Annotated in this window: 51 protein-coding genes, 1 other RNA gene, 4 pseudogenes and 1 riboswitch (1 of these 57 running past the window's edge); of the genes and pseudogenes, 24 read left to right on the top strand and 32 right to left on the bottom strand. The window is 62.0% G+C overall.

Translation table 11 applies throughout. The features are described from left to right. A protein-coding gene (locus RAZWK3B_RS19340; protein ID WP_007818194.1) for an ABC transporter substrate-binding protein crosses the window boundary here: on the top strand, positions 1 to 418 show its 3' portion. 575 nt of this gene lie to the left of the window's left edge; 418 of the gene's 993 nt are visible here — the last part of the coding sequence; its start codon lies off the left edge, out of view; the stop codon is at positions 416 to 418. A 284-nt stretch (positions 419 to 702) separates the two neighbouring features. After that, on the top strand, positions 703 to 2,151 hold the full coding sequence (locus RAZWK3B_RS19335) for a D-alanyl-D-alanine carboxypeptidase family protein (RefSeq protein ID WP_007818193.1): 1,449 nt from the start codon (positions 703 to 705) through the stop codon (positions 2,149 to 2,151). Positions 2,152 to 2,434: 283 nt separating this feature from the next. Here RAZWK3B_RS19335 and ccoS read toward each other — a convergent pair whose 3' ends face one another. The 5 genes from ccoS to RAZWK3B_RS19310 form a co-directional block, all read right to left on the bottom strand. Beyond that, positions 2,435 to 2,593, bottom strand: a complete 159-nt coding sequence (gene ccoS / locus RAZWK3B_RS19330) for a cbb3-type cytochrome oxidase assembly protein CcoS (protein ID WP_007818190.1) — start codon at positions 2,591 to 2,593, stop codon at positions 2,435 to 2,437. Positions 2,594 to 2,597: 4 nt separating this feature from the next. Next, positions 2,598 to 4,793 (bottom strand): heavy metal translocating P-type ATPase, encoded by a 2,196-nt coding sequence (locus RAZWK3B_RS19325; protein ID WP_007818188.1) that lies wholly within the window; start codon positions 4,791 to 4,793, stop codon positions 2,598 to 2,600. A 5-nt stretch (positions 4,794 to 4,798) separates the two neighbouring features. Beyond that, positions 4,799 to 5,254, bottom strand: a complete 456-nt coding sequence (locus tag RAZWK3B_RS19320; RefSeq protein ID WP_007818187.1) for a FixH family protein — start codon at positions 5,252 to 5,254, stop codon at positions 4,799 to 4,801. Then, positions 5,254 to 6,690 carry a cytochrome c oxidase accessory protein CcoG gene (gene ccoG, locus RAZWK3B_RS19315; protein WP_007818185.1) on the bottom strand — a complete coding sequence of 479 codons (1,437 nt, stop codon included), beginning with the start codon at positions 6,688 to 6,690 and terminating at the stop codon, positions 5,254 to 5,256. The genes RAZWK3B_RS19320 and ccoG overlap by 1 nt, the downstream gene beginning before the upstream one ends. 97 nt (positions 6,691 to 6,787) lie before the next feature. Beyond that, positions 6,788 to 7,669, bottom strand: coding sequence for a LysR family transcriptional regulator (locus RAZWK3B_RS19310; protein WP_007818183.1), 882 nt, complete (start codon positions 7,667 to 7,669; stop codon positions 6,788 to 6,790). Between the two features lie 127 nt (positions 7,670 to 7,796). Between RAZWK3B_RS19310 and RAZWK3B_RS21895 the strand changes: the two genes are divergently transcribed. Further along, positions 7,797 to 7,925 carry a hypothetical protein gene (locus RAZWK3B_RS21895; protein ID WP_286131820.1) on the top strand — a complete coding sequence of 43 codons (129 nt, stop codon included), beginning with the start codon at positions 7,797 to 7,799 and terminating at the stop codon, positions 7,923 to 7,925. 220 nt (positions 7,926 to 8,145) lie between these two features. Here the strand turns inward: RAZWK3B_RS21895 and ccoP are convergent, their stop codons facing one another. The 4 genes from ccoP to ccoN are packed head-to-tail and all read right to left on the bottom strand — an operon-like array spanning position 8,146 to position 11,576. Next, entirely contained in the window at positions 8,146 to 9,015 is an 870-nt protein-coding gene (gene ccoP, locus RAZWK3B_RS19305) for a cytochrome-c oxidase, cbb3-type subunit III (protein ID WP_007818181.1), read from the bottom strand. Positions 9,016 to 9,020: 5 nt separating this feature from the next. Beyond that, on the bottom strand, positions 9,021 to 9,215 hold the full coding sequence (locus tag RAZWK3B_RS19300; RefSeq protein WP_007818179.1) for a CcoQ/FixQ family Cbb3-type cytochrome c oxidase assembly chaperone: 195 nt from the start codon (positions 9,213 to 9,215) through the stop codon (positions 9,021 to 9,023). A gap of 12 nt (positions 9,216 to 9,227) precedes the next feature. Next, the gene (ccoO, locus tag RAZWK3B_RS19295; protein WP_007818177.1) at positions 9,228 to 9,956 is read right to left on the bottom strand and encodes a cytochrome-c oxidase, cbb3-type subunit II; all 729 of its coding nucleotides are present in this window, start codon (positions 9,954 to 9,956) and stop codon (positions 9,228 to 9,230) included. Between the two features lie 15 nt (positions 9,957 to 9,971). After that, positions 9,972 to 11,576, bottom strand: coding sequence for a cytochrome-c oxidase, cbb3-type subunit I (gene ccoN, locus RAZWK3B_RS19290; RefSeq protein ID WP_007818175.1), 1,605 nt, complete (start codon positions 11,574 to 11,576; stop codon positions 9,972 to 9,974). 200 nt (positions 11,577 to 11,776) lie between these two features. Here ccoN and RAZWK3B_RS19285 point away from each other — a divergent pair, with 200 nt between their 5' ends. Then, positions 11,777 to 12,616: a universal stress protein gene (locus tag RAZWK3B_RS19285; RefSeq protein WP_007818173.1), complete on the top strand. Its 840-nt coding sequence runs from the start codon at positions 11,777 to 11,779 to the stop codon at positions 12,614 to 12,616. A 94-nt stretch (positions 12,617 to 12,710) separates the two neighbouring features. Here the strand turns inward: RAZWK3B_RS19285 and fnrL are convergent, their stop codons facing one another. Continuing rightward, the gene (gene fnrL / locus RAZWK3B_RS19280) at positions 12,711 to 13,457 is read right to left on the bottom strand and encodes a transcriptional regulator FnrL (RefSeq protein WP_007818170.1); all 747 of its coding nucleotides are present in this window, start codon (positions 13,455 to 13,457) and stop codon (positions 12,711 to 12,713) included. Positions 13,458 to 13,525: 68 nt separating this feature from the next. Between fnrL and hemN the strand changes: the two genes are divergently transcribed. Further along, complete coding sequence (gene hemN, locus RAZWK3B_RS19275) at positions 13,526 to 14,881, top strand: oxygen-independent coproporphyrinogen III oxidase (protein ID WP_037296291.1); 1,356 nt, start codon at positions 13,526 to 13,528, stop codon at positions 14,879 to 14,881. A gap of 5 nt (positions 14,882 to 14,886) precedes the next feature. Further along, positions 14,887 to 15,804, top strand: coding sequence for an endonuclease/exonuclease/phosphatase family protein (locus tag RAZWK3B_RS19270; RefSeq protein ID WP_007818166.1), 918 nt, complete (start codon positions 14,887 to 14,889; stop codon positions 15,802 to 15,804). Between the two features lie 70 nt (positions 15,805 to 15,874). Here the strand turns inward: RAZWK3B_RS19270 and RAZWK3B_RS19265 are convergent, their stop codons facing one another. From RAZWK3B_RS19265 to RAZWK3B_RS19245, 5 genes are all read right to left on the bottom strand, one after another. Further along, positions 15,875 to 17,464, bottom strand: coding sequence for an ABC transporter ATP-binding protein (locus tag RAZWK3B_RS19265; protein WP_007818164.1), 1,590 nt, complete (start codon positions 17,462 to 17,464; stop codon positions 15,875 to 15,877). After that, the gene (locus RAZWK3B_RS19260) at positions 17,461 to 18,567 is read right to left on the bottom strand and encodes an ABC transporter permease (RefSeq protein WP_037296296.1); all 1,107 of its coding nucleotides are present in this window, start codon (positions 18,565 to 18,567) and stop codon (positions 17,461 to 17,463) included. The genes RAZWK3B_RS19265 and RAZWK3B_RS19260 overlap by 4 nt, the downstream gene beginning before the upstream one ends. A 129-nt stretch (positions 18,568 to 18,696) precedes the next feature. Then, a complete protein-coding gene (locus RAZWK3B_RS19255; protein ID WP_007818160.1) occupies positions 18,697 to 19,791 on the bottom strand; it encodes a microcin C ABC transporter permease YejB in 1,095 nt (364 codons plus the stop codon). Positions 19,792 to 19,900: 109 nt separating this feature from the next. Continuing rightward, a complete protein-coding gene (locus RAZWK3B_RS19250; RefSeq protein ID WP_007818158.1) occupies positions 19,901 to 21,844 on the bottom strand; it encodes an extracellular solute-binding protein in 1,944 nt (647 codons plus the stop codon). A 202-nt stretch (positions 21,845 to 22,046) separates the two neighbouring features. Continuing rightward, entirely contained in the window at positions 22,047 to 23,102 is a 1,056-nt protein-coding gene (locus tag RAZWK3B_RS19245) for a c-type cytochrome (RefSeq protein ID WP_007818156.1), read from the bottom strand. Positions 23,103 to 23,223: 121 nt separating this feature from the next. Here RAZWK3B_RS19245 and RAZWK3B_RS19240 point away from each other — a divergent pair, with 121 nt between their 5' ends. Beyond that, entirely contained in the window at positions 23,224 to 24,057 is an 834-nt protein-coding gene (locus RAZWK3B_RS19240; RefSeq protein WP_007818155.1) for a prephenate dehydratase, read from the top strand. 30 nt (positions 24,058 to 24,087) lie between these two features. Here RAZWK3B_RS19240 and RAZWK3B_RS19235 read toward each other — a convergent pair whose 3' ends face one another. Together RAZWK3B_RS19235 and nudC are read right to left on the bottom strand one after the other, a co-directional pair. Further along, positions 24,088 to 24,555: an SRPBCC family protein gene (locus tag RAZWK3B_RS19235; protein WP_007818153.1), complete on the bottom strand. Its 468-nt coding sequence runs from the start codon at positions 24,553 to 24,555 to the stop codon at positions 24,088 to 24,090. 54 nt (positions 24,556 to 24,609) lie between these two features. Next, positions 24,610 to 25,578 (bottom strand): NAD(+) diphosphatase, encoded by a 969-nt coding sequence (gene nudC / locus RAZWK3B_RS19230; protein WP_007818151.1) that lies wholly within the window; start codon positions 25,576 to 25,578, stop codon positions 24,610 to 24,612. A 230-nt stretch (positions 25,579 to 25,808) separates the two neighbouring features. Between nudC and RAZWK3B_RS19225 the strand changes: the two genes are divergently transcribed. The 4 genes from RAZWK3B_RS19225 to RAZWK3B_RS19215 all read left to right on the top strand — a co-directional run bounded on the left by RAZWK3B_RS19225 (position 25,809) and on the right by RAZWK3B_RS19215 (position 29,090). Continuing rightward, the gene (locus RAZWK3B_RS19225; protein ID WP_007818149.1) at positions 25,809 to 27,734 is read left to right on the top strand and encodes a bifunctional 2',3'-cyclic-nucleotide 2'-phosphodiesterase/3'-nucleotidase; all 1,926 of its coding nucleotides are present in this window, start codon (positions 25,809 to 25,811) and stop codon (positions 27,732 to 27,734) included. A 9-nt stretch (positions 27,735 to 27,743) separates the two neighbouring features. Further along, an RNA gene (ffs, locus tag RAZWK3B_RS20805) (signal recognition particle sRNA small type) lies at positions 27,744 to 27,842 on the top strand. 154 nt (positions 27,843 to 27,996) lie between these two features. Beyond that, positions 27,997 to 28,263 (top strand): hypothetical protein, encoded by a 267-nt coding sequence (locus RAZWK3B_RS19220; RefSeq protein ID WP_007818147.1) that lies wholly within the window; start codon positions 27,997 to 27,999, stop codon positions 28,261 to 28,263. Between the two features lie 53 nt (positions 28,264 to 28,316). After that, positions 28,317 to 29,090 (top strand): methyltransferase family protein, encoded by a 774-nt coding sequence (locus RAZWK3B_RS19215; RefSeq protein WP_007818145.1) that lies wholly within the window; start codon positions 28,317 to 28,319, stop codon positions 29,088 to 29,090. A 25-nt stretch (positions 29,091 to 29,115) separates the two neighbouring features. Here RAZWK3B_RS19215 and RAZWK3B_RS19210 read toward each other — a convergent pair whose 3' ends face one another. Together RAZWK3B_RS19210 and RAZWK3B_RS19205 are read right to left on the bottom strand one after the other, a co-directional pair. After that, complete coding sequence (locus RAZWK3B_RS19210; protein WP_007818144.1) at positions 29,116 to 30,477, bottom strand: SNIPE associated domain-containing protein; 1,362 nt, start codon at positions 30,475 to 30,477, stop codon at positions 29,116 to 29,118. A gap of 264 nt (positions 30,478 to 30,741) precedes the next feature. Then, positions 30,742 to 31,224: a protein-tyrosine phosphatase family protein gene (locus RAZWK3B_RS19205; protein ID WP_007818142.1), complete on the bottom strand. Its 483-nt coding sequence runs from the start codon at positions 31,222 to 31,224 to the stop codon at positions 30,742 to 30,744. A 197-nt stretch (positions 31,225 to 31,421) separates the two neighbouring features. Between RAZWK3B_RS19205 and RAZWK3B_RS19200 the strand changes: the two genes are divergently transcribed. The 3 genes from RAZWK3B_RS19200 (at position 31,422) to recR (ending at position 34,432) form a co-directional block, all read left to right on the top strand. Beyond that, positions 31,422 to 33,212 (top strand): DNA polymerase III subunit gamma/tau, encoded by a 1,791-nt coding sequence (locus RAZWK3B_RS19200; RefSeq protein ID WP_007818140.1) that lies wholly within the window; start codon positions 31,422 to 31,424, stop codon positions 33,210 to 33,212. A 108-nt stretch (positions 33,213 to 33,320) separates the two neighbouring features. Further along, positions 33,321 to 33,665, top strand: a complete 345-nt coding sequence (locus RAZWK3B_RS19195; protein WP_007818138.1) for a YbaB/EbfC family nucleoid-associated protein — start codon at positions 33,321 to 33,323, stop codon at positions 33,663 to 33,665. A gap of 173 nt (positions 33,666 to 33,838) precedes the next feature. Further along, positions 33,839 to 34,432 carry a recombination mediator RecR gene (gene recR, locus RAZWK3B_RS19190; RefSeq protein WP_007818136.1) on the top strand — a complete coding sequence of 198 codons (594 nt, stop codon included), beginning with the start codon at positions 33,839 to 33,841 and terminating at the stop codon, positions 34,430 to 34,432. An 81-nt stretch (positions 34,433 to 34,513) separates the two neighbouring features. On the opposite strand, the gene RAZWK3B_RS19185 is transcribed toward recR, so the two are convergent. After that, entirely contained in the window at positions 34,514 to 35,275 is a 762-nt protein-coding gene (locus tag RAZWK3B_RS19185; protein ID WP_007818134.1) for a DUF1013 domain-containing protein, read from the bottom strand. 132 nt (positions 35,276 to 35,407) lie between these two features. Between RAZWK3B_RS19185 and RAZWK3B_RS19180 the strand changes: the two genes are divergently transcribed. Next, on the top strand, positions 35,408 to 36,040 hold the full coding sequence (locus tag RAZWK3B_RS19180) for a ribonuclease T2 family protein (protein ID WP_007818132.1): 633 nt from the start codon (positions 35,408 to 35,410) through the stop codon (positions 36,038 to 36,040). 22 nt (positions 36,041 to 36,062) lie between these two features. Here the strand turns inward: RAZWK3B_RS19180 and RAZWK3B_RS19175 are convergent, their stop codons facing one another. Genes RAZWK3B_RS19175 through RAZWK3B_RS19160 form a run of 4 tightly spaced genes read right to left on the bottom strand, consistent with a single transcriptional unit; the run spans position 36,063 to position 39,446 of the window. Beyond that, positions 36,063 to 36,614 carry a hypothetical protein gene (locus tag RAZWK3B_RS19175; RefSeq protein ID WP_007818129.1) on the bottom strand — a complete coding sequence of 184 codons (552 nt, stop codon included), beginning with the start codon at positions 36,612 to 36,614 and terminating at the stop codon, positions 36,063 to 36,065. Beyond that, on the bottom strand, positions 36,611 to 37,723 hold the full coding sequence (locus RAZWK3B_RS19170; protein WP_157132337.1) for an exo-alpha-sialidase: 1,113 nt from the start codon (positions 37,721 to 37,723) through the stop codon (positions 36,611 to 36,613). The genes RAZWK3B_RS19175 and RAZWK3B_RS19170 overlap by 4 nt, the downstream gene beginning before the upstream one ends. Positions 37,724 to 37,736: 13 nt before the next feature. Further along, the gene (locus RAZWK3B_RS19165; protein ID WP_007818126.1) at positions 37,737 to 38,720 is read right to left on the bottom strand and encodes an NAD(P)H-quinone oxidoreductase; all 984 of its coding nucleotides are present in this window, start codon (positions 38,718 to 38,720) and stop codon (positions 37,737 to 37,739) included. A 30-nt stretch (positions 38,721 to 38,750) separates the two neighbouring features. Beyond that, positions 38,751 to 39,446, bottom strand: a complete 696-nt coding sequence (locus RAZWK3B_RS19160) for a COQ9 family protein (RefSeq protein WP_007818124.1) — start codon at positions 39,444 to 39,446, stop codon at positions 38,751 to 38,753. Between the two features lie 110 nt (positions 39,447 to 39,556). Between RAZWK3B_RS19160 and rpsU the strand changes: the two genes are divergently transcribed. Both rpsU and RAZWK3B_RS19150 read left to right on the top strand, forming a co-directional pair. Next, positions 39,557 to 39,763 (top strand): 30S ribosomal protein S21, encoded by a 207-nt coding sequence (rpsU, locus tag RAZWK3B_RS20800; RefSeq protein ID WP_007818122.1) that lies wholly within the window; start codon positions 39,557 to 39,559, stop codon positions 39,761 to 39,763. A 378-nt stretch (positions 39,764 to 40,141) separates the two neighbouring features. Further along, positions 40,142 to 40,744, top strand: a complete 603-nt coding sequence (locus tag RAZWK3B_RS19150) for a hypothetical protein (RefSeq protein ID WP_198133311.1) — start codon at positions 40,142 to 40,144, stop codon at positions 40,742 to 40,744. Positions 40,745 to 40,746: 2 nt separating this feature from the next. Here RAZWK3B_RS19150 and RAZWK3B_RS19145 read toward each other — a convergent pair whose 3' ends face one another. Then, positions 40,747 to 41,781: a succinylglutamate desuccinylase/aspartoacylase family protein gene (locus RAZWK3B_RS19145; protein ID WP_007818116.1), complete on the bottom strand. Its 1,035-nt coding sequence runs from the start codon at positions 41,779 to 41,781 to the stop codon at positions 40,747 to 40,749. Between the two features lie 109 nt (positions 41,782 to 41,890). Between RAZWK3B_RS19145 and RAZWK3B_RS19140 the strand changes: the two genes are divergently transcribed. Then, positions 41,891 to 42,751: a glycosyltransferase family 2 protein gene (locus RAZWK3B_RS19140; RefSeq protein WP_037296289.1), complete on the top strand. Its 861-nt coding sequence runs from the start codon at positions 41,891 to 41,893 to the stop codon at positions 42,749 to 42,751. Between the two features lie 252 nt (positions 42,752 to 43,003). Here the strand turns inward: RAZWK3B_RS19140 and RAZWK3B_RS19135 are convergent, their stop codons facing one another. From RAZWK3B_RS19135 to RAZWK3B_RS19125, 3 genes are all read right to left on the bottom strand, one after another. Then, the gene (locus RAZWK3B_RS19135; protein WP_007818112.1) at positions 43,004 to 43,540 is read right to left on the bottom strand and encodes a hypothetical protein; all 537 of its coding nucleotides are present in this window, start codon (positions 43,538 to 43,540) and stop codon (positions 43,004 to 43,006) included. Then, positions 43,537 to 44,217, bottom strand: coding sequence for a hypothetical protein (locus tag RAZWK3B_RS19130; RefSeq protein ID WP_007818110.1), 681 nt, complete (start codon positions 44,215 to 44,217; stop codon positions 43,537 to 43,539). The genes RAZWK3B_RS19135 and RAZWK3B_RS19130 overlap by 4 nt, the downstream gene beginning before the upstream one ends. A 116-nt stretch (positions 44,218 to 44,333) precedes the next feature. After that, on the bottom strand, positions 44,334 to 44,930 hold the full coding sequence (locus tag RAZWK3B_RS19125; RefSeq protein ID WP_157132335.1) for a hypothetical protein: 597 nt from the start codon (positions 44,928 to 44,930) through the stop codon (positions 44,334 to 44,336). A gap of 46 nt (positions 44,931 to 44,976) precedes the next feature. Beyond that, a riboswitch (SAM-I-IV-variant riboswitch) is annotated at positions 44,977 to 45,081 on the bottom strand. A 376-nt stretch (positions 45,082 to 45,457) separates the two neighbouring features. Between RAZWK3B_RS19125 and RAZWK3B_RS19120 the strand changes: the two genes are divergently transcribed. The 3 genes from RAZWK3B_RS19120 (at position 45,458) to RAZWK3B_RS19110 (ending at position 49,488) form a co-directional block, all read left to right on the top strand. Next, entirely contained in the window at positions 45,458 to 46,075 is a 618-nt protein-coding gene (locus RAZWK3B_RS19120) for an HAD family hydrolase (RefSeq protein ID WP_007818107.1), read from the top strand. Between the two features lie 156 nt (positions 46,076 to 46,231). Next, a complete protein-coding gene (locus tag RAZWK3B_RS19115) occupies positions 46,232 to 48,007 on the top strand; it encodes an ABC transporter ATP-binding protein (RefSeq protein ID WP_037296288.1) in 1,776 nt (591 codons plus the stop codon). 326 nt (positions 48,008 to 48,333) lie between these two features. Further along, positions 48,334 to 49,488: a rhamnan synthesis F family protein gene (locus tag RAZWK3B_RS19110; RefSeq protein ID WP_007818105.1), complete on the top strand. Its 1,155-nt coding sequence runs from the start codon at positions 48,334 to 48,336 to the stop codon at positions 49,486 to 49,488. A gap of 14 nt (positions 49,489 to 49,502) precedes the next feature. Here RAZWK3B_RS19110 and RAZWK3B_RS19105 read toward each other — a convergent pair whose 3' ends face one another. After that, positions 49,503 to 50,600: a DegT/DnrJ/EryC1/StrS family aminotransferase gene (locus tag RAZWK3B_RS19105; RefSeq protein WP_007818104.1), complete on the bottom strand. Its 1,098-nt coding sequence runs from the start codon at positions 50,598 to 50,600 to the stop codon at positions 49,503 to 49,505. Between the two features lies 1 nt (position 50,601). Beyond that, positions 50,602 to 51,009, bottom strand: a complete 408-nt coding sequence (locus tag RAZWK3B_RS19100; protein ID WP_007818103.1) for a sugar 3,4-ketoisomerase — start codon at positions 51,007 to 51,009, stop codon at positions 50,602 to 50,604. 406 nt (positions 51,010 to 51,415) lie between these two features. Here RAZWK3B_RS19100 and RAZWK3B_RS20795 point away from each other — a divergent pair. Further along, positions 51,416 to 52,248, top strand: a pseudogene (locus RAZWK3B_RS20795) (IS3 family transposase); the annotation flags it as partial. A 236-nt stretch (positions 52,249 to 52,484) separates the two neighbouring features. Here the strand turns inward: RAZWK3B_RS20795 and RAZWK3B_RS19085 are convergent. Then, positions 52,485 to 53,739, bottom strand: a pseudogene (locus RAZWK3B_RS19085) (IS110 family RNA-guided transposase). A 135-nt stretch (positions 53,740 to 53,874) separates the two neighbouring features. Here RAZWK3B_RS19085 and RAZWK3B_RS19080 point away from each other — a divergent pair. Next, a pseudogene (locus tag RAZWK3B_RS19080) lies at positions 53,875 to 54,168 on the top strand (integrase core domain-containing protein); the annotation flags it as partial. A gap of 31 nt (positions 54,169 to 54,199) precedes the next feature. Here the strand turns inward: RAZWK3B_RS19080 and tnpA are convergent. Continuing rightward, the gene (tnpA, locus tag RAZWK3B_RS21890) at positions 54,200 to 54,610 is read right to left on the bottom strand and encodes an IS66-like element accessory protein TnpA (RefSeq protein ID WP_007818098.1); all 411 of its coding nucleotides are present in this window, start codon (positions 54,608 to 54,610) and stop codon (positions 54,200 to 54,202) included. A 158-nt stretch (positions 54,611 to 54,768) separates the two neighbouring features. Between tnpA and istA the strand changes: the two are divergent. Further along, positions 54,769 to 55,550: pseudogene (istA, locus tag RAZWK3B_RS19070) on the top strand (IS21 family transposase); the annotation flags it as partial.

The raw sequence follows: 55,550 nt of genomic DNA, 5'->3' as shown, positions 1-55,550 counted from the left end.
CGCCGGCATCACACCGGAAGAACTGATCACGTTCAAATACGAGGATCAGGGCGTCGCCACCCTCGAGGACGGGCTCTATGTCATGGAAGACAAGCTGCAGGACCCTGCCGAGGTGGACAAGCTGGTGCGCTTCGTGCGCGCATCGATGAAGGGCTGGAAATGGGCCGAAGAGAACCCCGAAGAGGCCGCGATGATCGTGCTGGACAATGACGCGACCGGCGCCCAGACCGAAGAACACCAGATCCGAATGATGAAGGAAGTGGCCAATCTGACCGCCGGATCGAATGGCGCGCTTGACCCGGCGGATTTCGAACGCACGGTCCAGTCGCTGCTGTCGGGCGGATCGGCACCGGTGATCACCGAGCATCCCGGGGACGCCGCATGGACCCATTCGATCACCGACAAGGCTTTGAACTGAGACCCGCGTCTTTGAATTGCATGATCGGCCGGGGCGCAAGCGCGCCCCGGTTCAGCCTCGGGCCTCGGGCACGCTGACCGCAGAAAACCGGCCGCCACATTCTTGCCTCAATCGCCGGTCTTGCGACAAGCGGCAACGCACCCCCAAGATGTTGACGGCTTGATGCAAAAATCCCTTTGAAATAAGGACTTTTCAGGAGTCCGCGTCCATGCTACAGTTTTAGATAATATATAAAAGGCCAGTCGGATAACCGGCGGCGCGAGAGGCAGAAAAAGAGTAGTTCCATGAAACTTTGGAGCAGCCAGCGCACCCGCTGGAGTGTGATAGCATTTGCGACGATCTGGATGCTTGTGGTCGTACCCCTGAGTGCGATCGCCGCCCCCTATGCCGCGATGGTCATGGACGCGCGATCCGGCGAAGTCCTGCACGCGCACAATGCGGATACAAGGCTGCACCCCGCCTCCCTGACAAAGATGATGACGCTTTACGTTGTGTTCGAGGCCGTCGAAAACGGAGAGATCGGGCTGGATACGATGGTCACGATCTCGCAGCACGCGGCCAGCGAACCGCCGAGCAAGCTGGGGCTGCGGGCCGGCCAGAAGATCCGCCTGCGCCACCTGATCCGCGCGGCGGCGATCAAATCCGCGAATGACGCCGCCACCGCTCTTGCCGAGGCGATCGAGGGCTCTGAGGCCCGCTTCGCGCGCCGGATGAACCGCACTGCCAAGGCGATGGGGATGACCCGCACGACCTTCAAGAATGCCCATGGCCTGACGGAAAGCGGGCATCTGTCCACCGCTCGGGACATGACGATCCTCGGGCGGCACGTGTTCTACGACTATCCAGAGTATTACAACCTGTTCTCGCGGATCACTGCAGATGCAGGCGTGCGCAAGGTCTATCACACGAACAGGGCGCTGCTGAACAGCTACCGTGGTGCCGACGGCATCAAGACGGGCTATACCCGCGCGGCCGGCTTCAACCTCGTCGCAAGTGCCGAGCGCGGCGGCGAGCGCATCATCGCAACAGTGTTCGGCGGCAATTCCACCGCCTCTCGCAACGCCAAGGTCGCCGAGCTTCTGGACCTCGGCTTCCGCAAGGCGCCAAGCCGTGTGGCCCTCCACAAACCGCGCCGCCCTGCCTATGCGGGCCGGATGCAGGATAGTGCGCCAGACGGGGCCTTCGGCAAGACGGTGCGGCTGGCCACGGCCGCGGCAGTCAAGCGCAGCCTGCGCCCGCAGATGCGCCCATCGGTCGAACCGGCGCCGGTCGTCCTTGCCTCGAAGGAAGATATCGAACAGGCGATCATGGCGGCGCAAGAAACCCGCCTGCCCGTTGAAGAGCCGAAAATCGCCAAAGGATCAGCGACGCCCCCGCTCCCGAAGATCAACCCCGAGCCGCGACCCGCAGATCTGGTCCTGACCCGGACATCCGAGCCTGCCGCGGATCCCATTCAGGAGGTGGTAACCCGGGTGTCGACTTCGGGCGGGCGCAACTGGGGCATCAATATCGGGCGCTATCAAAGTCAGTATGAAGCGCAAAAGGTCCTTCTGCAGACGGCGCTCAACGAGATGAGCACGCTGGATGGCAGCCTGCGCAAAGTCGTGCGGCGCCCCACCGGATTCGACGCGAATTTCATGGGCCTCTCGCGCGAAACCGCGGATCTTGCCTGTCGCCGTCTCGCCGCAAAACAGGTCACCTGTTTCATGATCCAACCGGGCGGCGGCGCCTGAGGGCAGATGTCGCCGGGGGCTCTGCCCCCGACGTTGAAATCCTGAAGGATTTCACCGCCTCCCCCGGGATATTTCCGGCCAGAAGAAGCCGCGCCCCGCGCAGATCAAAGGGACGGATCAGGGTTTCTTCTGGCTATAAATATCCTGAAACATTCAACCTTTGACCCGAGGCATCAGCGAAGGGTGGACCGCGCGCCATGATCGGATGCCGTTCAGCTTTTCGCGAAACGCTTCAGGCCGAGGAGGCAAGGCCCCCTCACACCGCCCGACACAGCCAGCGTCATCAGGGTTTGGGATGATCGTCATATTCGTCGCTGAGGATGCGGCGCGCATCGCCTTCCGGATCGTCATACTGGTTGCTGCGCACCGTGTAGACGAAGAACACAAGTCCAAGCGCCCCCAGGAATAGCGAAATCGGAATGAGATAGGCGAGGATGGTCATAAGGTCACCTCAATCGCAGCGCGTTCAGCGACACGGTAATGGAACTCGCAGACATCGCCAAGGCCGCGATCAGCGGCGAGCAGAGCCCCGCCATGGCCAGGGGAACCGCAACGATGTTGTAGATCGTGGCGATGCGGAAGTTTTCCCTGATCCGGCGCGTAGCAGCACCGGCGGTCGCACAGGCCGAGGCGATCGGCGAAAGATCGCTCCCAAGCAGTACGATATCCGAGGCGACGCGCGCTGCATCGAGCGCGGAGGCCGGTGAGATCGAGACATGGGCGGCAGCGAGTGCCGCCGTATCATTAAGCCCGTCGCCCACCATGAGCACCTTGGCGCCGCGCGCGGACATCGCCTGAATGCGCGAGGATTTGTCAGCCGGCAAGGCCTCGGCCAGCCAATGGGTGATCCCCAGCCGCTCGGCCAGCGCCTCGACCGCCGGGGTGGTATCGCCAGACATGAGATACACGTCCTTGCCCGCATCCTTGAGAGATTGCACCGCTTCAGCCGCGCCTTCGCGCAAACGGTCTGTGAAGCTGAACGCCACCGGCGCGCCCTCGCCCCTGTCAAGGAAGGTAGCGGTTTCAGCGCGACCCTGAGCGCCGATCCAACTAGCACGGCCAAGCCGAACCTCGCGGCCCTCAAGGAGAGCGCGGGTGCCATAGCCGGGCACTTCGCTCAGGTCGCTCACCGGGGCCGGGGCGAAGCCTGCCTCGCGCGCGGCGCGCGTGATGGCTTGCGCCAGCGGGTGGGACGAGCCCTGCGCCAGCGCCAGAGCAAGCTCCGCATCGCGGCGCGGGATATCGGCGAGATTGGTCAATTCGGGCGTGCCTGCCGTCAGGGTGCCGGTCTTGTCGAACACCACGGTGTCGACCTGGGCCAGCCGCTCGAGCGCGGTCTCGTGCTTGATGAGCATCCCGCGCCGGAACAGCTTGCCCGAGGCGGCCGTGGTCACCGCCGGCACTGCAAGGCCAAGCGCGCAGGGGCAGGTGATGATCAGCACCGCCGCGGCGATATTGAGCGCCGTGCGCATGTCGAACGTGTAAAGATACCAGCCCACAAAGGCCAAGGCCGACAGGATATGCACCCCCGGCGCATAGAGTTTCGCAGCGCTGTCGGCCAGCGAGGTATAGCGCGAGCGCCCCGATTCCGCGATGGCCACCAGATCGGCCATCTGGTGCAGCGACGTGTCTTGTCCCACAGCCGAGGCGCGGATGGTCAGCGGGCCGGTCAGGTTCACCTCGCCCGCCGACACGGTCTGACCTTCGGCGGCGAAAACAGGCAGCGTCTCGCCAGTGAGCAATGAGCGGTCAAGTTCCGAGGTGCCGGAGACGATCTCGCCATCCACGGGCATCCGCCCGCCGGGACGCACAAGCAGAAGATCACCCACCGCAAGTTCGGCGACGTTCACGATCTCTTCGGTGCCGTCAGCCCGCAGGCGGGTGGCACGGGGCACTTCAAGCGCGGTCAATTCCTCGGCCGCGGAGCGGGCAATGGCACGGGTCCGGTGATCGAGATAGCGGCCCGCAAGCAGGAAGAATGTCAACGCGAGAGCCGCGTCGAAATAGGCGTGCTTGCCCGAGAGCGAGGTTTCCCAAAGCGAGGTGACCACCGCCAGCACGATCGCCAGCGTGATCGGCACATCCATATTGAGCTGCCGATTGCTGAGCGCGGCCCAGGCGTTGCGAAAGAACGGCTGGCCGGAAAAGGCGATGGTAGGCAGGGCGATAGCTGCCGAGATCCAGTGAAAGAGATCCCGGGTCGCATCTGCGGCACCGGACCAGACCGAGACCGACAGCAGCATCACGTTCATCGATGCAAAGCCCGCCATCGCCAGCCGCATCAGCAATTCGCGCCCGGCACGATCGTTCGCCGTCGCGTTGAGCGTGCCCGCATCCAGTTCATGCGCCTCGAAGCCAAGGGCCTCGACAAGGGTTTTCATCTCTTGCGCGGTCACATCGGGATCGGCCTCGATGCTGGCGCGTTTCAACGTCAGGTTCACCCGCGCCGATCTGACGCCGGGATGCGCGTTGAGCGTCTTTTCGATCTTGGTGATGCAAGCCGAGCAGTGGATCGTTGGCAGCGACAGCGCAATCTGCGCCCCGCCCTGCGCATGCGCGGCGATGGAGGCCAGCTTGTCTGCGGCAGGAGCGGCTGCACAGGCCGGGCAAGCCGAAGCGGTCGGGCGCATGGTGGCGGTCATCGTCGTCAATCCTTGATGAGTACGACCCGCTGCTGAAACTCGGTGCCGTCATCGGCCAGCGCGGTCATGCGAATGTTCCAGTTGCCATCACCAAGCGGCACCGACGCCACATAAGCCTGCCCGTCGAAGCGAAAATCGGGGGTCACATCCTCGGCCACATGCGTGGCGCGCCCAACCGTAGCGTCCAGCATCTCCGCTTCAACCGGCGTACCCGCGGCATCGGTGATCGACAGGGTCAGCGTCCCGTCCCTGTGATGCGCGCCGATGGTCCAGCCAAGCGCCTCCTGGGCGGCCTTGCGATCATCGAAGGTCTGGCTGGCGACATAGGAATTGCGCACTTCAAGACCCGGAAAGGTGTTCACTGCCGAATAGGCCAGTACCAGATTGACGCTGATGATGACGCCGAATGCGCCTCCAAAAATGGCAAACACATGCTTGCCGGTCAGTTTACGCTCCGCCATCAGTTGTCCCTTCCATTGAATACGGTGTCTTCATAGGCCCGGTCGCCTGTCGAAATATCCTCGACCCACAGGCGCACCTCGGTGCGTTCGTTTTGCGCCGGGGCCGAGCCCGGAGGCGCCACCAGATAGACCCGTTGCAGCATCGTGCTGTCGGCGGGCACCTTTACGGTGGCATAGGGCGTGCCTTCGAGCGCCAGACGGATCGCAGGATCGCCCTTGACCGACAGGTTGTAGGGGCGGTCCTCGCCGTGCCTGTTGCGCAGGCGCACCTCATAGACATTGCGGATCGAACCATCCGATAGAGTCACATAGGTCGGGTTGCGCACCGGCGCGACAGTCATGTCCACTTCTGGCCGGATGAACAGCGCAAAGACCAGCCCGACACCGACCAGTGCCCACAACACGGTATACAGGATCGTGCGAGGCCGCAGGATGTGCTTGATGATCGGCTTGGGCTTGCCCCCGGCGCGTTCGGATTGCTCGTCGGTCAGGGCCATGTAATCGATCAAACCGCGGGGCTTGCCGATCTTGGCCATGATGTCGTCGCAGGCGTCGATGCAAAGCGCGCAGGTGATGCATTCCAGCTGCTGGCCGTCGCGGATGTCGATGCCCACCGGGCAGACATTGACGCAGGCCATGCAATCAATGCAATCGCCCTGCTCTTCTCCAGCCTTCACCTCGTCAGAATTCTTGCGCGGCTCGCCCCGCCATTCGCGGTAGCCCACGGTCAGGGTGTCTTCGTCCATCATCGCGGCCTGAATACGTGGCCAGGGGCAGGCATAGATGCAGATCTGTTCGCGTGCGAACCCACCGAACACAAAGGTGGTGCCGGTCAGGATGGCGATGGTGGTATAGGCGATCGGATGCGCGTTCAGAGTGAACAGATCCACCAGCAGCGTGGGTGCATCGGTGAAATAGAACACCCAGGCGCCCCCGGTGGCCACCGCGATCAGAAGCCATGTGATCCATTTGGTCAGTCGCAGGCGGATCTTGCGAGCATCCAGCTTTTTCTGACGGTGTAGCCGCAAGCGGGCGTTGCGATCGCCCTCGATCCAGCGCTCCACAAGAATGAACAGATCGGTCCAGACGGTCTGCGGGCAGGCATAGCCGCACCACACCCGGCCAAGCGCCGAGGTGAACAGGAACAACCCCAGACCCGCCATCACCAGAAGCCCGGCGACGAAATAGAACTCATGCGGCCAAATCTCGATCCAGAAAAAGAAGAAACGCCGGTTCGCCAGATCCAGCAGAACGGCCTGATCCGGCAGGTTCGGTCCGCGATCCCAGCGAATCCAAGGCGTGACATAATAGATGCCAAGCGTGACGATCAGGATCGCCCATTTCAGGTTGCGGAACTTACCATAGACCTTCTTGGGAAAGACCGGTTCTCGTGCGGCATAAAGGCTGGGTGCGGCATCGGGTTGGGTATCGGACACGGAATCACTCCGGCATTCGTGTTCTTGTTCCCCTGTCTTGTCTCAGGTGACGGCCGCACCAGCCTTGACCTGTGTCAAATTCTGACTCTGAAAGTGATCAATTCGCCGATGCCGCAGCCTGCTTGCGCAGCCATCCGATAAAGGCCTTGGCCTTGCTGCGTGGCGCACCGGACCGCGTGACGATGTAATAAGCGGTGTCCTCGGGTTCTTCGAACAGCAATTTCAGGCGGCCCGCCGCCACGTCATCCTCGACCCATTGCCGCACGGTCAGCGAAACGCCCTGCCCCTGGCGCACCCCTTCCAGCAGCAGGTTGCCGGGCACCTGCGTCATGCCACCGATGCGGAACGAGGCAAGCCCCTTGCGACTCAGCCAATCGGTCGACTCGGACGTGCCGTATTCCTGCACCCAAGGCAGGTCGATCAGATCCTCGGGCCGCGTGATGCTGCGGCCCGCCACCAGCGACGGCGCGGCCACCACCACCAGCGGCGAGGAAAACAGCCGCTCGGCGTCGACCCCGGGCCAATGGCCCATGCCGTGCCGGATGGCGATATCGATGCCGCCGGGTTCGAGTGCGACACGTTCAGGGGTGGGATTGATCATCACATCCACGTCCGGATGCCGGTTGCGGAAATCCAGAAGCCGCGGCATCAGCCATTGCGCGGCAAAACCCGGGGTGGTCGAAATCTGCAGCGGCCGGTCGGCATCCGCGCCGGTCAGCGCCTCGACCGTGCGCGCAATGGCACCAAAGCCCGCGCGCAGCGCATCGGCCAGATCGCGCCCCGCAGGCGTCAGCGCCAAATGCCGACCGGACCGATCCACCAGCGCGACGCCCATATGCCCTTCGAGCGCCTTGACCTGCTGGCTGATCGCAGCATGGCTGACATTGATCGCAGCGCCAGCGGCACTGGCCGATCCGCTCTCGGCCAATGCGGAAAAGGCGCGCAAGGCGGTCAAAGACGGCATGGAACGCCAATCCATGATGTAACCTCAGCTTACAGGTAGCAATTTTTCCTGAGTCGCAGCGTGACAGGTTTATCCCCATATTCATAGGACAAATCACCCCAAGAAAGGGCACGCCATGCTGAACGTATTTGCAAAATCTTTCATGACAGCCACACGCAGCGTAACCACGGATCGCTGGGGGCCGCCAAGCCACTGGTCCCGCTCCGAACGCTTCGACAACCGCCGCCGCGCCGAAATCGAGGCTCATCTCGAAGCGCGCAGACGGGACTGAGCAGGTCCGGTCATGGTCTGATTGTGGGGGGGGCATCCCGAGGCTTGCCCGCGCAACGATCACGGTGACGAGCGTGACCTGATCGAGGCGAGCTTTGGCCCCTCATGGTCACGAAATTGGCACCGGCCTTCCTGGAAACGCGCGAACAGGACGGAAGGCCGGTGCCTGACCCCACGGGTGGCGAACCGCCCGCGGGTATCTCTTTGTCAGGGTCGCAGGATCATTCCCCGCCACCCAGTTGGTGGACATAAGTGGCCACGGCGCGGATCTCGGCCTCGTTCAACTCGGCGCCGCCCATCGCGGGCATGACACCGAAGCGCGAAAAGGTGACAGTATGCTGAAGGGTGTCGTAATCCCCGCCGTAAAGCCAGATCGCGTCCGACAGGTTGGGCGCGCCCTGATAGATGTCGCCCTCGCCGCCGTCACCATGACAGACCGCGCAATTGTCGAGATAGACCTGCTCTCCGGCGGCGACCATGGATGCGTCGCGCGGCTCATAGCTGGGCGACATCGACATCACGTAGTTGACCACCTGATCGATCTGCTCGGCCTCGAGGATCTCACCGAAGGCGGGCATCTGCGAATAGCGCGCGTCGGGGTCTTCCTCGTTCCGGATGCCATGCTTGATCGAATAATGGATATCCTCGATCGTGCCACCCCAAAGCCATGCGTCATCCTGCAGGTTGGGATATCCCTTGGCGCCCGCCGCGCCTGAACCGTGGCACTGGGCGCACCACGTCTTGAAGACGGACGAACCGGCCGAGCGCGCATAGGTGGCAAGCTCGGGGTCGTCGGCGATCGCGGTCAATTCCACCGACGCCAGCTGTGCGTTGATGCCGGCATTTGCGGCCTCCGCCTCGGCGATCTCCTGGGCGACATTCTCGCGCGTGGACCAGCCCATATAGCCCGAGGTCGCCCCCGAGATCATCGGCCATGCCGGATAGGCGATCGAGTACCAGATGGCCCAAACGATGGTTGCATAGAAGATCCACAGCCACCAGCGCGGCAGTGGGTTGTTGTACTCTTCGATGCCGTCCCACTCATGGCCGGTGGTTTCGACCTCGTGCTTCTTGTCGGATTTCTTAGCCATGTCTCTCACGCCTCCTTGGCGTCGGCCTCACCCTCGCGGGCGGGTTTGTCTTCGTGCCGGAAGGGGATGCCTGACGGATCTTCGTATGTTTCGGTCGCGCCAGGCCGAAAGACCCAAAGCACCACACCGATGAAGAAAACGAACAGGAACAGCAGCATCCAGCTGTCGGCGAATTCGCGGAGCAGGGAATAGGTTTCCATGATCTGTCCTCCTTATCGGCTGGCCACGGGCGTGAAGGTCGAGAAATCGACCAGCGTGCCAAGCATCTGCAGATAGGCGATCAGCGCATCCGCCTCGGAAATTCCGGCCTGACCGTCGAAATTGCGCACATTGACCTTCTCGCCATAGCGCTCGATCAGCCCGTCATAATCGCCGAACGGATCGATCTGCGCGCGGAAATCCGCAGCTGCGTTCTCGATCATCTCGTCGGTATAGGGCACACCGACAAGCGCATGGGTCTTGAGCAGGTCTGCCGTATATTCCGGCTCGATCAGGCGGTTTTCGAGGTAGCCGTATTTCGGCATGACCGATTCCGGCACCACGGATTGCGGATCGCGCAGGTGGTCCACGTGCCAGTCATCCGAGTAGCGGCCACCGACACGGGCCAGATCCGGCCCGGTCCGCTTGGACCCCCACTGGAACGGATGGTCATACTGCGACTCCGCCGCCAGGCTGTAATGGCCATAGCGTTCCACCTCGTCGCGCATGGGCCGGATCATCTGGCTGTGGCAGACATAGCAGCCTTCGCGGATATAGATATCCCGGCCTGTCAGCTCCAGCGGGGTGTAGGGGCGCATGCCCTCTACATCCTCGATGGTGTTTTCCAGCCAGAACAGCGGTGCGATCTGCACGATGCCGCCGATGGTGACCACCAGGAAGGCAAAGATCGCAAGAAGAGTGACGTTCTTCTCAAGGATCTTGTGTTTGTCGAGAATTGCCATTGGTCGGTCCCTTTCTTATTCGGCCGGGACAACGGAGTTGCGGGCGTCTACTGCCGGGCTCCGTTTGACGGTCATGAAGAGGTTGTAGCACATGATGATTGCGCCAGTGATGTAGAGCACCCCGCCCAGACCGCGCACGATATACATGGGCAGCTTGGCATCCACGGTGTCGGCGAACGAGTTCACGAGGAAACCGTTGGCATCGACTTCGCGCCACATCAGGCCCTCCATGATGCCGGTCACCCACATGGACGCCGCGTAGAGGATGATACCGATCGTGGCGAGCCAGAAGTGCCAGCTGACCATCGACAGCGAATAGAGCCGCTCGCGGTTCCACAAACGCGGCACAAGGAAGTAAAGCGCGCCGAAGGTGATCATGCCGTTCCAGCCAAGTGCGCCGGAATGCACATGCCCGATCGTCCAGTCGGTGTAATGCGACAGCGAGTTGACCGCTCGGATCGACATCATCGGGCCTTCGAAGGTCGACATGCCGTAAAAGCCGATGGAGATCACCATCATCCGGATGATCGGATCGGTGCGCAGCTTGTCCCATGCGCCCGAAAGCGTCATCAGGCCGTTGATCATCCCACCCCAGGACGGCATCCACAGAACGATCGAGAACACCATGCCAAGCGTCGACGCCCAGTCAGGCAGCGCGGTGTAGTGCAGATGGTGCGGACCAGCCCAGATATAGATGAAGATCAGCGCCCAGAAGTGGATGATCGACAGCTTGTAGCTATAGACAGGGCGCTCGGCCTGTTTCGGAACGAAATAGTACATCATCCCCAGAAAGCCCGCCGTCAGGAAGAAGCCCACGGCGTTATGGCCGTACCACCACTGGGTCATCGCATCCTGCACGCCCGAGAAGACCTGCACTGATTTCGAGCCGAACACCGAGACCGGGATCGACAGGTTGTTGACCACATGCAGCATCGCCACGGTGATGATGAAGCTCAGGTAGAACCAGTTGGCCACGTAGATATGCGGCTCCTTGCGGCGCACGATCGTGCCCAGGAACACCGCCAGATAGGCCAGCCACACGATGGTCAGCCACCAGTCCACATACCATTCAGGCTCGGCATATTCCTTGGACTGCGTGGCACCCAGAATATATCCGGTCGCCGCCAGCACGATGACCAGCTGATACCCCCAGAAGACGAACCATGCGAGGTTCCCACCCCAGAGCCGCGCCGCCGATGTCCGCTGCACCACATAGAACGAGGTGGCGATCAGGGCGTTGCCCCCGAAGGCGAAGATCACGGCGCTGGTATGCAAAGGACGCAGACGACCGAAATTCATGTAGCCCTGCGCCCATTCAAAATTCAGCTGCGGGAACGCAAGCTGGAATGCGATGAACGTGCCGGCCAGGAACCCGACGACACCCCACAGGGCGGTCGCCACCACGCCGGCGCGCACGACGCCATCCATGTATTCACCGGACAGGTCGACCTTGGTCACCGGCTCTTCCGTCTGGCGCAGCGTCCACAGGAAGAGGCCAGCAGCCACAAGCGCCACGGTCAGCGCATTGACCAGATAGGCCAGATCGCGCGCGTAATTGGCGGCGATCAGCGCAAGCAGCGTGATCACCCCCAGCACGATCAGTTTGAAATAGTTCGTCATTTTGCGTCCCTTCGTCTCTTTCCACGCGATTCGAACACATCGCGCAGGCGCGTTTAGACTGGTCCGTTAATGAAGCTCACAGCCCCGGGCCGCCTTGATCTGCATCAAAGCTAAGCAGCTGATTTGTTGACGCGTATCAAGGCAGACAGGGCCACGACGTGATTTGCGTAAAGACAGAGATTTCAAGGAAGGAACACGAGATGTCCTATAATTGCTTGTTCAGCGTAGTTACCGCCGAAGACCTGGTCGATGATGTCATGGCCCATGCCATGGCAATGGCCAGCGCCCATGACGCACATCTGGATGTGCTGTGCCTTGGCGTGGATCGCAGCCAGACCGGATATTACTATGCGGGGGCCAGCGCGGTGATCCTGCAAGAGACCATCGCCCGCGCCCATACCGAATCCGAAGCAGTCGAGAAACGCGTCATCAAGGCGCTCGACGGGTCGGGCATCCGTTGGGCGACCGAAACCGGCGTGGCGCAGCTTGCCGATCTGGGGCGGCATGTGTCGGCACGGGCGCGATTCTCGGATCTGGTGATCCTGCCCCGGCCCTATGGCGAAGGACGCGGCATCGAGCTCGAACCGGTCACCGAATCCGCACTCTTCGAGGGACACACGCCGGCGCTGATCGTGCCGCCGGGGATCGCACCGGTTCCGTCGCCCAAGCGCGTCATGATCGGCTGGAACGAAGGCGCCGAGGCGCTCAGCGCCGTGCGCGCGGCCATGCCGCTGCTGGTTCAGGCCGACACCGTGCATGTGGTGGTGATCGATCCACCCAGTCACGGGCCGAACCGCTCGGATCCGGGCGGGCTCTTGTCGCAGTATCTGGCGCGCCACGATGTGAAGGTGGAAATCGACGTGCTGACCAAAACGCTGCCCCGCATATCGGACGTGATGCTGCGCCATGCCGCCGATATCAACGCCGACATGGTGGTGATGGGCGCCTATGGCCATTCACGCTTCCGCGAAGCGGTGTTCGGCGGCGCCACACGCTACATGCTGGAACAGGCCGGAATGCCGGTCTTCATGTCGCACTGACCCATCGCACGACACCCACATCGCAAACCAATGGCGCGCCCCGATCGGGCGCGCCTTTTACTGTGACAAACTGTGCAAAAGCTGCGCTGCGGCCTCAGGCCAGCATACCGCCGTCGCTGTCGTCGCCCGCCTCGTCCAGCAGCCGGTTGAAATCCGGCACAGTCACATGGCGCTTGCCTTCCAGCACGATGACACCGTCGCGCTTAAGCGCCGAGATCTGCCGGCTCACCGTCTCCAGCGTCAGACCCAGATAATCTGCCATCGCCTCGCGGGTCAGCGGCAGATCGAACACCATCGGCCCAGTCCGGCCCACCGTGTTGAGCGCGGCATCCCGGCGCGCGATGATCGACAGCAAGCTCGCGATCTTCTCGCGCGCGGTCTTGCGCCCCAAAACAAGCATCCATTCGCGGGCGGCATCCAGCTCATCGAGCGTCATCTCCAGCAGTCGCTGCGCGATATGCGGGGTGCGGCTCAGCATATCCTCGAACGGCTGCTTGCGGAAACAGCACATCACCAGATCGGTTGTGGCCACCACGTCATACGCCGCCGTGACACGCCCCGGGCGCCCCACGAAGTCACTCGGCAGCAACAGCCCGACCATCTGGGTCCGGCCATCTTCCATCGCCTGTGTCAGCGTGGCGATACCCGACACGACCGATCCGACGAAATCCATCTTGTCCCCGGCCCAGATCACGGTCTGACCCGCCTCGAAGTTCCTGTAATATTTTATCTGATCCAGGCGCTCCAGCTCATCGGCTTCGCAGCGTGCGCAAACGGCACGATGCCGGATCGGGCAATCACCGCATTCGCGCGGCATGGCCTTTGTATCTTCGTTGAGCATGGCGGTTCTCTTAAAGGTGTTGATCTGAATCAAGGCCGGAATTGTAAACCTAATTTAACACTTCATACATGGTTACGAAAGCACAACTCGCCAATTTGGGACTGTTTGACGCGAAGGTACCGCGTTACACAAGCTATCCAACGGCACCTCATTTCGGGCGCGACATCGGCGCCGGGGATTTCATCCGCTGGATCGAGTCGATTCCGCAGGGCGCAAAGATATCGCTTTACGTGCATGTCCCGTTCTGCAGGAGGCTGTGCTGGTTCTGTGCCTGCCGCACCCAGGGCACGCAGACCGACAAGCCGGTCATCGCCTATCTCGAGACCCTGAAGGCCGAATTGCAGATGCTGGGCAAGCACCTGCCCCGTGGCGTGCAATTGTCTCGTCTGCACTGGGGCGGCGGCACGCCGACCTTGCTTCAGCCGTCGATGATGCAGGATCTGGCCGAGGCCATAAAGAAGATCGCGCCCTTCACCGACGAGACCGAATTCTCGGTCGAGATCGACCCAAACGAGATCGACGGCCCCCGCCTCGATGCCCTTGCGGCCGCCGGGATGAACCGCGCCTCGATCGGGGTGCAGGATTTCAACGATGACATCCAGCACTCGATCGGCAGGCTTCAGGGCTATGACATCACGAAATGGGCCGCCGACGAAATTCGCGCCCGTGGCGTCGCCAGCCTGAATGCCGATATCCTCTATGGCCTGCCCCATCAAAGCAAGGCCCGGATCACCGAAAGCGTGCAAAAGCTTCTGTCGCTCAATCCCGACCGCGTCGCACTTTATGGCTACGCCCATGTGCCGTGGATGGCCAAGCGCCAGCAGATGCTGCCCTCCGACGCGCTGCCCACCCCCGAGGAACGGCTCGAGCTTTACGAAACCGCGCGCCGCCTCTTCTTGTGGGACAATTACGCCGAGATCGGGATCGACCATTTCGCCACACAGGATGACGGGTTGACCATCGCGCTCAAGGCCGGACGGCTTCGGCGCAACTTTCAGGGCTATACCGACGATACCGCCGATGTGCTGATCGGTGTCGGCGCCTCCTCGATCTCGAAATTCCCGCAAGGCTTTGCCCAGAACGCTCCCGCAACGGGCGCACATACCGGCGCGATCCGCGAGGGGCAGTTTTCCACCGCTCGCGGCCATGCCTTCAGCGACGAAGATCGCCTGCGCAGCCGGATGATCGAACAGCTGATGTGCGAGTTCCGCATCGACGCCGCCGAGATGTCCGACAGCTTCGGTGTCAGCCCGCAACGCGTCCGCAAGATGCTCGAAGCAGGTGCCGCGCCGTTCAAAGGCCTCGTCAAAGTCGACGACAACGGCCTTTTTGTTCCACCCGAAGCGCGCCCCTTGACGCGGATGATCGCGCGCAGCTTCGATGCCTATGAACTCAGCAAGGCCGGCCACAGCTCGGCCATCTGAGCCGAATGCGCATCGCCACGTTCAATGTCCAGTCGCTGCGCCTGCGCGGCGACCACTTGAGCGGGGCGCATGACGACGACACGCCCGAACGCGCCGATCCCTCTCTCGATCATCGCGACCGTCTTCTGACGGCGCAGGTGATCCGCGATCTCGATGCCGATGTGCTGGCCCTGCAAGAGGTGTTCGACAGCGCGGCGCTGGATCATTTCCACGACCATTACCTGATCCCCGCCGGCATGCCTCCCTATCCGCACCGCATCTGCCTGCCCGGCAATGACGGGCGCGGTCTGGATATCGCGCTTCTGTCGCGCATGACGCCGGGCGACGTGGTCAGCCATGCCACCCTTCGCCCCGCCGATCTGGGGCTCGCCGTGCCACCGCGCCTGCGTGCCGAAACGCCGATTTTCCGGCGCGATTGCCTTCGGGTGGAATTGGCGGGGCTCACGCTTTTCCTTGTGCATTTCAAGGCGCCCACACCCGATCCCGATGCCGCGCGCCCGGTCCGTGCCCTCGAAGCCGCCGCATTGCGCGCCCTGATCGAGGCCCGGTTCGATGACCCCGCTCGCGCCATGTGGCTGATCCTCGGCGATCTCAACGATCCTTGGGACGCGAAGGATCCGCCCGCCACGGCGCCTGTCCTGCCGCCTTTCTCGGTCAATCTGATGGACCGATTGCCCGAGGATGCGCGCTGGTCCTATCATGACGCCTGGTCGGACCGATATGGCCGCCCGGATCAGATCCTCGCCAGCCCCGCACTGGCCCGCGCCTGCCCGGATGCCATGCCCGAAACCCTGCGTCATGGCATGGCTCTGGAAGCTGCGCGCAATGATGGCCCCCACCTGCCGGATGTGGGCCGGCACCGCCCCCATGCCAGCGATCACGCGGCGCTCATGATCGAGATCGCGGGTCTCTCACCCGGCTGAAGCGCGCCGCATCGCGGATTTGCCGCACCGTGGCCAAGCCCCGGCAGGCCCAGCCCCGGCAGGCACGGCCTCAGGCCGGCACGTCCAACGCGGCCTGCAGCAATGTCTTGGCATAATCGGTCTGCGGACGCTCGAACAGATCCTCAGCGGTGCCATATTCCACGATATCGCCCTGTTTCATCACCGCCACCCGATGGCTCATGGCGCGCACCACGGTAAGGTCATGGCTGATGAACAGATAGGCCAACCCGTATTTCACCTGCAGACGGCGCAGCAGATCGACGATCTGCACTTGCACCGTCATGTCGAGCGCCGATGTCGGCTCGTCCAGAACGACCATCTTTGGCCGCAGGATCATGGCGCGCGCAATGGCGATGCGCTGCCGCTGCCCCCCGGAAAATTCATGCGGATAGCGATCCATCGTGACCGGATCAAGATCCACCTCCTGCATCACCTCGGCCACCAGCTCCCGCACGGGTCGGCCATCCGGATTGCCATGCACGCCCAGACCCTCCGCGATGATCTGCTCGCAGGTCATACGCGGGCTCAGACTGCCGAAGGGATCCTGGAACACGATTTGCATGTCCCGCCGCCTGCGGCGCAGCGCCCGTGTCGACCAGCCATGCACATCCTCGCCATCGAATGTGATGCCGCCCTCGGACTGGATCAGCCGCATGATCGCCAGCGCCAGCGTCGTCTTGCCCGATCCGCTTTCACCCACGATACCAAGCGTCTCGCCGGCGCGCACATTGATCGTGGCCGCGTTGACCGCCTTCACATGGCCCACCGTGCGGCGCAAGAAACCCTGCTGGATCGGGAACCACACGCGCAACTCGTCGGTGCGCACCACCTCTCTTGCCTCCTGCGGCACCGGCTCCGGCCGTCCCGAGGGCCGCGCCGCCAGAAGCTTCTGCGTATAGGGATGCTGCGGGTTGTCGAAGATCTCGCGCACCGGCCCGCTTTCCACGATCCGCCCGTCCTTCATGACACAGACCTTGTCGGCGATCCGCGACACAACGTTGAGATCATGGGTGATGAACAACAACCCCATGCCTTCTTCGCGCTTCAGCTCGGCCAGCAGCTCGAGGATCTGCGCCTGAATGGTGACATCCAGCGCCGTGGTCGGCTCGTCCGCGATCAGGATGTCTGGCTTGTTGGCCAGCGCCATGGCGATCATCACCCTCTGGCGCTGCCCGCCGGACAATTGATGCGGATAGGCCGTCAGCCGGCTTTCCGCGTCCCGGATGCCCACCCGTTCCAGCAATTCCACGATGCGCGCGCGCGCCTCGGCCCCGGTGAGCCCCTGATGCAGTTCCAGACTTTCGGTGATCTGCTTTTCCAGCGTGTGCAGCGGGTTGAGGCTCGTCATCGGCTCCTGGAAGATGAAGCTGATGTCATTGCCCCGCACCTTGCGCAGCCGCTTGTCGGGCGCGCCGATCATCTCTTGCCCATCATAGGTGACGCTGCCTTCGACCTGCGCCGATGCGCCCAGCAGGGACACCGTGCTCAGCGCCGTGACCGACTTGCCGGAGCCCGATTCGCCCACCAGCGCCACCGTCTCGCCCCGGTCCACCGTGAACGAGACACCATGCACCGCCTGCACGATCCGCCCGTCCTGCCGAAAACCGACCTTCAGATCCGTCACCGTCAACACACTCATTCGAAGGTCTTCCTCGGATCGAACGCGTCGCGCACCCCCTCGAAGATGAAGACCAGCAGCGACAACATGATTGCAAAGGCGAAGAACGCCGTGAAGGCCAGCCACGGCGCCTGCAGGTTCTGCTTGGCCTGCAGCGTTAGCTCTCCCAGGCTGGGCGAGCTTGACGGCAGACCGAATCCCAGGAAATCCAGCCCCGCCAGAAGCGAGATCGTGCCCGTGATCACGAATGGCAACATGGTCAGCGTGGCCACCATCGCATTGGGCAGCATATGGCGGAACATGATGGTCAGGTTGCTCACGCCCAACGCCTTGGCCGCGCGCACATATTCAAGGTTGCGCGCCCTCAGGAATTCAGCCCGCACCACGCCCACCAAAGCCATCCAGCCGAACAGAACGGTGATCGCCACCAGAAGCCAGAAACTTCGCGGCAGAATGGCAAACAGGATGATGATGACATAGATCTGCGGCGTCGCCGCCCAGATCTCGATGATCCGCTGGAAAATCAGATCCAGCCGCCCGCCGAAATACCCCTGCAGCGCGCCCGCGAAAATCCCGATCACCGAACATAGCGCCGTCACGATCAGCGTGAACATCACCGACAATCGGAACCCGTAAAGCACCCGCGCCAGCACATCGCGCTTGGTGTCGTCCGTGCCCAGCCAGTTCTGCGCATTGGGCGGCAACGGAGCGGCCCCGGGCCGGTCCACCGTGGTGTCATAGCTGTAGGGAATGAGCGGCCAAACCGTCCACCCCTTCTCGATCTGCGCGCCATCCACAACACCGTCCTGCGCATCTTCCAGCACGCCCTCGGGATCGTCGAAACAGATATCCAAGCCCCCCGACACGATCAGACATTCCACCTCAGGATCGCGATAGATCGCCTCGGTCTCGAAATCGCCCCCAAAGGCGGTCTCGGGATAGAAGGTGAAGATCGGCAAATAAAGCTCGCCGCGATATTTCAGCACGATCGGCTTGTCGTTGGCCACGAACTCGGCAAAGAGCGTTACGGTAAAGATCACCCCGAAAATCAGCAGCGACCAGAACGCGCGCCTGTTGCGCTTGAAATTCCGCCAGCGCCGCTGGTTGAGCGGCGACAGGCTCAACACCCCGCCGCGGTTTCTTCTGGCCTCAAATATCCCGGGGGAGGCGTTGAAATCCCCTTGGATTTCAACGTCGGGGGCAGGGCCCCCATCCTTGCCCGCCACGGCCATCCGCTCACGGTCCGGCATCGCTCAGCCCTCCCGCTTTTCAAAATCGATCCTGGGATCGACCAGCACATACATCAGGTCGCTCAGGATATTGACCAAAAGACCAATCAGCCCGAACAGGAACAGAGTGCCGAACATCACCGGATAATCGCGCCCCACCGCCGCCTCGAAGCCAAGCCGCCCAAGCCCGTCCAGCGAGAAGATCGTCTCGATCAGCACCGAACCGCCGAAAAACACCCCGATGAACACCGCCGGAAAGCCAGCGATCACGATCAACATGGCGTTGCGGAACACATGACCGTAAAGCACCCGCCCCTCGCTCAGGCCCTTGGCCCGTGCGGTCATCACGTAATGCTTCTTGATCTCGTCAAGGAAACTGTTCTTCGTCAGCAGCGTCAGCGTCGCAAAGGCCGAAATCGTCGAGGCCAGAACAGGCAGCGCGATATGCCACAGATAATCCAGGATCTTGCCCGTCATGCTCAGCTGCTCCCAATTGTCCGAGGTCAGCCCCCTGAGCGGGAAAATCTGCCAATAGCTGCCGCCCGCAAACAGCACCAGCAGCATGATCGCGAACAGAAAGGCCGGGATCGCATAGGCCACGATAATGATCGCACTGGTCCATGTGTCAAAGCCCGACCCGTCGCGCACCGCCTTGCGGATCCCCAGCGGGATCGAGATGAGATATGCGATCACCGTCGACCACAGGCCAAGCGTGACCGACACCGGCATCTTTTCCAGCACCAGATCCGTCACCTCGATCTTTCGGAAATAGCTCTCTCCGAAGTCGAAGCGCATGTAGTTCCACATCATGTTGAGGAACCGCTCCAGCGGCGGCTTGTCCAGCCCGAATTGCCGCTCCAATTCCTCGATCAGTTCGGGCGGCAGACCGCGCGCGCCCAGATACTTGTCATCTCCGCCCCCGGCGGCGGTCATGTCCTGTCCCGCATCGCTGCCCGATCCGGAAAAGCTTTCGAAAACATCGCCCTGCCCTTGCATATTGGCGATGACCTGCTCCACCGGCCCGCCCGGCACGAACTGCACAAGCGCGAAATTGATGACCATGATCCCCAGCAAGGTGGGGATGATGAGCAAGAGCCTGCGCAGGATATACGCACCCATTCAGACGCCCCCCCCGGTCCCGGTCATGGCCGCGCAGGGCCATGCCCGCGCATCGCGCGGCACCCGTGGCGCGCGCCTGATCGCAAGATCCGTTCGCACGGCACCGCCTTCACAGCGCCCCCGCCTCTTGCAGCGCCTTGGCCTTGTCGGCGTTGTACCACCAGAAATCCAGCACACCCAGCGCATAGGGCGGCAGGGTTTCGGGATGCTCATACATGTCCCAATAGGCCACCCAGTTGCTGTCATTGTACCAAACCGGCACCATGAAGAACTCATAGCGCAGCGCCCGGTCCAACGCGGTCAGCGCCACCTGTTCCTCTTCGCGCGTCTCCGAATCAAGCGCCGCGTTGATGATCGCATCGACCATCGGACTGGCCAGACCGGCGGGATTGAACAGGCTGAACTCGGCCTCCTGACTGCCATAGCGCTGCATCAGCCCCGTGCCCGCGGCGAGGAAGGCGGAATAGCTGTCGAACACCAGATCATAATCGCGGTCGCGGTTGCGCATCGTGTATTGCGACGGATCCACATTCTCGAACTGCGCGTCGATCCCCATCAGCTGCAGATTGCTCACGAAGCTTTCCACCACCGCACCCAAGGTGGCCGACCCAGAGGACGGGATCGGAAATTCCAGCGTCAGCAACTCGCCTTGCGCATTGCGCCGCTTGCCATCCGACCCCACGGCCCAGCCCGCCTCGTCCAGCAGCGCCATCGCGCGGCGCAGGTTGCGCCGGTCGTTCAGACGCTCGCCATTCGATGTATGCGCCATCACCGCCGGTTCGCTCAGAACCGCCTCGGGGATCACGTCGCCAAGGCTCTGCAGCAACTCCAGCTCGGCGCCTTCGGGCACGCCCTCGGCCTGCAGCGGCGTGTCCTGCACAAAGGAATGGCGCTGATTGAACAGCCCGAATTGCAGCGATTGGTTGGTCCATTCGAAGTTGTAGCCCAGCGCAACCGCCTGCCGCACGCGCTTGTCCTTCAAAGGCTCGCTGGCAAGATTGAACACGATCCCGTTGGGTGTGGGCGGATTGCCATCGGGCAACTCGTCCAGCGTGACCCAGCCCTTGTCCACCGCCGGGAAATCATATCCCGTGGCCCATGTCTTGGAATTCGTCTCCGCGCGAAAGGTGTATTCCCCCGCCTTGAACGCCTCGAAGGCCGCGTTGTCATCGGCGAAATACTCGATCCTGATGCGGTCGAAATTGTGCCGTCCCCGGTTAATCGGCAAATCCTTCGCCCAATAGTCGGGGTTGCGCGCATAGACGACCCGACGATTCACGTCATAGCTTTCGACCTGATAGGGGCCGGACCCCGGCGCCGCATCCAGCCTCGGCTCATCAAGCCTTGCCTCGTTGGCTTCATACCATGCCTTCGGAAACACCGGCGTGCTGCCCACCTGATCGATCAGCGACCGGCGCGAAATACCTTCGGCAAAGGTGAACTTCACCCGGTGATCGTCCAGCGCCTCGGCACTCAAGACCCTCCGGCTCACCGCCTGCGCATAGGACGGCAGACCCTGTTCCAGAAACAGGTTATGCGAAAAGACAACGTCATGCGCCGTGACCGGCGTCCCATCGGCGAACCGCGCCTCGGGGCGCATGTTGAAAATCACCCAGGTCTTTCCCGCGTCATATTCAAGGCTTTCAGCCAGCAACCCGTACATCTCGCCATAGACATCCGCAGGGGCTGGACCCCCGCTAGCGGGCATCTCACCCAGCAGGCTTTCATAGACCATCCACGACAGCCGCGCCGCACGACCCTTGCGCGAATAGGGGTTCATCGAATCGAACGTCCCCGGCGCGTAAAGCGAGATTTCGCCCCCCTTGGGCGCCTCCGGATTGACGTAGTTGAAATGCTCGAAATCGGGCGGATAGCTCAATTCGCCGTAATAGGAATAGCCATGCGACCGGATCACCTGATCCTCGGCCATGGCCTTTTGCGCCACAAGCGCCGCGATCGTCAGACCGATCATGCCCGCCACCCCCAGCAGGCTGCGGCGCAAGTCACTCAAGGGGATCATCCGGGCTCTCGCCCGGTTGCGGTATCCGGTCATGCCGTGCTCCTTGTCAGACGCTCTCAAATGTGGCGCTGAACTCGTCATTTGCAAGCTACCGGAGGGCGCCACCCTCATACAAGCGCTGAAATTGCCGTGATCGGCCGTTTGGCCGCCACCCGCCTCCTCACCACCCCCATGCAAAAGGCCGCCGTCCCGGCTGGGTCGGCGGCCTCTCGATAGGCGTATAACGCTTTTCGCGTTACTGAGCGACGCTCTGCAGGTACGAGACCACGGCGGCGCGGTCCTCTTCCTTGCGCAGACCGGCAAAGCTCATCTTGTTGCCCGGCGCATAGTCCTTGGGGTTCTCAAGGAACGCGTTCAGCTCGTCGGCAGTCCACACACCGCCCATATCCTGCAGCACGTTGGAATACCGGAAGCCCTCGACGCTGCCGATCTCACGACCAACCACACCATAGAGATACGGGCCAACGCCGTTGGCGCCCTCTTCCAGCTTGTGGCAAGCGGCACAGCGGCGGTACAGGCTTTCTCCCTCCGACGGATCGGTTGCGGCAACCAGTTGCGCAAAGGCCGACTCGGCACCGCCGGCATCCGCTGTCGCGGTTGCTGCCTCGGCTTCGGCTGCAGGTGCAGCCTCGGCAGGGGCAGCTTCCGCCTGCGCGGTCTCGGCAGGTGCAGCTTCAGCCTGAGCAGTCTCGGTCGCCGCCGGTTCGGCAGCCGGCTCGGCGGCGGCCTCTTCCTGCGCGGCGGGGGCGGCTGCCGCCACCTCGGTCATGTCCCCGTCGGTCATGTCGAGGAACGCGATCACGTTCGCGCGATCCTCGGCCTTCGGCAAACCGGCAAAGCCCATCGTGGTGCCCGGCGCATACCCCTTGGGGTTGGCAAGGAACGCATCCAGCTCTTCGGGTGTCCACACATCGTTCACCGCGATCAGGTTGCCCGAATAGCTGAAGCCCTGCGACGCGGCCACGTCACGTCCGACCACACCATAAAGATAGGGGCCCGTGCCGTTCGCACCCTCCTCCAGCTTGTGACAGGCCGCGCATTTGTTGTAGACGCGCTCGCCCTTGCCGACATCGGCTGCGGCGTAAAGCTCGGCAAAGCTGGGGCCTTCCTCGGCCACCTCTTCGGCGCCGTCGCCCTCGCCCGTATCGATCACGTAGCCCTGCGCATGATCTTCTCCATGCTTGCCGCCCGTGTGATACAGCGATTCCGCCGCCCAACTGCCCAGAAGGAAGATCAGAAGCGCGCCGCAAAAGCTGCCAAGGACCTTCGTGAATGTCATCGTGTCGAACATGTGCCCGTTTCCCGTTAGGTATCCGTCGCGGCGTATCTATCCGCTTCCCCTCATGTGGCGCAAGGTGTAGTTTGCGCGACCAATCGACCGACCCCGGACCAATCCACAGGAACCACCCATCATGACCAAGCGCATTGCCTTCCAGGGCGAGCCAGGCGCCTATTCCCATCAGGCCTGCCGCGAAACCTATCCCGACATGGAGGCCATGCCCTGCCGCACGTTCGAAGACGCGATTCAGGCGGTGCGCAGTCACGAAGCGGACCTCGCCATGCTGCCGGTCGAGAACTCGACCTTCGGACGTGTCGCCGACATTCACCACCTGCTGCCCGAGTCAGGCCTGCACATCATCGCCGAAGCCTTCGTGCGCGTGCATATCAACCTGCTGGCCCTGCCGGGCGCATCGCTTGCCGATATCGACCGCGCCATGAGCCATACGATGCTTCTGGGCCAGTGCCGCGAATTTCTGCACGAACATGACATCCAACGTGTCACCGGCGCCGACACCGCAGGCTCGGCCCGTCAGGTCGCCGAAACCGGCGATCCGTCCCTGGCCGCTCTGGCCAGCGAACTCGCCGGCGAGATCTATGGTCTGGATGTCATCGCCCGCAACATCGAGGACGAGGGCAACAACACGACGCGCTTTCTCGTGATGTCCCGCGATCCTGACCATTCCCAGCGCGGCGATGACGGGATGATGACGACATTCGTCTTTCAGGTCCGCAACATTCCCGCCGCTCTCTACAAGGCGATGGGCGGTTTCGCGACGAACGGCGTCAACATGACCAAGCTGGAAAGCTACATGGTGGGCGGGTCCTTCAACGCCACGCAATTCTATGCCGATATCGAAGGCCACCCCGAAGATCCCGCCGTAAGACGCGCGCTCGACGAGCTGGATTACTTCACCTCAGAGGTGCGGATGCTCGGTGTCTACCCCGCCGATCCGGGCCGCCACTAACAGGCCCGCCCGGTCGGGCGGGTCCTCATCTCACGACACGCGACTTTGGCGCTCTTCCAATTCCTGCGCATACTGGGACACGCGCTTGCGCAGGCGGCGTGTGATCGTCTTGCGCGCCAGCTTGAGCGACTGCACCAGCAAGCGCGCCGTCAGGTTCTTGGGCACCAATTCGATGTCCAGACTGAGCCGCGTGCGATTGCGTGACAGCGCCACAAGCTCCACCACCATCTGTCCGCCCATTGTGGGCGAACGCGAGGCCATGGTCAGCCCGTTGGGCGGGTCCAGACGTGCCAGCTCGATCTGCACCTCGCGCTGTTTGCCGCGCAGCATGAACGTTATATCCCAGGCCATGCCCGGCCCATCCGCCTTGAGATCGTCGACCCTCAGCACCTCGGCGCCGCGCCGCATGGCACGACGCTCGAACGCCTGAAAATCCGTGATCTGCTCATAGACGAAATCGATCGGAGCCTCGACATCCTCCCGGGCGTTCATTTTCATCGCTGTTCACACTCCAATGCATGGCACTTTTACCCACAAGCCGGCATTCTTGCCTCAATCCAGCGTATCCGCAAGCCAGTTGCGCAAGAGGAACTGGGCGATCGCTCCCTGTCTGGCAGGCGCCAGAAACGGGTGCTCCTTCGCAAAAGCCCGCAGGATATCCTCCCGCGTGAACCATTGCGCATCCTCGATCTCATGCGGGTCTATGGTGATCTCGTCGCTCAGCGCCTCGCCCCGGCATCCCATCATCAGCGAGGCTGGAAAAGCCCAGGGCTGACTGGCCAGATACCCCACCTCCCCGACGCGCACGGCGGTTTCCTCGAACACTTCGCGCCGCACCGCGGCCTCCATCGTCTCGCCCGGTTCGATGAACCCCGCCAGCAACGAATACATCCCCTCGGGCCAGCCCGGCGACCGGCCCAGCAACACCCTGTTGCCACGCGTGATCAGCATGATGACAACCGGATCGGTGCGCGGGAAATGATGCCCGCCACAGGCGCCGCAGACCCTTTGCCAGCCCGATTGCGCCATCTCGCTTTCCGCCCCGCAGCGCGCGCAGAACCGATGGCTCAGATGCCAGCCCAGAACGGCCTTTCCCGTCGCCGCCAACTCTGCATCGCGCGGGCTGAGCCCGCTCATGATCCGGCGCAATTTGGCAAAGGCCATGCTCTGGGCAAGCGCCGGATGGCGCTGCTCGGTCGGGTCCAGAAAGCGGTCCAGCTGGCTGTCATCCAGATCCTCGGGCGCCCAGCTCGACAGGTCATGCGCAAAGACCAGCCGCCCCTCCTCGCGCCCCAGCAGCACCGGCGCGCCATCGGCCTCGGCCAGCACCGGATGATCCAGATCCAGCCGCACCAGCCGGTCCAGACCGCCCCCTTCCACAAGCGGCTTGCCACGCCAGAACAGCACCGCACAGGCCCCGTCCCGCTCGATCGCCCGGGTCAGCTCCTCCATGTCCCCGCGCAGTTCCGCGGCCCGGTCCAGCCCCGATCCCCCGAAGGTTACTGTTTCGGCATGTCTCATATCGCGTCTCCTTCGCGCGTCAGGTGCCATGTTCCCGCAGTCCCGACAAGCCGCTCCGGACGCGCGACGTCATGCCGCATCGCCACCATACACGTTAAGATTGTTTACTATGTTTGCATTTCTCTCTTAATGCGTTATTATCCTTTTGTTAACCATTACTGTTGACCTCTGGTCGCCCGGCCTTTGGCTCCGGTCGTCTCGTTTCGTGCCCTTGATGCGGTTGCGCCCCGTTGAAAAACCACGCCTCCCCCAATCCGCCCCGGGTCAACGGTTCCTCTGCGACCCTCCACCTCAGACTGCTCGAAACAACCGACATTCACGGACATATCGCGCCCTTCGACTATCTCGACCAGCGCAACCAGTGGCAGGGCGGGCTGGCGCGTGTGGCCACGCTGATCCGTGCCGCCCGTGCCCAGGCGCGCAACTGCCTGCTGTTCGACAATGGCGATTTCCTGCAGGGAAGCGCGCTCAGTGATCTGCTGCCGGACCCCAGCGGCTGGCACGGCCCGCATCCCGTCATCGCGGCAATGAACGCTCTGGACTACGATGGCGCGGCGCTTGGCAATCACGAATTCGACTTCGGCCTCGATTTCCTCTGCGCGGCCTTGTCCCAGGCCCGCTTTCCCGTCGTCTGCGCCAATCTGCACCCAATGGGCACAACCCGGCTTCCCGCCACCCCGACCCTTCTGCTCGAACGCCGGCTCGAAGATGAGGCAGGACAGCTGCGCGATCTCAGGATCGGGGTGATCGGCGTGGTGGTGCCCCAGGTCGCCAAATGGAACCGCGATCACCTCGAGGGCCGGGTCATGGCCTCCGGCATCACCGAAACCGCACGGCTGCAAGCCCCGGCCTTGCGGGCCGCCGGGGCCGATCTGGTGGTCATGCTGGCCCATACCGGGATCGACGCCGCCACCGATCATCCGGGGCTGGAAAACGCCGCCCTGCCGCTGGCCGCAATTCCAGGGGTCGACGTGGTTCTGGCAGGCCACAGCCACAGGGTCTTTCCCGGCCCCGATCACGCGGGCCTCTCCGGCGTGGATGCCGCCCATGGCACGCTCAATGGCATTCCAGCGGTGATGGCCGGTTTCGCCGGATCGCATCTCGGCATCGTCGATCTTGACCTCAGGCAAGACGCGCGCGGCTGGCGCATCACGCGCCACCACTGCGAGGCGCGCCCGGTCCAGCACGCCCCCGGAACACCGCCCACACCTCCCGATCCGGCGATCCTCCGGGCGGTGGGTCGTGCCCATCACCGGACCGTCTCGGCGATGCGCAAGCCTCTCAACACCACCCGCACGGCGCTGCACAGCTATCTGGCGCTGATCCGCGACGATCCGGTGACCGCGCTCGTCAACGCAGCCCAAACCGCCGCCATCGCACGCGCGCTTATTGGCACCAGGGCCGAGGGCCTGCCGGTCCTGTCTGCCACGGCGCCCTTTCGCACCGGCGGGCGCGCCGGCCCCTATCATTACATCGACATCACGCCCGGTCCGTTCCGCATGGGGGATGCCGTCAATCTCTATCCTTTCCCCAACACCCTGACCTGTGCGCGCATCACCGGCGCCCAGCTGCGCGACTGGCTCGAACGCGCCGCCAGCTGCTTTCACCAGATCCGGCCGGGCCTTGCCGATCAACCTCTGCTCGACCCCAGATTTCCCGGCCATGCCTTCGACACGGTCTCCGGCGTCACCTACCGCATCGATCCGGGCCAGCCCGCCCGCTTCGGCCCGGACGGCACCCTGATCGACACCGAAGCATGGCGCACCCGCGATCTGCGGCGTCTGGGCCGGCCCGTCAGGGATACCGACCTCTTCGTGCTCGCGACCAACACATACCGCGCCTCCGGCAGCGGCCCCTATCCTATGCTGGTCGACCACGACATCCTCGACGCTCCCGCCCTGCAGGTGCGCGATGCGCTGGTCAACCATGTGCGCCGCGGCCCCCCGATCGACGCGCGCCGCGGCATCGGCTGGGCCTTGCGCCCGGTCTGCGGGGCCAGCGTGCTGGTCGATACCGGCCCCGGACTGCGCCGCCACCCGTGGGACATACGCGCACTCGGCGCCGAAGAGCTGGGCTGCGACGCCAAAGGGTTCCTGCGCCTGCGCCTGCCTCTGGGCGCCGATGCGCCCCTTGCGAATCCGCCGCAAGACCCCTAGACACCTCCTCGAGAGGTTGGCGCGGGCAGGCGCCTCGCCAACCCGGTCAGGTCCGGAAGGAAGCAGCCGTAACGAGCCCCGCTTGGGTCGTTGTCCAACCTCTCACCTTCCCACCCTCCCCGGTTCTGTGCCGCTTTTGCCGGGCATCGGCCAATTGGTCGCACCTTCAGGGCCGATTTCCCTCAACTTGTCGGGGGTGTCGGCCTTTCCTCCCGGCGGCACCGCCCTATGTGCATCCCGTGGCATTCAATCGGAGGCAAAGATGGACGGACAAACAGTCGACACGGATCGCCGCACCGCCGAGGCGCTGCGCCAGCAGGACGTGTATGAAAAAGCAATGGCCTCTCTCAAGCTCGAGCGCCGCAAATCCGAGGCGATGGGCTATGCCGTCATGGCCAGCCTGGACAGCTTCACGCCGGCAAGCCGTGGCGAAGGCTGGCTTGGACGCGCCGTGTTCTGGTCCAAGATCGGCTGCATCACCTTTGTCTGTGTCGCTCCAAACTATCTGGTCTGGCGCCTGCTTCTGTAGCCTGCAGCGCGTCCCCCGTGACACCTGAGACGGAAACACCCTTCATTCGGCTCATGCGCCTAGTGACGGGTCTTTTTCGTGCGCCCCCCGGCGTCGGGCGCATCGCCTTGGCCGTGGCCTATGGCGTGATCTGTCACGCCGTCTTCGCCGTGGCGGTGATCGCGATGATCGTGGCGATGTTCTTTGGTATGAGCGAAAGCCTGGGCCGCGTACCCGCCCCTTGGCACATTCTGGCCAATGCGCTTTTGATCCTGCAATTCCCTCTGGCGCATTCGGTGTTGCTCACGGCGCGCGGTCGCGCCTTTCTGGCCAAGCTCGCACCACGTCGCTACGGGGCGACACTCGCCACCACAACCTATGCGATCATCGCCTCTGCACAGCTGGCCGCGCTTTTCATCCTTTGGACTCCAAGCGGCATCGTCTGGTGGCGGGCCGAGGGCGCGGCCTTCTGGGTTCTGTGCACCGCCTATGCCTCTGCATGGCTCATCCTCATCAAGGCCAGCTATGACGCCGGCGCCGAGGTGCAGTCCGGCGCGCTTGGCTGGATGTCACTGGTTCAGAAAATCCGCCCCCGATTTCCCGACATGCCTGAAACGGGCCTCTTCCGGGTGATCCGGCAACCGATCTATGTGGGCTTCGCACTGACCTTGTGGACCGTGCCGGTCTGGACACCCGATCAACTGGCGCTGGCGCTTGGCTATACCGCCTATTGCCTGCTTGCCCCCCGGCTCAAGGAACGCCGCTTCGCCGCTCTCTATGGCGACCGCTTCCGCCGGTACCAGTCCCGCACACCCTACATCCTGCCGCGCTTGCCCCGCTCCCGCTGACAACGCCCCGATCGGGGTGATCATCCTAGATTGACGCGGGCAACACAGCCTCGGCATTTTCAGCTTCTACCTCGATACGCAGTTTTCTTCGCGCCAGTGTTTCATGCCACTCCTGCGCTTCGCGGTTTCGAAAGAAGTCTGCTTCAGGGGCAAGCCTTTGAACCGCCTCTTCGACCTCTTCCAGATCAACACGGAAGAATTCTTTCCTTTGGTTTGCCATATTGATCCGCCGCTCACTGAATTCATTGTGAAGGGCTGCTTCCAGCTTTGGCGCTTCGTCCGAATAGATCATCGCGTGTGTATCGAACCCGAACGGCACGGATGCATCCCCCAATTCCTTGACTCGGTCATAAGGATCCAGCCGCCGCGTAAGACCGATTTTCACGATATCCTCTCCGAAAGAACCAATGTTCGAGATAATGTAGACGAACCCGGACTTTGTCATCTCGGCCATAGCCTTCGCTCGCTCGGTTTTCTCATGAGCTTCGGCCAAGGCAGCTTCGAGTTCGGCAATGCGACTCTCATCCACACCAGCTTCCTGACGGGCCTTGTCGAGCAGCGCCTTAAATCTTCGCTCCTCCAGTTCGGCAGCCTCCGCTTCCTTCTCAAGGCGCCGTTCTTCTCGCTCAAGACGCGCTAGCTCAGCGCGTTCGTCCTTCTCGCGTTTGAGTTTTTCTCGATATTCATGGGTCAAGAACAACTCCTGCACTTTCAACCCAACATAATAAGGCGCAAGGGTAAGCGACATGGACTCGTTTGCCTTATCGATCTGTGTGGCCGCGTTCCTTATCCGCTTTTCCATCGCATTGACGTTATTCCAGCGAACATTCGCGATTGCTGCCTCGCACTCGTTGTTGAATGCTCGCATGGTAAGCCTCATTTGACGGTTAATCATCGTCGCGCCCTTGGCGAGGCTGCCATCCACAGTCCAATTCGCAGGACAGATGCAGGCAGTCTTCCTGCTGATCAGAACTTTCTGATCTTCGCGAACCTTCTTTATTTGCTCTTTGAAAAGCTCGCTGTCGTTGAAATCAAAGTGTGGTTCATAAACACCCAACTCAACAAAAGAGAGACGATCATCATATATCGCCAACTGCTGCACGAGTTTGTCATGGAACTCCTTTTTCTCCGCGTAGCTGTCACGCAGCTTAGCGATCGAGCTATCCAATTCTCGAACAGTTTCATCTCGCTCGGCTATGGCATCATCCCGAGAAATCAGGTCGGCATATTTTTCCCTCAACGTTGAGATTTCTTTATGTGTCGTTTCTGAAACTAAAGTGATTTCCCTACGTAAATCGCGGATTTTCCTCAGTGCTAAGAGCCACAAAACAAGAAAAATGGGACCCGAGACGAAAAGCAGCAATAGAAGGGCCGAGGTTGGATCCATAGGTTATCTCCTCCACCTTAAATTTCACCTAATACGAGAAATTTAAGCTAAGGCACTCAACGAGAAGCAACAACCTGAAATTCGGCCTGACAACCTGCCGGGACGTCTACATGAACGTGGCCTCAGTCACCTCAATGCAACGCACGCTGCCTTAATCACGGCATCTGCCGATATCCACACCGACGCGATACCGACGTAATACCGACGTGATGCCGAACAGCGTTTTCATTGATTATTCAGCGCCTTAACCCTGATTCGCGACCCTCACACCCGCCGCGCCCATGCCAACTGCGCCTCCGTCTCCACGGCGCAGGGCCGGATCGCCCTGAGCCGCGCCAGCGCCGCCTCCGGCGCCTCGCCCGCCTCGATCATCAGCCGCAGCGCCGCCATCCCCGACCGCCCGCAGCCCCCCATGCAATGGATCAACACCCGGCCCCGCCCCTGCAGCGCCGACAGCGCGGCATTGCTGGCCACATGCCAGGCCTCCTCGCCTTCGGGGTCGGGAATGTCCATATCCGTCACCGGCACATGCATCCACCTTGTGCCCATATCCTGCACATCGCTCCCCAGATCGCCCGCCCCCTGCGAGGCAAGCTCCGGCAAGGTGACCATCGAGACCACCAGCGCCGGCTTCCAGTCGCGCAGATGGGCGATGTCCTCGGCATAATGCCCGCCCCGCCCCGGCATCGGCGCCAGGGCCAGTATACCATCTGCGACCTGCAAGGCGTGAATGATAAATCCTGTCATGATTACAATGCTCTAAGTTATATTCCGGGCCTCGTCTCCCGGCGCTCCGAACGCGCTCTGTCCCGCCCTTCTTCCCGCATATCCTTGCCGCAAGCCCATTCAAAAGCAAGCCACACGGCACCGCCCGCTTTAGATGGTGGACGCCCCCCGCCCCCCGCTTTAGGCTGGCAACGACCTCCGAATCCGACAGGCTCCGCATGACCGACACACCCACCAGACCCTATCAGGTGCTCGCCCGGAAATACCGGCCCGAAACCTTTGCCGATCTGGTGGGGCAGGACGCGATGGTGCGGACGTTGAAAAACGCGTTCAAGGCCGACCGGATCGCGCAGGCCTTCATCATGACGGGCATCCGGGGCACCGGGAAGACCACCACCGCCCGGATCATCGCCAAAGGCATGAACTGCATCGGCCCCGACGGTCAGGGCGGCCCCACCACCGAGCCATGTGGCCAGTGCGAACATTGCACCGCCATCATGGAAGGCCGCCACGTTGACGTGCTGGAAATGGACGCCGCCTCCCGCACCGGCGTCGGCGACGTCCGCGAAATCATTGATTCCGTTCACTATCGTGCCGCTTCTGCACGCTACAAGATCTACATCATCGACGAGGTGCACATGCTCTCGACAAGCGCGTTCAACGCGCTGCTCAAGACGCTCGAAGAACCTCCCGCGCATGTGAAATTCATCTTCGCCACCACCGAAATCCGCAAGGTGCCGGTGACTGTCCTTAGCCGCTGCCAGCGCTTCGATCTGCGCCGGATCGAACCCGAGGTGATGATCGCGCTCTTGCGCCGGATCGCCGATGCCGAAGGCGCGCAGATCACCGATGACGCCCTTGCCCTGATCACCCGCGCCGCCGAAGGTTCGGCCCGGGACGCCACATCACTTCTGGATCAGGCCATCAGCCATGGTGCCGGCGAAACCAGCGCCGCCGAAGTGCGCTCCATGCTGGGCCTTGCCGATCGCGGGCGGGTGCTCGACCTCTTCGATCTGATCATGAAAGGCGATGCCGCCGGCGCCCTGACCGAACTGGGCGGCCAATATGCCGAAGGCGCCGATCCGATGGCGGTGCTGCGGGATCTGGCCGAGATCACCCACTGGATTTCCGTGGTCAAGATCACCCCCGAAGCCGCCGACGACCCCACCATCGGCCCCGACGAACGCGCCCGCGGCCAGCAGATGGCCGAGGCCCTGCCGATGCGCGTCCTGACCCGGATGTGGCAGATGCTGCTCAAGGCGCTCGACGAGGTGGCCGAGGCACCAAACGCCATGATGGCCGCCGAAATGGCCGTGATCCGACTGACCCACGTGGCCGATCTTCCCACGCCCGAAGAGCTCGTGCGTAAACTGCGCGACGCACCGCCCCCCGCATCCCCACCGCCCGGCTCCGGGGTCGGCGCCACAGGCCCGGCACCTCACGACCGCACCTCCGGCGCCAGCGCCGGCCAAAGCACTACCATACCCGCAGCGGCCCATCCCGGCCCCTCCGCCCCCGGCGCGCGGGCCCCAAGTGGCCAACAAGCCCTCGCGGTCGCCGCCGAGACCGCCCTTGCCCATTACCCGACCTTCGAGCATGTGGTCGAACTCATCCGCGCCCACCGCGACGTCAAGCTGCTGGTCGAGGTGGAAACCAACATGCGGCTCGTCTCCTACCGGCCCGGCCGCATCACCTTCCAGCCCACCGGCAACGCGCCTCAGGACCTGTCCCAGCGTCTCGGCGCCGCGCTGCAACGCTGGACCGGAAACCGCTGGGGCATCAGCCTTGTGAACGAAGGCGGCGCCGACACCATCGCCGAACAGCGCGACGCCGCCGAGACCGCCCTGCGCCACGAGGTCAGCCGCCATCCGCTGGTGCAAGCGGTGCTTTCGGCGTTTCCCAAGGCGCAGATCACCTCGATCCGCACCGAGGCCGACATCGCCGCCGAAGCCGGCGCCGAGGCACTGCCCGAAGTCGAGGATGAATGGGACCCCTTCGAGGAAGACTGAATTGCGCGGAACGGCTTGCCAGTCGCCATCCGCCGACCGATATGATGTAACGAAACCAAAGATCCAGATGTGCCGGGCCGCCCCGGCCCTGACACCAAGGAGAAGACAATGTTCAAGGGATTGGGCCAAATGGGCGACATGGCCAAGATGATGAAGGCCGCCCAGGAAATGCAGCAGAAGATGGCCGATCTGCAGGAAGACATGCACAACATGATGGTCGAAGGCGTTTCCGGCGCCGGCCTCGTCAAGGCGACATGCAGCGCCAAGGGCGAACTCAAGGCTCTCGATATCGACCCGTCCATATTCAATTCGGACGACAAGGAAGTGGTCGAGGATCTGATCCTCGCCGCGATCAAGGACGCGCAGCAAAAGGCCAGCGACCGCGCCCAGGAAGAAATGGGCAAGCTCACCGAAGGCCTCGGCCTTCCCAAGGACATGAAGCTGCCCTTCTAAAGCATTCCACCTTTACCCTGAGGCACCAGCGAAAGGCGGAACGTTTGCAACGATTGAACGGAGCACTGCATTTCGCGAAACGCTTTAGGTTTCTTCTGGCCTCAAATATCCCGGGGAGCGCGAGGGGCTGGCCCCTCGCTTCCTCCCCTACCGCCCTTGCATCGGCCTGAACAATGTCATCGAACCGCGACATCGACGCCCTGATCGAGATGATGGCCAAGCTGCCCGGGCTCGGGCCGCGCTCGGCCCGGCGTGCGGTGCTGCATCTCATCGCCAAGCGCGATCTGCAACTGATCCCGCTGGCCGACCTGATGCAGCGCGTCGCCGCCACCGCCCGTGAATGCCTCAACTGCGGCAATATCGGCACCACCGAAATCTGCGACATCTGCGCTGCCGAAAAACGCGCCAACGGACAGATCTGTGTGGTCGAGGATGTGGCCGATCTGTGGGCGATGGAGCGCGGTCATGCCTTCAAGGGCCGCTATCATGTGCTTGGCGGCACGCTCAGCGCCCTGGATCAGGTGGGCCCCGAACAATTGCGCATCCCGCAGCTGATCGACCGGGTCACCGCCGAGTCCATCACCGAGGTGATCCTGGCCCTCAACGCCACGGTTGAGGGCCAGACAACCGCGCATTACATCGCCGATCAGCTGGACGGCCGGGTGACTCTGACATCGCTGGCCCAAGGCGTGCCCATCGGTGGCGAGCTGGATTATCTGGACGATGGCACGATCGGTGCCGCGCTAGCCGCACGCAAGCAGGTCTGAGGCGCGGACTCCTGCACCACCATAACAAAAAACCCGACCGCATCATGCGGCCGGGTCTTTTCAGGAACGACGATGCGGTGCTTACCGGCGATCGTCGTCCTCATCCTCGTCATCGTCGCTGTCAGGCAGGTTGAAGAAGCTGTCAGCGTCGTATTTCTGTTCTCGTTCATCATCCTCGTCGCGCGGATCGCCACTCAGGCTGAAGGTTTCCAGCCCTTCGATCGCCGTGGGCATGCGCGGTTCGGCACTGGCCTCGAGGCTCTGCTCGGTGCTCAGAAGCTTGCGGCGCTCGTCATCACTCAGCGCCTCGCCTTCCTTGGCGCGTTTCGCGGCGGCCTTCTGCACCGCGGCGTCCAGCTCGGACTGTTTGCACAGACCAAGGGCAACCGGATCGATCGGCTGCATGTTCGAGATGTTCCAATGGGTGCGCTCACGGATCGTCTGGATGGTCGGCTTGGTGGTGCCCACCAGCTTGGCGATCTGACTGTCGACCAGCTCGGGATGGAACTTGACCAGCCAGAGGATCGCGTTCGGACGGTCCTGCCGCTTGCTCAGAGGGGTGTAGCGCGGACCACGGCGCTTTTCCTCGCCAATGGCGGCGGGGTTGAACTTGAGCTGCAGCCTGTGAAGTGGATCCTTTTCGGCCTTTTCGATCTCGGCCTGGGTCAACTGGTTGTTGGCCACAGGGTCAAACCCCTTCACGCCCGAGGCCACATCGCCGTCGGCGATTCCCTGAATCTCAAGCTCGTGCAGCCCGCAGAAATCGGCGATCTGCTTGAAGCTGAGCGTCGTATTGTCCACCAACCAGACGGCGGTGGCCTTTGCCATAAGCGGTTTAGCCATGTGTTTCGGGCCTCCTTCACGCATATCTTCCCCGTCGCCGGACTCGGCGGCACCTGACCAGGTGCGGGTTTCCGTTGTCGGGGAACTTGGCGGCTATATAGTGTCCCACGTGACAAATTGAAAGTCCTAAACATGCGTGTGTTCCTGTTGCTCCTGTTGATCCTCGGCACGACCGCCCGCGCCGAAGCCGACCGCCCGGGAGAGTTCGACTATTACGTTCTGGCGCTCAGCTGGTCGCCGACCTGGTGCGCCCTCGAAGGCGACGCGCGCGGCTCGCCGCAATGCGATGCCAGCCGCGATCACGGATGGGTGCTGCATGGGCTATGGCCGCAATATCACCGTGGCTGGCCGGACCATTGCCAGACCTCCGAAAGGCCGCCCTCGCGCGCCATGACGGCGCAGATGGCCGATATCATGGGCACACCGGGTCTTGCCTGGTATCAGTGGAAAAAGCATGGCACCTGCTCGGGCCTCTCGGCACCTGCCTATTTCGCCCTGTCACGCGAGGCCTACGAAGCGGTGAACCGCCCCGAGGTGTTCCGCAAGCTGAAAGATCCCGTCAAAGTGCCCGCCCGCGTGATCGAAGAAGCCTTTCTCAAGGCCAACCCCGAGTGGGAGCCGGACATGCTGACCATCACCTGCCGCAGCGGCCGCATACAGGAAGCGCGGCTTTGCCTGTCGCGCGATCTGCGTCCCGTGCCCTGTGGCCGCGACACGGTTCGGGATTGTTCTATGAAAGACGCGCTCTTCGATCCCATCCGCTGATCTCGGCAGGCGCGGCACACGCTCAGAACAGGCGCGTCACCAACACAACCGTAACCACCGGCACCAGCAGCACATGGGTCACATGATCGAACCAATTGCTGCTGCCCCAGCCCAAGACCCAAAAGGCTTGTCCCAAAACAGCCACCAGCGGCAGGAACCAATTGCCGGTCGCCAGACCGTAAAGGCACACCGCCAGAACCATCACGGCCACCGGCAGCGGCGCATAGCCGATGCGGTAGATATCCACCGGGACCACCCCCATCGCGCTGGCCAGAAACACCACGTAGATCAGCAGGAAACCGAGCAGTTCCAGCGTCGAGAAAGGCACTACCGGCAGACCCAGCTTGGCGCCCATATGCCGCAGCGCCAGCGCCGGCAACATCACCCCGAAGGGCGCAAGCAACGCCATCATGCCGCGTAACGGCAGCGTATCGCGGAACGCCAGAACCGCCGCGGCCCCCACGACCCCACCGATCCAGACCGAAGCAGGCGCGCCCACGACCCAGCCGGCCAAAGCAAAGACCAACCAGGCCAGGATTACCGCCAGCCAGACACTCGCCAGAACACCGGTCATTGCGCCGCCACCCATGCTTCGTTGAAGACATGCGCGCGCAGACCTTTCTTGGTGCCATGTGAATAGGCCAGCAGGATCTGCCCATCAGGCAACCGCCTCAACATCGGATAACGCGCATCGCCCGGCTGTCGATCCAGCGTGTGGATCACACGCCAGCTGCCCCCTTCATCCTCGGACAGCGCCAGATGCAAGAGATCGGCACTGTCCGCGCCACCATTCATCGCCATCAGGATATGCCCCCCCGACACCGGCAGCGCCGCCACCGGCGCGCTTGGATGGGCAATTCCCGTCGCCTCGGCCTCGCTCCATGTGCGGCCGCCATCTTGGGTGCGGCTGACATAGACCTGCCCGCTATTGTCGAAATCGCGCAGGAAGGCCAGCGCGCGCGCGCCGTCCAGCACCACGATCATCGGCTGTATGGGCTTGATCCTCTTGCCTGTCATCCGCCGCAGATCGCGCGCCCGACCTTGCGCATCGGTCCGGACCAGCACGCCATAGGTTGACCCCATCTCGAAATAGGCAGGCAGCGCCATCGACCCGTCCGAATAGGCCACCATCGGCGATTTCACCAGCATGGACCGGTTGAGAAAGGGCGACAGGTTTAGCTTGCGCGCCCAGACCGGATTGCCCTTGTCCATGCGCACATCGGCCACCGATGCCATCGCCCATCCGCCAACCGACACGACCGTCGCATAAAGCGCGTCCTGCGCGGCTTCGTTCTGTACCGTGTTGCCAAGCGTCACCACCAGTTGCCGCGGCTCGAACGCATCGCCAAGCGCGGCACTGGTCAGATAGGGCTCAGGGGGGCCAGCCTGCCAGCCGGTCTCGTAACGCCTCAGCACGGCGCGATGGATTTCGACATCGGGCTGCGCCTCGGACGAGCCCTGAAACCACAAGATGCCCACCTCGTCGCCATTGATCGTGATCGCGGGCGAGTGGGCCATGCCTTCGCCCGGTGTATGATCGAACACCGTGTCGAAGACCGGCGCTCCGGTCGGAGGCGGGCTTTCGGGAACGGCGAAGGTCCAGTTCAGCGTCTCATCGCGCCACAGTGCATAGCCGCTCAGGCCAATGCTGAGCACCGCCATGGCCAGAATGGCAACCTGCACCAGCCCCACCGGCTTACCCCACTTTCAAGACGATCTTGCCGATATGGGTGCTCTTTTCCATATGGGCATGGGCCAGCGCGGCATTGGCAAGCTCGTATTCAGAATCCATCACCGGCGCGACCTGCCCCGAGGCCAGCAGCGGCCAGACATGCGCGCGCAGCGCCTCGGCGATCATCGCCTTGGCCTGATCGCTTTGCGGGCGCAAGGTCGAGCCGGTGATCGTCAGCCGGCGCATCATGACCTGGGCAAAGTTCAATTCCACTTTGGGACCCTGCAGAAACGCGATCTGCACCAGCCGCCCGTCATCCGCGAGACATTTGACATTGCGCGGCAGGTAATCGCCCCCCACCATATCGAGGATCAGATCGGCGCCACCTTCGGCGCGCATCACATCGACGAAATCCTCGTTGCGGTAATTGATCGCCCGCTCCGCACCCAGATCAACGCATTTGGCGCATTTTTCATCCGATCCCGCCGTGGTGAAGACCCGCGCGCCAAAGGCATTCGCCAGTTGGATCGCCGTCGTGCCGATCCCGGACGAGCCGCCATGCACAAGAAACCGCTCGCCCGCCTTGAGGCCACCACGGCCAAAGACATTGGACCAGACCGTGAAGAACGTCTCGGGCAGGCAGGCCGCTTCGCGCAGGCCCATGCCCTCGGGGATCGGCAGGCAATGTGCAGCAGGCGTGGCGACATACTCGGCGTAACCGCCCCCGGGCAGCAAGGCGCAGACCTTGTCGCCCACGCTCCAGTCGCTCACACTGTCACCGATGGCGACGATCTCACCGGCAGCTTCCAGCCCCGGCAGGTCACTGGCGGTCGGCGGCGGCGCGTAAAGCCCGGCGCGCTGCAAGGCATCGGGGCGATTGACCCCGGCATAGGTCACCTTGATCACAACGTCGCCCGCTGTCGGCGCCGGGACAGGACGGCTTGTCAGCCTCAGGACATCCGGGCCGCCGGGCTCGGTGATTTCCACGGCGTTCATCATATCGGTCATGCGTGTCTCCTTGGCTTGGTCGCGGCCTGCTTACGCCTGTCTGTTCCAGCGGCCCGGCATGCCGGCCTGCTGGCGGCCCTGTGCCTGTGGCGCGCGCACCTTGCCGAACACCCTGAGCGGACCCGCCATCAGCCCGCTCAGGACCTTGTTATCGCGCATCTGCGCCTTGAGCTTCTCGAATGACATCACATTGTCGATCCGGCGATCCAGAAACGCCCAGGTCGCCTCATGGCCCGGGCTGTCATCGCCCAGCCAGTACAACAGCGTCGTGCTGTAGACGCCCGACAAGGTGGCACGCTTGGTATACCAATTCACATCATCCGATGTGTCGCCAAGCGCGGTCCAGATCAGATCGCATGTGCCCCAGACCGCCTTCGCCCCATCCGCGGCATACATGGGCAGCGAAAACAGCGTCATGCCCCGCCGCACCAGCTCCTTGTCGTCGACCGCCTCCAACCGATAGCGCACCGCAGCCGCGACACGGTCGCGAAAGCGCAGCTGGCTCAGATCTTCGGTCGTCAGACGCTCCAGCATCAGGGCGTCCCCTTCGGCGTGATAGGCGAGCGCCAGATCCACCGCACCGCGCGGACAGACCGCCCGCGCCAGGCCCGGTTCAATCCCCGTGTCGCGAATCGCCGCCTGAAAGGCATCCTCACTCCAGCCGTCGAAAGGCACGTGCATCTTGGCTGCATCCAGCAGCTTTGCCTTGATATCTGGGTCGGTCATCGCTTGCCTCCATTCGATCGGCGCCACCCTAGACAAAAGAAAGACGCTTTGCTATACGGCCACTTCCTGCAAACTTACGCAACTTCAACTTGGAAAGGTGGTGACACCACATGCAGGTTAGTGTTCGCGACAACAATGTCGATCAGGCGCTTCGTGCCCTGAAGAAAAAGCTGCAGCGCGAAGGCGTTTTCCGTGAAATGAAGCTTCGGCAGCATTTCGAGAAACCGTCCGAGAAGAAAGCGCGCGAAAAAGCCGAGGCAATCCGCCGCGCTCGTAAACTGGCGCGCAAGAAAGCCCAACGCGAAGGCCTTCTCTGAAGACCGCAGCACGCCGAACGCGACACAAGAATGACGACCCCCGGGCAGCCGCTTCGGGGGTTTGTCTTTTCTGGAGTCGCGTTCATGGAAAAGCGTTGTGGCCAAAGCCGTGTCTTCCGGATCTGCAAGCCACCGCGACTTGGCCATTCCGTGAAATCGCGGGCTAGGGACAAGACATCTGGTCTGATCCGGTTTCCGCGCGTCGTAGCGTCATAAACGAGGATCGCTTGCATCCTTGGCTGCTTGAATATACCCAGCGGGCATACATGACAAACTTATGACGGACCCAAAATGATCAGGCTCAGTCCAATTGACCAAATCCTTTTTGGACTGATGAACGCCACACTGCTTTTCACATTGGCGTACAGCGTGTTGGGAATGAACCTGCAATACGAGGCAGGTTTCGGCGTCGAGGACGGCCCGGTTGAATACGGCACCGCCATTTGCCTCTTCCTCTCGTGCTTGATCCTGATGAGCCAGGCAATCCGCACGGCGCGTTTCAGCGGAGCATCCTCGCTCTGGCTTGTTCTTTATTCGGCAGCCTTTCTGTTTGGCGCCGGCGAAGAAATTTCTTGGGGACAGCGGATCATCGGCTGGGAAACCACCGGCTTTTTCGCCGAACACAACGTGCAGAACGAAACCACCCTGCATAACCTGGCTTTTGGCGACGAACAGCTGACGAAATCCCTTTTCGGATCCTATCTGACGGTTGCCATCCTGTTGTATCTCGTCGTTCTGCCTCTTCTTTATTCCCGCGTCTCGCTTGTCGCGCGCCTTGTTGACGGGATCATGCTGCCTTTGCCGTCGGCGCGCCACGGGATCACTGCGGTCGGGGCCAGTCTTGTCATCGGCATTCTTGCGACCGTGTCCCGCAAGTGGGAGGCCTACGAGTTCATCTTCAGCCTGCTGACGATGTCGATTTTCCTGCATCCGGCCAATGCGCATCGGTTCAACAAACCCAAGCCTGACAACGAAACCTGACGTCAGATAATCTCGTCCTCGTCGAACATCGGCATCGGCGCCATATGCGCCGTAATGCCGCGCGCCACATCCTTGGGGCTCGAGGTTTGCGCCACATGGAACAGCGCATCGCCCTCATAGACCACGGGCATGTTCGTGCGCCCGATGATGATGCCTTGCTGATCGGCAACGACCTCGGCCTCGAATTCGCCGAACGGGTCCGAAATCGCGCCCATCACCGTCCCCGGCTCCACCGTATCCCCCGTCGCCAGATAGCCGCGCAGCAATCCGCCCGCAGGCGCGCGATACCAGGTCGACTCGCTGCAATAGAGCGGTTCGGCACGCTTGCGCGGCACTCCCTTGCCACTGATCATGCCCAGATGGTTCATCACCCGCAAAATCCCCGCAACCCCGGTGCGCGCGGCAAACTCGTCGAACCTCAACCCCTCACCTGCTTCATAGAGCAGCACGTCGACGCCCTCATGTTCGGCCGCCATCCTGAGCGAGCCGTCGCGCAGGTTCGATGGCATCACCACAGGTGGCGCGAACACATCCGCCAACGCGCGCAGCCGGTCATTGCCCGAGGTCAGGCGCAACTGCGGAAGATTGGTGCGCCGGATCGCAGCAGAGTGCAGGTCGATCCCGATATCTGAGCGCCTGACCACTTCGGTCATGAAGATATGCGCCAGCCGCGACGCCATCGACCCTGTCGCATGGCCCGGAAAGCAGCGGTTCAGATCCCGCCTGTCCGGCAGGTATCTCGAATGGTTGAGGAATCCGAAGGTATTCACGATGGGCACCGCAAGAAGCGTGCCCGAAAGCTGCGCCAGCGCCTTGGAATTCAACAGTCGCCGCACGATCTCGGCGCCGATCACCTCATCGCCGTGAACAGCCGCCGACACGAACATCACAGGCCCCGGCTTGCGCCCATGCACCACGCGTACCGACAAATGCACCGGCGTGTGATCCGACAACTCGCTCACGGGCACATCCACGGTGCGGCGCGTGCCCGGTGGCACGGTCACGCCCGCGATATCGAACGGTTTGCGTCTGGCCATCTCACGCCCTTCCCGGCTGCGTCCCTCTCTGCAGGCTTCCCCTTGCAGGTTGCAGTTGCTATGCAGCCCTAGTTTCGTTCACACGCCAAGAGGCTGTTTTCCAGCGCCGATGTCAATTCCAGTCGCCCCAGAACGTGTGACCGTGGTCACCGTCGCCCATAACAGCCTTGCGGTCCTGCCCAAGATGCTGGCGTCAGTACCACTCGGCAGCACGGCCATCGTGGTCGACAATGCCTCGCGCGATGCCGCGGCCCTAGCCGATCTGGCGCAGGCGCATGGCGCGCAGCTGATCCGCAACGAGGACAATCGCGGCTTCGGTCCCGCCTGCAATATCGGCGCGGCCGAGGCCCAGAGCGAATTCGTGCTGTTCCTGAACCCCGATGCCCGGCTTGGCGATGGCGCGATCGAGGCGCTTGTCACAGCGGCTGACGCGCATCCCATGGCCGTGGCCTTCAACCCGGCGATCACGGATGGCAAGGGCCGGCCCTATTTCAAGCGCGGCAGCGTTCTTTTGCCCGCCTCTGCGCGCCTGCCTGCCGGCTGGCCCGACGCAGACCGCGAAGTGCCTGTTCTGACCGGCGCTGCGTTTTTCGTGCGCCGCGCGGCGTTCGAGGCGGTGGGCGGCTTCGATCCCGCGATCTTCCTTTATCACGAAGATGACGATCTTGCCCTTCGCCTCAAGACGGTCGGCTCCCTCATGTTCGTGCATGGCGCGCGCGTGACCCATGACGCAGGCAACTCCACTGTGCGCTCCCCCGCCTCTGCTGCGTTCAAGGCCTTTCACATGGGCCGATCACGAGTCTATGCCGCGCGCAAGCACCAGCTGCCCGGCGCGGGCCGCAAGGCGCTTGTCTCGGCACTGATGCAACTGATCTCGCCGCTGACACTACTGTCGGCCCGCAAGCGCGCCAAGCAAATGGCCTTCCTTCGCGGCGTTCTGGACGGGCTGCGGCGACCGACGGACATTTAGCGCGGACGCGGCCAGACATGCGTCTCGCCGATCCCTCCACCTGCCCTCAGCGTCGCCGGATATTGGGCCTGTGACCCACTCCTGAGCAATTGGGTTCGTTTCGGTAAATCGGGTTTCTGGCGTTATCATGGATCGGGCCGGTGTGGTTCATGGTCTTTGTTGCGACAATGCCGGCAGGGCTTTTCGGGTCGTGCGGGTGAAGGGCGTTGAGCGATCATCTGTGAGCATGGGTTTGACATGATAGACCGCGACTTACAGCTCTGGTACAAGATTGGTCTCATGCCACGCCACCCAGGCGCGGAAGGCACGGTTTCGGGCGGTCATCGCCTCCTTGGTATAACGCTTGTGCAGCCGCGCCATGCGGGCAATGTTCTGCTTGTGCTCACGCATCCGGAGCCTGACAAGGTACCGCACGGCCTCCTTGGGCCAGCTGAAATGCGCGCAGTCATCCTCGAGCAGCTCGACCCATTTGTAGATAGGATCCGGCTCCTCGGCCTCTGCGAGCCGACGCACATTTTGCACACTGAGATGCCTGAGATGTGCCTCTGCCATGGCCAGGTTGAGCGCGAGGCGCCCCCGTTCGGTCTGCTTAAGATCGATCAGGGGCGGCGCCTCGGTGGTGTCAAGGATCACCCTCAGCCATGCCCGCACCAAGTCCAGCGGCGGCGCAGAGGTCAGCCCGTGGCGGCGGGCATTGCCCGCCGCCTTGGTCTTGCCGGTCTGCGTGCGCGGCCCCGTGCTTTTTTGAGCATTCGCCCGGTTCGCTGTGATCTGCCTGGCAGAGGTCATTCGACAATCTCCGCATCCTCGATCGCCTCCATGGCCGCACGGATCGGAGATGCCTTTTGCAGCGCGTCGAACTCCGCCTTGATCTCGCGACGGCGCTTCTCGAGGTTCCGAATTTGGATGCCAAGATTTTGAGCGGTGACTGTGACATGGATATGCACTTGTGCCATCAAGTACACCACATCAACTCCCATCGCCGCCAGCTTGGCCTCGAGTTTGGCAAGCTCATCCGGATCGGTTGACAGCGCCTGGCGCGCAAGCTCCAGGGCGTCTGCCGTCGCATCACTTTCATCGAACGGCTCGCCTTCCCACTCATCCCGATCGTTGCCTGCGGAAACCCACTCGTGAAACTCTGCATCCAGCTTGTCTTCATGCGCCTGCTCCAGCGCCAGATATGCAGGCTTCTTGATCGAACTTGCCAGTCGATGGGCTGTCTCACGATCCAACATGCGTCGAAGTTGCTGCAACTCCCACTCATTGGCGATCAGGTTTTCCGCCACTGTGGTCTGAAGAGCTGTCGTCGGGTGCAAGTCACGAAGATGCGCAAGCTTGAAGCGCTCATAGGAGGTTGCGCATTGCCCCAGCAGGGGTGTGCGCTGTGGCAGAAGGTCGAGGAACGAGGCAAGCCCGAACTGGGTAGCATCGGTCGGTGTCGGGGGTGTCGTTGCTATCTGATTCATGGGTCAGTCTTCCTTTTGTTGTCAGTCATGCAGGCCACAGGTGGCCAGCCAAGAGCTGGGTCAGTAATCGACACCAGAGGAGCCGGAAGAGTGTCCGGCCGCTGGCGCCATAAAGGTCAAATCCGCAGCGCCGATCGGGGCCTTGGATCAAGCGTGATACTTTCGTCTCTTTCGGTAATCGCCTTCGCCAGGCGCGGGATGTCCTCCAACCGGTCAAGGGTCGCCACGGCAAGCCGCGGCGTGCAGGGATGTTCCACAAAGCTCAGCCCGAACTCGGGCACGCGCCAACCGCAGAGCGACCCTGTGCCCTCCTCGAACAGCCCGATCAGCGCCTCATAAGCCTCCGAGGTCGGCTTGTGACAGGCGTGCCACATGTGAAACGCCGCGTCCTGCTCCGACGGGGTATAGAGCGCCTCCCCTGAAAACATGCCCGTCTCGATCATGCGCCAGTGGTCGGGCTGCGTCAGGCTGTCATTTGTGCCCTCACCGAAAACGCGAGCGACCGCCTCGGGCCGGATGAGCGGCTGCAGGCAGGGCGGCGCGTCGCTCGCGATGATCAGGCGGCCTTGCGGGTCAGCATGCAGCCCCAGCCGCAAAGGGCGCCGGGTGTCCCTCAATGGCTGCAGTGGACGGGACAACGCGGGCAAGCCCGTCATCGTCCCGAGAGCGGTCAGACTGGCCGCGACGGCCAGGAACATACGTCGTGTCAACATAGCGATCTCCTATAGAGACCGGCATGTGGATGGCCGAAGAGTGGGAAATGATCCCCTTGGTTGCCGTCATGGCCACATCTCCTTGTTCGGACACCACCTTGCCGGGAAGGGCAGGTTGGTAGAGGCACAGGCCTCACTCTTGATGTGCGATCACATTACCACAGCCGGCAGGGCCGTGAAAACGACAATTTTATCTCAATAAATCAGATAGATAATGACATCTTGTTGACTGCGCGAGTTTTGATTCGCATCAACCAAAACGAGGAATGATGCAGTTCGAGCGCTATTCGTGGCGCTTTTCAGCAAGAGCACATGTAGCTTAGTGTCTTTGCTCGCATTCTCATCCACCGCGCTTTTTCTGCGTTGGAAAGTCCCGTGACCCGCGTTTACCTTACGATTGCTTCCTTCAGTCCGCGCTGCCTGATTTCCAAGTAATAGGTAGCAGCTCGGCCAATGCCTTGCACAATCATTCATAGTTCTTACAAACGTGCCTCTAAGCGCCGACGCCGGACGGGACTAGAATTACCGTGACATCGCTGTCCAAAGACACCGCCTTTTGCTTTGATCTCGACGGCACGATCACGCAAACCGAATTGCTGCCGCTGATCGCCGCCGAAATCGGGCTTGAGCGGGACATGGCCGCGCTGACCAAGGCGGCGATGGAGGGCCAGACCGCGTTCGAGCCTTCCTTCCGTCACCGCTGCCAGCTTCTGAGCGCGATACCGCCAGACACCATCACGCGCATCATATCCGACGCGCCGCTTGATCCGCATATTCTTGGGTTCATCCATGAAAACCGGCAGGATTGCTTCATTCTGACCGGCAATCTCGACATCTGGATCGCGCCCATCATCGAGCGCCTTGGATGCCGCACCTATGCCTCCGAAGCGGTCTATGACAATGGCACCCTCGAGCTGAAGACACTCCTGAACAAGGCGGCAACCCTGCGCCATATCGCAGAGACGTTTGACTACAGGCGCATCATCGCCATCGGCGATGGCGCCAATGATGCCGACATGCTGTCCGAAGCCACGATCGCGATCGCCTTCGGCGGCGTGCATCCTCCCGCAGAATCGGCAATCCAAGCCGCGGACCATGTGGTGTATGACGGGAAGGCATTGTGCAGCCTGCTGAAATCGCTTTGAAGATATGCCGGGACATCGGCAGATCCCGAACCGGGTCCACACATCTGCCAGCGGGACAAGAACGAAAATTGACTTCACGAAGACCGGCCAATAAAAGCCCGACATCGTTGGGTCAGAGCCAACCGTGAAAATTTTCGGAATACTGGAGCCCGCCTGATGGGAAAATCCTCCCAAAAACAACCGATGTTCAGTCCAACCGACATCGACAACATCAAGTGGTTTTGGCGGAATTACCTGAAAGACAAGTCGCCCTGGTTGCTGTTGGTCCTCGCAATGGTCTCGGCGCAGGCCCTTGTTTATCAACAGTTCCTGTCGCTCACCGAAAACGGGCTTCGGGTCATCTTCGAAGATGGCTCACTGTCCCAATTGATCAAGGTCTGCGCATTCGTGTTCCTTCTCTTCGGCACGCGTGCCGTGTTGTCTTATGTGACGCCCCGGATTTCGGTCTGGCTTGCCAGCAACGCCGTGCGCTCCATGCGGCAGGATCTCATCAAGCATTTGTTGCGGCTGGACCTGTCTTATTTCGAAAAGACAAAATCGGGGGATATCATCCTGCGCCTGGTCAGTCAGGTCGACAGCCTCAGTCATTTTGTGGGACAGGGCACTGTCGCCGCCGTGAGGGATTTGGCCACGGTCATCGTGGTATCAGGGTATTTGATCTATAAATCCCCCCTGCTCTTTACGGCTGCCATGATCGTGATACCGGTCCTCGTTCTGATGATGCGCGGAATCTCCGGCAAGATCAAAGAGGTCCAGCAAAGCGCGGAAAACGCCTTCGGAAACTACATGTCGGGCATCGAAGAGATGACCAACGGCATGCGAACGGTGAAAATCTCGGGGCAGGAAGATCGCGAGCGGGATCGCCTGTTCGAGGCAACCAACGGCATCCGGGACCTTATGATCCGCCTCAATGCCGTGCAGGCTCTGTTCCCGCCTTCGATCGATGTCGTGTCTGCCTTTGTCTATGTGTTGGTCATCGGCGGCGGCGGCTACATGGTGATCCAGGGCGGGTTCGGCATGGATGCCGCCGGGATCATCGCGTTTTTGCTGGGCCTCGTGATCATGTTCGATCCGCTGCGTCTGCTGGCCAGTTTCTTTGCCCAGTTGCAGGGCAGCCTGATTCTGCTGGACAGCATTCGCGGCGTCTACCGCGAGAAAATGCGCATCACGGATCACGAAGGATCGGTCGCAGAGTTCAACACCGAAGGTGACATAAAGTTCGATCAGGTCAAATTCGCATATGACCCGCAGCACCCCCTGTTCGAGAATCTGGACCTGCTGATCGAAGGGGGCAAGAAAACCGCGATCGTCGGTGCGACCGGCTCGGGCAAGACCACGGTCCTCAGCCTTATCACCCGGCTTTACGATGTGGATGGCGGCAAGATCACCATAGACGGGCTCGATGTCCGGGACATCAAGGTCAAGTCACTGCGCAGCTCGTTTTCGGTCGTGGCTCAGGACATCGTGATCTTCAACGACACGATCTATGAAAACATCCGTTACGTCGCCCCGAACGCAACGGAAGAAGAAATCTGGGCCGCTGCGGAAGCCGCTGAAATCGCAGACCTCATGCGCGCAAGAGGAAGTGCGCCGCTTGGCCCCAAGGGCAGCCAGCTGTCGGGCGGACAAAAGCAACGCATCGCCATCGCCCGCGCCTTCCTGCGCTCGGCGCCCATACTCCTCTTGGACGAGGCCACATCGGCCCTCGACCAGAAGACCGAAGAAAAGATCCAAGGCGCCCTCCAGCGCCTGTCAAAGGACAAGACGACGATCATCGTGGCGCACCGCCTGTCATCGGTGGTTGCGGCGGACAAGATCTATGTCCTGGATATGGGGCAAGTGGTGGAACAGGGCTCGCATGCCGAGCTGATTGCGAAGCAAGGGCTTTATGCGGCCATGTATGCCTCGCAGAAGGAAGGGTATGCGACCTGACGAAGTGTGGAAGGGGACTTGACGCCAGCATTGACGCATCCACCGATCTGCACTTGAATCCTAGGCGCGCGCATCAACCTGCACTGGATGCCGCTTTATAAACCTTCCACGCCCCGACCTAGAAAACGAAAATCGATTGACCCTCGTCACACCTCGCGGCTACCGCATCGCTCCACCCGAAATGGTAACGCCCTGTCATGCCGTGTGCAAAGACAGCCGGCCCGCCATCATCCGATGGACCCGCGCCGGATCATCGACTAAGCATCATGCGCGGCCTTTCCACAAGGCGCCCACGGATCAACGTCAGGTAATCAGGGTTTCAGCAGATGCGGAAATTTCCTCTTTGGAAACTCAAGCGCGAGATCCTGCGCTTCGGTCGACAGATCGCCGAGCTGCCCGGCCTCACATGGGAATATTTCGACCTGCGCACCAGCTATGACCGCAAAGCGGCTGCCATGCGCAAGACCCATGAGGGTGATCTGCCGATGGGCCGCGAGGTGGCGATCTACCTGATCTTTCCGGCGGGCGGCATCCTGGCATCGCATCTCGATGCGCTGCGCCTGATTATCGACGAGGGCATCAGCCCGGTCGTTGTCTCGAACCTACCGCTCTCCACGGACGATCTGGCAACACTGGCGCCCCTGACCAGCCGGATCATCGAACGTCCCAACCTTGGCTATGATTTCGGCGGCTACAGGGACGGTATCCTGGCGCTCGAAAGCACCCTGCCCGATCTGGACCGGCTCTATATCCTCAACGATTCCGCCTGGATGGTGGAGGCGCCGCAAAGCTGGTTCCACGACGTGCGCGCCAAGGGCGTGGATTTCTGCGGGGCCACGTCGAATTACGGGATCAAGCGCCATGACGCGGATGATTTCCGCGAGCTGCGCTGGCAATACACGATCCAGCACCGGAATTTCCACTACGCCTCTTATGCGCTGGCCATCGGACGAACCATTCTACAGGATCCGGCCTTCGTGACCTTCTGGAAACGCTTTCGCTTGTCGAACCAGAAAAAGCGCACCGTCCGGCGCGGCGAGATTGGCCTCACGCAATGGGTTATGCGCCATGGGTTCAGCCATGATGCCACCTGTTCCGTGATGGACCTCGACACGGAAATCGCGGCGCTGGACACGGCCGAGCTTGACGCAGTGACGCGCAACCTCATCATCCCTGAACGCCCCCGGATCCGGGCAAAGCGCGACGAGGTGCTGCTCAGCGATCCAGCAACCCCCGAGGGCCGTCGCGACCGCATCCAGATCATCCTTACTGCGGTCTCGGCGCAGGCCATGGGCTATGTGATGCCGTATTACACGCTGCGCCATCGTGGCTTTCAGTTCGTCAAGAAATCACCCCTGTGGATATCGTCGGCGGGATCGCGAACGACCCTCGACATCCTGTCGGCCCTGCCCGGTCCGATGGGCCAGACAGCCTATGCCGAGGCGCTGCAGATCGTGGAAAACCGCCCCCCGCCGGAGTAATGCGGCGAGGATGCTCAGACCAGTTCGCGCACAGCCGAGATGACCTCATCGCACTGGGCTTCAGTCATCTGCGGGCCAATGGGCAGGCTGATAACCTCGCGCGCAAGACGACTGGCCAGTGGCAGGTCCGCATCCGACAGACCCATCTGCGCATAAGCCGCCTGCGCATGCGGCGCGATCGGATAATGCACCAGCGTCTGGATCCCGCGCGCGGCCAGCCGCGCAATGAACGCATCGCGCTCGGGATGGCGCACCACGAACAGATGCCAGACCGGATCGACACCGGCTGCCACCTGCGGAAGGATCAGCCCGGTACCCGCGAACGCGTCGCGATAGCGCGCGGCAATGCCCGCCCGGCGCGCGTTCCACTCGTCCAAAACCCTCAGCTTTACCGACAGGAACGCCGCCTGCACCGGATCGAGCCGGCTGTTCAGGCCCAGCTCTTCGTTGCGATATTTCTCGCGTGAGCCGTAGTTGCGCAACAGCCGCAGCCGGTCGGCGATCTCCGGATCATCCGTGGTGATCCCGCCACCATCGCCGAGCGCACCAAGGTTCTTACCGGGATAGAAGCTCCAGCAGACCGCATCGCCATGCGCACCGATCCTGCGTCCGCCCGACCGCGCGCCATGGGCCTGCGCGCCATCTTCGATCACTTTCAACCCCAGCTCGCGCGAAACCCGCATGATCGCGCCCATATCGGCAGGCTGACCATAAAGATGCACGGGGATCACCGCCTTGACGCCAGGCTGCACCGCGGCACGAATACCTTCGGCGGTGATATTATGCGTGGCCTCGTCCGGCTCGACCGGCACCGGCACCGCGCCGCATTGCGACACCGCCAGCCATGTCGCGATATAGGTATTCGACGGAACCAGGACCTTGTCGCCCGGCCCGATATCCAGAGCCATCAGGCTCAGCCGCAAGGCATCCAGCCCGTTGGCCACACCAATGGCATGCTCCGCCTCGCAATAGCTGGCGAAAGCGGTCTCGAACCGCTCCACATCCGGCCCGAGGATGTACCAGCCCGACCGCAAAGAAGCGAGCATCGCGCCTTCGGCCTCGGCGGCCAACTCGTCATAGGCGGCTCTGAGATCCAGAAACGGCACCACCATGTCAGCCGCGCACTTCTTTGATGAACTGATCGTGGTCGCGAATATAATCGCCCTCATCGTAAAACGCCGATGCCATCACCATACACACCGCCCCCGATGAAAAGTTGTCCAGATAGCGCCACATCATCGGGCAGATATAAATTCCGAAATACGACCGGTTCAGGTGGAACGTCTTTTCCTCATACCCGTCGCTCAGCGTCAGATCGAAACTGCCCGACATGGCGATCATGAACTGATGCAGGTTGCGATGCGCATGCGCGCCCCGATCCGATCCGCCAGGCACATCATAAAGATAATAGACACGCTTGATGTCGAAAGGGATGTGGTTGCCGCCCTCGACAAAGGTCAGGTTGCCCCGTGCGTCTTCGATCTTGGGCAGGTTGATGATCCTGCATTGGCTCAGCGACAAGAATTTCCCTCCTCGTGGGCAAGACGATGCGCCCTGCCATGTCCCTCAAAATCGACGCGCTGCGATTCGGTCACTCACTGACGTGGGGATAGCGAATTTTATGGCACCCGACCAGCGGCCGACCTGCAAAGCCGCCACAGGCCAGACCTTTGCAAGCCTCCGGTAAAGACGACGCTTTGACAATGGTGGTTTGAACAGCAAAACAACACCATGTCTTGCAGTGTCACCTCAAACCGGGCCCGAACATGAAATACCGCCCCGAAATCGACGGTCTGCGCACCGTCGCCGTGATGCCGGTCATTTTCTTTCATGCCGGTCTGGACCTGTTTTCGGGCGGGTGAGCTGCCCCCAGTGAAGTGGTCCACCAACCGGGATAGGATTATCCCGCAATTTGGAGGACCAGAGAATGGCTGGGAAACGAGAAACGCCAGAAGACATCGTATCGAAACTTCGGCAAATCGAAGTGTTGCAAGGGCAAGGCATGACGGTCGCGGACGCGTCGCGCCATATCGGCATCACAGAGCAAACGTTCTATCGGTGGCGCAAACAATATGGCGGAATGAGCCGCGGGCAGCTGAAGCGGCTGAAGGAACTTGAGAAAGAGAACCAGCGCCTGAGGCGCGCGGTCTCGGATCTGACGCTGGACAAGCTGATCCTCACCGAGGCCGCAAAGGGAAACTTCTGAGCCCTTCACGTCGCCGCAGATGCATCGACCACGTGCGGCAGGCGCTCGGCATATCGGAACGCCGCGCCTGCCGCACCTTGGGACAGCACAGATCCACGCAGCGCAAGGTGCCGCGTGGCCGGCCAGACGAAGAGCGCCTGACCGAGGACATCATCGAATTGGCCAGGCAATACGGTCGCTACGGCTATCGCCCCGTGACCGCGCTGCTCAACCAGTCGGGCTGGCACGTGAACCACAAGCGGGTTGAGCGCATCTGGAAACGTGAAGGGCTGAAGGTTCCACCGAAGCAAAAGAAGAAAAGCCGGCTCTGGCTGAACGATGGATCATGTATCCGGCTTCGACCGGAGCGTCCAAACCATGTCTGGTCCTATGACTTCATGCAGGACCGGACAGCGGACGGCCGCACCTATCGCATTCTCAACATCATAGACGAGTTCACCAGGGAGGCGCTGATGATCCGCATAGACCGAAAGCTCAACTCGACCGATGTGCTTGATGCGCTGACGGACCTGTTCATCCTCCGCGGCCCGCCGGACTACATACGATCCGACAACGTCCTATGTCGGGAAAATCTGGCCGCTTAGGTCAGCAGGTCGTGGGGCATCTGGTGTCCCAGATGCCCTGTTAAAGTTGCCCAGACGGGCTCTGCCGTCAAGAAATGATCTCTTCCATAGCAAACACAGGGTACGCGCTTCGGCGGCCCTCACCGTCCTTAATACGAGATCCCAAATCCCAAGCAGAAGGCCCGAACATTATCTACGAGGTCAGATGTCTGCCTCCACGGCTCATGTCAGAGAGAGGTCCTTCCGCCTGGGCTCACCCCCTCGAAGAAGGGGCGATAGGGTTCGCCGTGATTGACCACGGCGTGTACGGTGCGCGCCATCTTGGCCGCGATCGCGGTGTAGGCCTTCCGGCGCAGATGGGCGTTGTGTCGATCCTTGGAGATGTAACGTTCGAACTTGTCGTGGAAGCTGTTAGTCCGCTTTAGAACGGCGGTCTGACCGGCCATGCAGAGCGTGCGCCGCAGCCGGGCATTGCCGTACTTTGAGATCCGGCTCTGTCCGCGAAACATGCCAGACTGGACGGGGCGAGGTCCATGCCGCAAAACTTCAAGAACTGTCGATGGTGTCGGACCGACGCAGGTCGCCTGCTTCGGCCAAGATGGTCATTGCGTTGATTGGGCCGATGCCGGGAATGGTGGTCAGCAGCTGATAGTCGGGTAGGTCCGACAACAACTCGACGGCCCGTGCCTCGATAACATCGCGCTGCCGGATGAGGCTACGCCCCTCGGCAAGAACAAGGCGGAACATGCGCACCGCGTCAGAATCTGCCTGAACTGGCAAGCCGACCGAAGCGGCCGCAGTGGCGTAAATATCGGAAAGTAATTGCTCTTTCGAAACCCTTCGGCCAACGACATCCCAGGCGTCGGCGATGAAGGCCTCGCGGCTCATGGCCGAGATCATATGTGGCGATGGGTACTTCTCAAGGAATGCCAGGAACCAATCCGTCCGTGAGCTTCGATGAAATCGTTCAGCCTCGGGAAAATACAGTGGCAGGTAGTGGGTGAGAATGCGGTGCCACAGCTCGGTCTTCGATCGAGAGACGATCTCGTGCGTCTTCGAGAGTTCCTGGATGTCGGCGGTCCCGACCACCATCGGATCGTGAAAGAACTGCACGGCGCCGATCTCCAGCATGTGAAGGATGACCTGGGCGTCCTTGGGATCATTCTTGTCCCAACTGTTGTGCAGGGCCTCCCGTGTTCGAGCCAGGCCGACGGACGAGACGAGCTTCAGCTCGAACCCGGCCTGCCCGAGATGATGCGCCAACGTTCGGTGGTAGTTGCCGGTCGCTTCGAACCCTATCCGCACCGGCAGGTCGTAGCTGGCAAGGGTTGCGGACAAACGCTGGAAGTCGTCAAGCGTGTTCAGGATCGTCATTCGGCGACGGCGCTTTTTGCCAGGGATGCCGATCAGCACCTCATGGCGATACTTGGAAATATCGATGGCGACTAGCAAGGTCGAAGCGGTAATATCGGTGGCGGTCATAGCCGGTCTCCTCAGCAGTGTGGTTATGCAAAACCACTGTTGAGACCTGAGACCGGTTATGGCCACACGCTGCGCTATTTGGGGGCTGCGCGCGTGGCCATAACCTCAAAAACAGCGTGCTTCCCGACGTGCTACGGTCCCGAGTTCGTGGCTCAGAAGGTCCGGGACTGGATCGCCGCAGTAGGTGCCAAGGCTGCGTTCATCGAGCCAGGATCGCCTTGGGAGAATGGATACTGCGAGAGCTTCAATGCACGCTTCCGGGACGAGTTGCTCAATGGCGAGCTCTTCTACTCAATAAAGGAGGCAAGGATCATCATCGAAGACTGGAGAAGACACTACAACACCGTTCGGCCTCACAGCGCCCTTGGATACCGGCCTCCCGCACCGGAAAGCATCGTTCAGATGGACCAGAGGCCGGTCATGCACTAACAATCAACTTGGACCACTTAGTGGGGGCAGCTCACGAGGGCTCTCCGAGTGCGCGCACGATCTCGGCAATGCGCCCGGCGGACGTGTCGGCGTCGAGATGGAGCACGACATCGCCAACGACGACCCGGATTCCGCCTCCGGCCGCTCGGGTGTCGGCACCGTGTGTGGGGATCTCCACGTCACACACCACGAGAGGGGCAAAGACCGCCTCGTGAACCTCGCCGTCCGCCGGCAGGACTAGCGCGCCATCCTTCGCCAGGCGCCGCCACCCCGACAGCTGGTTCGGCTGGATTCCGAAGCGTGCGGCCACGTCATTGACCGTCGCACCGGGCCGAAGCGTCTCAGCCACCGCCTGCGCCTTCACCTCGTCCGGCCAGCGCCGATGGCCAGACGCGTAAATCTCAACACCCAGCGATCTGAGAAACGCATTCGTAGCACACATTGCGAAACGCACTCCCTGCCTCATGACAGAGATGCCTTCGCAACTCTGTTGATTTCCGTTGAGAACTGACCCGGTAGGTAAGTAAATTTTCACTGAGAACTGACCCATGTGAACACCTTTACCTGACGGATTTGTCAGGGAGATATGGAGTGATCGACATGGGATTTTTGAGTGTCATCCGACGTTGGGCCTTGCGAGACAAGATGCCCATTCGAGAGATCGCCAGACGCACGGGCCTTTCTCGCAATACCATCAAGAAGTACCTGCGCGAGGGCGCAGTGGAACCGAAGTTCAAGACACCGCCCCGGTCCAGCAAACTGGATCCTTATGCGGATCGGCTATCGGCGTGGCTGTTGTCGCAGACGCGCAAGCCGCGCAAAGAGCGCCGCAGCCTCAAGCAGATGCATGAAGATTTGGTGAAGCTCGGCTACGACGGGTCCTACGGGCGCGTTGCCGCGTTTGCCCGTGCCTGGCGCGCAGATCGGCACATTGCTGAGCAGACGACGGGGCGCGGTACATATGTGCCGCTGATTTTCCAGCCCGGAGAAGCTTTCCAGTTCGATTGGAGCGAAGACTGGGCCACCATTGGCGGCGAACGCGTCAAGCTGCAAGTCGCGCATACGAAGTTATCGCACAGCCGCGCTTTCGTGGTGCGGGCCTATCTTCTGCAAACCCATGAGATGTTGTTCGACGCTCATTGGCACGCTTTCCGCGTCTTTGGCGGCGTGCCTGGCCGGGGGATCTACGACAACATGAAGACGGCAGTGGATCGTGTTGGCAAAGGCAAGCAGCGCGACATCAATGCGCGCTTCCAGGCCATGGCCAGCCATTACGTGTTTGAGCCCGAGTTCTGCAATCCTGCGGCCGGTTGGGAGAAGGCCAGATCGAGAAGAGCGTCCGGGATGCTCGGACCCGTCTGTGGCAGGTGATACCGGTCTTC

The organism is Roseobacter sp. AzwK-3b, assembly GCF_000170875.1.
In the GTDB taxonomy this organism is placed as follows: domain Bacteria; phylum Pseudomonadota; class Alphaproteobacteria; order Rhodobacterales; family Rhodobacteraceae; genus Roseovarius; species Roseovarius litoreus.
This window is presented reverse-complemented; position numbering and strand designations above follow the sequence as displayed.

What these genes read in the sequence shown, in the direction of transcription:
- RAZWK3B_RS19105 (WP_007818104.1), bottom strand. Translation starts at nt 50,600, where the DNA reads ATGGTGGTGCCGTTTCTGGATCTCAGAGCCGCCTATGACGAGTTGGCC.
- RAZWK3B_RS19185 (WP_007818134.1), bottom strand. Translation starts at nt 35,275, where the DNA reads ATGGCTAAACCGCTTATGGCAAAGGCCACCGCCGTCTGGTTGGTGGAC.
- RAZWK3B_RS19255 (WP_007818160.1), bottom strand. Translation starts at nt 19,791, where the DNA reads ATGGGTGCGTATATCCTGCGCAGGCTCTTGCTCATCATCCCCACCTTG.
- RAZWK3B_RS19210 (WP_007818144.1), bottom strand. Translation starts at nt 30,477, where the DNA reads ATGGATCCAACCTCGGCCCTTCTATTGCTGCTTTTCGTCTCGGGTCCC.
- RAZWK3B_RS19150 (WP_198133311.1), top strand. Translation starts at nt 40,142, where the DNA reads ATGAACCTGCAATACGAGGCAGGTTTCGGCGTCGAGGACGGCCCGGTT.
- ccoP (WP_007818181.1), bottom strand. Translation starts at nt 9,015, where the DNA reads ATGGCTAAGAAATCCGACAAGAAGCACGAGGTCGAAACCACCGGCCAT.
- RAZWK3B_RS19250 (WP_007818158.1), bottom strand. Translation starts at nt 21,844, where the DNA reads ATGACCGGATACCGCAACCGGGCGAGAGCCCGGATGATCCCCTTGAGT.
- nudC (WP_007818151.1), bottom strand. Translation starts at nt 25,578, where the DNA reads ATGAGACATGCCGAAACAGTAACCTTCGGGGGATCGGGGCTGGACCGG.
- RAZWK3B_RS19285 (WP_007818173.1), top strand. Translation starts at nt 11,777, where the DNA reads ATGTCCTATAATTGCTTGTTCAGCGTAGTTACCGCCGAAGACCTGGTC.
- RAZWK3B_RS19270 (WP_007818166.1), top strand. Translation starts at nt 14,887, where the DNA reads ATGCGCATCGCCACGTTCAATGTCCAGTCGCTGCGCCTGCGCGGCGAC.
- RAZWK3B_RS19165 (WP_007818126.1), bottom strand. Translation starts at nt 38,720, where the DNA reads ATGACCGATATGATGAACGCCGTGGAAATCACCGAGCCCGGCGGCCCG.
- RAZWK3B_RS19135 (WP_007818112.1), bottom strand. Translation starts at nt 43,540, where the DNA reads ATGACCTCTGCCAGGCAGATCACAGCGAACCGGGCGAATGCTCAAAAA.
- RAZWK3B_RS19175 (WP_007818129.1), bottom strand. Translation starts at nt 36,614, where the DNA reads ATGACCGGTGTTCTGGCGAGTGTCTGGCTGGCGGTAATCCTGGCCTGG.
- RAZWK3B_RS19115 (WP_037296288.1), top strand. Translation starts at nt 46,232, where the DNA reads ATGGGAAAATCCTCCCAAAAACAACCGATGTTCAGTCCAACCGACATC.
- RAZWK3B_RS19310 (WP_007818183.1), bottom strand. Translation starts at nt 7,669, where the DNA reads ATGGATTGGCGTTCCATGCCGTCTTTGACCGCCTTGCGCGCCTTTTCC.
- recR (WP_007818136.1), top strand. Translation starts at nt 33,839, where the DNA reads ATGTCATCGAACCGCGACATCGACGCCCTGATCGAGATGATGGCCAAG.
- RAZWK3B_RS21895 (WP_286131820.1), top strand. Translation starts at nt 7,797, where the DNA reads ATGACAGCCACACGCAGCGTAACCACGGATCGCTGGGGGCCGCCAAGC.
- ccoN (WP_007818175.1), bottom strand. Translation starts at nt 11,576, where the DNA reads ATGACGAACTATTTCAAACTGATCGTGCTGGGGGTGATCACGCTGCTT.
- RAZWK3B_RS19205 (WP_007818142.1), bottom strand. Translation starts at nt 31,224, where the DNA reads ATGACAGGATTTATCATTCACGCCTTGCAGGTCGCAGATGGTATACTG.
- RAZWK3B_RS19130 (WP_007818110.1), bottom strand. Translation starts at nt 44,217, where the DNA reads ATGAATCAGATAGCAACGACACCCCCGACACCGACCGATGCTACCCAG.
- RAZWK3B_RS19200 (WP_007818140.1), top strand. Translation starts at nt 31,422, where the DNA reads ATGACCGACACACCCACCAGACCCTATCAGGTGCTCGCCCGGAAATAC.
- RAZWK3B_RS19180 (WP_007818132.1), top strand. Translation starts at nt 35,408, where the DNA reads ATGCGTGTGTTCCTGTTGCTCCTGTTGATCCTCGGCACGACCGCCCGC.
- RAZWK3B_RS19245 (WP_007818156.1), bottom strand. Translation starts at nt 23,102, where the DNA reads ATGTTCGACACGATGACATTCACGAAGGTCCTTGGCAGCTTTTGCGGC.
- tnpA (WP_007818098.1), bottom strand. Translation starts at nt 54,610, where the DNA reads ATGTGTGCTACGAATGCGTTTCTCAGATCGCTGGGTGTTGAGATTTAC.
- RAZWK3B_RS19300 (WP_007818179.1), bottom strand. Translation starts at nt 9,215, where the DNA reads ATGGAAACCTATTCCCTGCTCCGCGAATTCGCCGACAGCTGGATGCTG.
- RAZWK3B_RS19145 (WP_007818116.1), bottom strand. Translation starts at nt 41,781, where the DNA reads ATGGCCAGACGCAAACCGTTCGATATCGCGGGCGTGACCGTGCCACCG.
- RAZWK3B_RS19160 (WP_007818124.1), bottom strand. Translation starts at nt 39,446, where the DNA reads ATGACCGACCCAGATATCAAGGCAAAGCTGCTGGATGCAGCCAAGATG.
- RAZWK3B_RS19140 (WP_037296289.1), top strand. Translation starts at nt 41,891, where the DNA reads ATGTCAATTCCAGTCGCCCCAGAACGTGTGACCGTGGTCACCGTCGCC.
- RAZWK3B_RS19220 (WP_007818147.1), top strand. Translation starts at nt 27,997, where the DNA reads ATGGACGGACAAACAGTCGACACGGATCGCCGCACCGCCGAGGCGCTG.
- hemN (WP_037296291.1), top strand. Translation starts at nt 13,526, where the DNA reads ATGGTTACGAAAGCACAACTCGCCAATTTGGGACTGTTTGACGCGAAG.
- RAZWK3B_RS19235 (WP_007818153.1), bottom strand. Translation starts at nt 24,555, where the DNA reads ATGAAAATGAACGCCCGGGAGGATGTCGAGGCTCCGATCGATTTCGTC.
- RAZWK3B_RS19265 (WP_007818164.1), bottom strand. Translation starts at nt 17,464, where the DNA reads ATGAGTGTGTTGACGGTGACGGATCTGAAGGTCGGTTTTCGGCAGGAC.
- fnrL (WP_007818170.1), bottom strand. Translation starts at nt 13,457, where the DNA reads ATGCTCAACGAAGATACAAAGGCCATGCCGCGCGAATGCGGTGATTGC.
- ccoO (WP_007818177.1), bottom strand. Translation starts at nt 9,956, where the DNA reads ATGGCAATTCTCGACAAACACAAGATCCTTGAGAAGAACGTCACTCTT.
- RAZWK3B_RS19110 (WP_007818105.1), top strand. Translation starts at nt 48,334, where the DNA reads ATGCGGAAATTTCCTCTTTGGAAACTCAAGCGCGAGATCCTGCGCTTC.
- RAZWK3B_RS19125 (WP_157132335.1), bottom strand. Translation starts at nt 44,930, where the DNA reads ATGTTGACACGACGTATGTTCCTGGCCGTCGCGGCCAGTCTGACCGCT.
- RAZWK3B_RS19215 (WP_007818145.1), top strand. Translation starts at nt 28,317, where the DNA reads ATGCGCCTAGTGACGGGTCTTTTTCGTGCGCCCCCCGGCGTCGGGCGC.
- RAZWK3B_RS19335 (WP_007818193.1), top strand. Translation starts at nt 703, where the DNA reads ATGAAACTTTGGAGCAGCCAGCGCACCCGCTGGAGTGTGATAGCATTT.
- RAZWK3B_RS19195 (WP_007818138.1), top strand. Translation starts at nt 33,321, where the DNA reads ATGTTCAAGGGATTGGGCCAAATGGGCGACATGGCCAAGATGATGAAG.
- RAZWK3B_RS19240 (WP_007818155.1), top strand. Translation starts at nt 23,224, where the DNA reads ATGACCAAGCGCATTGCCTTCCAGGGCGAGCCAGGCGCCTATTCCCAT.
- rpsU (WP_007818122.1), top strand. Translation starts at nt 39,557, where the DNA reads ATGCAGGTTAGTGTTCGCGACAACAATGTCGATCAGGCGCTTCGTGCC.
- RAZWK3B_RS19325 (WP_007818188.1), bottom strand. Translation starts at nt 4,793, where the DNA reads ATGACCGCCACCATGCGCCCGACCGCTTCGGCTTGCCCGGCCTGTGCA.
- ccoS (WP_007818190.1), bottom strand. Translation starts at nt 2,593, where the DNA reads ATGACCATCCTCGCCTATCTCATTCCGATTTCGCTATTCCTGGGGGCG.
- RAZWK3B_RS19320 (WP_007818187.1), bottom strand. Translation starts at nt 5,254, where the DNA reads ATGGCGGAGCGTAAACTGACCGGCAAGCATGTGTTTGCCATTTTTGGA.